Source organism: Paenibacillus sp. OV219 (assembly GCF_900110075.1).
Lineage (GTDB): Bacteria > Bacillota > Bacilli > Paenibacillales > Paenibacillaceae > Paenibacillus_Z.
Map to the genome: position 1 here is coordinate 1 of NZ_FOCJ01000008.1, position 57,671 is coordinate 57,671.

The 57,671-nt window shown below is 51.0% G+C and carries 49 protein-coding genes, 12 tRNA genes and 1 rRNA gene (1 of these 62 running past the window's edge); 52 read left to right on the top strand and 10 right to left on the bottom strand.

Annotation, left to right across the window (positions count from 1 at the left end):
* From BMY11_RS19450 to BMY11_RS19540, 19 genes are all read left to right on the top strand, one after another.
* A 23S ribosomal RNA gene (locus tag BMY11_RS19450) occupies positions 1-88 on the top strand; the annotation flags it as partial.
* Positions 89-179: 91 nt separating this feature from the next.
* A tRNA-Asn gene (locus BMY11_RS19455) sits at positions 180-255 on the top strand.
* Between the two features lie 5 nt (positions 256-260).
* Positions 261-348, top strand: a tRNA-Ser gene (locus tag BMY11_RS19460).
* Between the two features lie 19 nt (positions 349-367).
* A tRNA-Glu gene (locus BMY11_RS19465) sits at positions 368-442 on the top strand.
* 14 nt (positions 443-456) lie between these two features.
* Positions 457-532: transfer RNA gene (locus BMY11_RS19470), tRNA-Val, on the top strand.
* A 15-nt stretch (positions 533-547) separates the two neighbouring features.
* A tRNA-Met gene (locus tag BMY11_RS19475) sits at positions 548-624 on the top strand.
* Positions 625-663: 39 nt separating this feature from the next.
* A tRNA-Asp gene (locus tag BMY11_RS19480) sits at positions 664-740 on the top strand.
* Positions 741-766: 26 nt separating this feature from the next.
* Positions 767-842 (top strand) — tRNA-Thr (locus BMY11_RS19485).
* Between the two features lie 9 nt (positions 843-851).
* Positions 852-927: transfer RNA gene (locus tag BMY11_RS19490), tRNA-Lys, on the top strand.
* Between the two features lie 35 nt (positions 928-962).
* A tRNA-Leu gene (locus BMY11_RS19495) sits at positions 963-1,045 on the top strand.
* A 9-nt stretch (positions 1,046-1,054) separates the two neighbouring features.
* Positions 1,055-1,129, top strand: a tRNA-Gly gene (locus BMY11_RS19500).
* Positions 1,130-1,134: 5 nt separating this feature from the next.
* Positions 1,135-1,211, top strand: a tRNA-Arg gene (locus tag BMY11_RS19505).
* Between the two features lie 9 nt (positions 1,212-1,220).
* Positions 1,221-1,297: transfer RNA gene (locus tag BMY11_RS19510), tRNA-Pro, on the top strand.
* A 372-nt stretch (positions 1,298-1,669) separates the two neighbouring features.
* Entirely contained in the window at positions 1,670-3,352 is a 1,683-nt protein-coding gene (locus BMY11_RS19515) for an ABC transporter substrate-binding protein (protein WP_177182724.1), read from the top strand.
* A 90-nt stretch (positions 3,353-3,442) separates the two neighbouring features.
* Positions 3,443-4,324 (top strand): carbohydrate ABC transporter permease, encoded by an 882-nt coding sequence (locus BMY11_RS19520; protein ID WP_090579987.1) that lies wholly within the window; start codon positions 3,443-3,445, stop codon positions 4,322-4,324.
* A gap of 12 nt (positions 4,325-4,336) precedes the next feature.
* Positions 4,337-5,155, top strand: coding sequence for a carbohydrate ABC transporter permease (locus BMY11_RS19525; protein WP_090579990.1), 819 nt, complete (start codon positions 4,337-4,339; stop codon positions 5,153-5,155).
* A gap of 17 nt (positions 5,156-5,172) precedes the next feature.
* A complete protein-coding gene (locus BMY11_RS19530) occupies positions 5,173-7,338 on the top strand; it encodes an alpha-L-rhamnosidase C-terminal domain-containing protein (protein ID WP_090579992.1) in 2,166 nt (721 codons plus the stop codon).
* 114 nt (positions 7,339-7,452) lie between these two features.
* On the top strand, positions 7,453-8,022 hold the full coding sequence (locus tag BMY11_RS19535) for a xanthine phosphoribosyltransferase (protein ID WP_090580640.1): 570 nt from the start codon (positions 7,453-7,455) through the stop codon (positions 8,020-8,022).
* Between the two features lie 100 nt (positions 8,023-8,122).
* Positions 8,123-8,593 (top strand): SRPBCC family protein, encoded by a 471-nt coding sequence (locus BMY11_RS19540; RefSeq protein ID WP_256217654.1) that lies wholly within the window; start codon positions 8,123-8,125, stop codon positions 8,591-8,593.
* A gap of 17 nt (positions 8,594-8,610) precedes the next feature.
* Here BMY11_RS19540 and BMY11_RS19545 read toward each other — a convergent pair whose 3' ends face one another.
* The 3 genes from BMY11_RS19545 to BMY11_RS19555 are packed head-to-tail and all read right to left on the bottom strand — an operon-like array spanning position 8,611 to position 10,691.
* Entirely contained in the window at positions 8,611-9,222 is a 612-nt protein-coding gene (locus tag BMY11_RS19545; RefSeq protein WP_090579997.1) for a hypothetical protein, read from the bottom strand.
* 15 nt (positions 9,223-9,237) lie between these two features.
* The gene (locus tag BMY11_RS19550) at positions 9,238-10,026 is read right to left on the bottom strand and encodes a hypothetical protein (RefSeq protein WP_143069313.1); all 789 of its coding nucleotides are present in this window, start codon (positions 10,024-10,026) and stop codon (positions 9,238-9,240) included.
* Positions 10,027-10,073: 47 nt separating this feature from the next.
* A complete protein-coding gene (locus BMY11_RS19555) occupies positions 10,074-10,691 on the bottom strand; it encodes a GntR family transcriptional regulator (protein ID WP_090580003.1) in 618 nt (205 codons plus the stop codon).
* A gap of 80 nt (positions 10,692-10,771) precedes the next feature.
* On the opposite strand from BMY11_RS19555, the gene BMY11_RS19560 reads away from it, so the two are divergent.
* The 6 genes from BMY11_RS19560 (at position 10,772) to BMY11_RS19585 (ending at position 16,070) form a co-directional block, all read left to right on the top strand.
* Entirely contained in the window at positions 10,772-11,413 is a 642-nt protein-coding gene (locus tag BMY11_RS19560) for a GntR family transcriptional regulator (protein WP_090580006.1), read from the top strand.
* Between the two features lie 203 nt (positions 11,414-11,616).
* On the top strand, positions 11,617-12,765 hold the full coding sequence (locus BMY11_RS19565; RefSeq protein WP_090580009.1) for a mandelate racemase/muconate lactonizing enzyme family protein: 1,149 nt from the start codon (positions 11,617-11,619) through the stop codon (positions 12,763-12,765).
* Positions 12,766-12,823: 58 nt separating this feature from the next.
* Positions 12,824-13,594 (top strand): SDR family NAD(P)-dependent oxidoreductase, encoded by a 771-nt coding sequence (locus BMY11_RS19570; RefSeq protein WP_090580012.1) that lies wholly within the window; start codon positions 12,824-12,826, stop codon positions 13,592-13,594.
* A 16-nt stretch (positions 13,595-13,610) separates the two neighbouring features.
* Complete coding sequence (locus BMY11_RS19575; protein ID WP_177182725.1) at positions 13,611-14,570, top strand: SMP-30/gluconolactonase/LRE family protein; 960 nt, start codon at positions 13,611-13,613, stop codon at positions 14,568-14,570.
* The gene (locus tag BMY11_RS19580; RefSeq protein ID WP_090580018.1) at positions 14,567-15,382 is read left to right on the top strand and encodes a phytanoyl-CoA dioxygenase family protein; all 816 of its coding nucleotides are present in this window, start codon (positions 14,567-14,569) and stop codon (positions 15,380-15,382) included. The genes BMY11_RS19575 and BMY11_RS19580 overlap by 4 nt, the downstream gene beginning before the upstream one ends.
* 166 nt (positions 15,383-15,548) lie before the next feature.
* The gene (locus BMY11_RS19585; RefSeq protein ID WP_143069315.1) at positions 15,549-16,070 is read left to right on the top strand and encodes a hypothetical protein; all 522 of its coding nucleotides are present in this window, start codon (positions 15,549-15,551) and stop codon (positions 16,068-16,070) included.
* A 73-nt stretch (positions 16,071-16,143) separates the two neighbouring features.
* Here BMY11_RS19585 and BMY11_RS19590 read toward each other — a convergent pair whose 3' ends face one another.
* The gene (locus tag BMY11_RS19590) at positions 16,144-16,494 is read right to left on the bottom strand and encodes a DUF805 domain-containing protein (protein ID WP_090580025.1); all 351 of its coding nucleotides are present in this window, start codon (positions 16,492-16,494) and stop codon (positions 16,144-16,146) included.
* A 95-nt stretch (positions 16,495-16,589) separates the two neighbouring features.
* Between BMY11_RS19590 and BMY11_RS19595 the strand changes: the two genes are divergently transcribed.
* Both BMY11_RS19595 and BMY11_RS19600 read left to right on the top strand, forming a co-directional pair.
* Positions 16,590-17,132, top strand: a complete 543-nt coding sequence (locus BMY11_RS19595) for a hypothetical protein (protein ID WP_371262889.1) — start codon at positions 16,590-16,592, stop codon at positions 17,130-17,132.
* A 123-nt stretch (positions 17,133-17,255) separates the two neighbouring features.
* A complete protein-coding gene (locus BMY11_RS19600; RefSeq protein WP_090580030.1) occupies positions 17,256-17,957 on the top strand; it encodes a class I SAM-dependent methyltransferase in 702 nt (233 codons plus the stop codon).
* 43 nt (positions 17,958-18,000) lie between these two features.
* Here BMY11_RS19600 and BMY11_RS19605 read toward each other — a convergent pair whose 3' ends face one another.
* Entirely contained in the window at positions 18,001-18,840 is an 840-nt protein-coding gene (locus BMY11_RS19605; protein WP_090580033.1) for a WYL domain-containing protein, read from the bottom strand.
* Entirely contained in the window at positions 18,827-20,170 is a 1,344-nt protein-coding gene (locus BMY11_RS19610) for a helix-turn-helix transcriptional regulator (protein ID WP_090580036.1), read from the bottom strand. Before BMY11_RS19610 ends, BMY11_RS19605 begins: the two co-directional genes overlap by 14 nt.
* A 165-nt stretch (positions 20,171-20,335) precedes the next feature.
* Here BMY11_RS19610 and BMY11_RS19615 point away from each other — a divergent pair, with 165 nt between their 5' ends.
* The 4 genes from BMY11_RS19615 (at position 20,336) to BMY11_RS19630 (ending at position 26,125) form a co-directional block, all read left to right on the top strand.
* Complete coding sequence (locus tag BMY11_RS19615) at positions 20,336-21,130, top strand: nucleotidyltransferase domain-containing protein (RefSeq protein WP_090580039.1); 795 nt, start codon at positions 20,336-20,338, stop codon at positions 21,128-21,130.
* A complete protein-coding gene (locus BMY11_RS19620) occupies positions 21,131-22,357 on the top strand; it encodes an RtcB family protein (protein ID WP_090580042.1) in 1,227 nt (408 codons plus the stop codon).
* 319 nt (positions 22,358-22,676) lie between these two features.
* Positions 22,677-23,786 carry an N-acetylmuramoyl-L-alanine amidase family protein gene (locus BMY11_RS19625; RefSeq protein WP_090580045.1) on the top strand — a complete coding sequence of 370 codons (1,110 nt, stop codon included), beginning with the start codon at positions 22,677-22,679 and terminating at the stop codon, positions 23,784-23,786.
* Between the two features lie 215 nt (positions 23,787-24,001).
* On the top strand, positions 24,002-26,125 hold the full coding sequence (locus BMY11_RS19630) for an acyltransferase family protein (RefSeq protein ID WP_090580048.1): 2,124 nt from the start codon (positions 24,002-24,004) through the stop codon (positions 26,123-26,125).
* 93 nt (positions 26,126-26,218) lie between these two features.
* Here BMY11_RS19630 and BMY11_RS19635 read toward each other — a convergent pair whose 3' ends face one another.
* Positions 26,219-26,440 carry a hypothetical protein gene (locus BMY11_RS19635; protein WP_371262890.1) on the bottom strand — a complete coding sequence of 74 codons (222 nt, stop codon included), beginning with the start codon at positions 26,438-26,440 and terminating at the stop codon, positions 26,219-26,221.
* An 88-nt stretch (positions 26,441-26,528) separates the two neighbouring features.
* On the bottom strand, positions 26,529-27,785 hold the full coding sequence (locus BMY11_RS19640) for an MFS transporter (protein ID WP_090580051.1): 1,257 nt from the start codon (positions 27,783-27,785) through the stop codon (positions 26,529-26,531).
* A gap of 417 nt (positions 27,786-28,202) precedes the next feature.
* On the opposite strand from BMY11_RS19640, the gene BMY11_RS19645 reads away from it, so the two are divergent.
* The 6 genes from BMY11_RS19645 to deoC all read left to right on the top strand — a co-directional run bounded on the left by BMY11_RS19645 (position 28,203) and on the right by deoC (position 34,725).
* Complete coding sequence (locus tag BMY11_RS19645) at positions 28,203-29,324, top strand: BMP family lipoprotein (RefSeq protein WP_090580054.1); 1,122 nt, start codon at positions 28,203-28,205, stop codon at positions 29,322-29,324.
* A gap of 127 nt (positions 29,325-29,451) precedes the next feature.
* Positions 29,452-30,975: an ABC transporter ATP-binding protein gene (locus tag BMY11_RS19650; RefSeq protein ID WP_090580057.1), complete on the top strand. Its 1,524-nt coding sequence runs from the start codon at positions 29,452-29,454 to the stop codon at positions 30,973-30,975.
* Positions 30,972-32,045 carry an ABC transporter permease gene (locus BMY11_RS19655; RefSeq protein ID WP_090580060.1) on the top strand — a complete coding sequence of 358 codons (1,074 nt, stop codon included), beginning with the start codon at positions 30,972-30,974 and terminating at the stop codon, positions 32,043-32,045. The genes BMY11_RS19650 and BMY11_RS19655 overlap by 4 nt, the downstream gene beginning before the upstream one ends.
* Before the next feature lie 3 nt (positions 32,046-32,048).
* A complete protein-coding gene (locus BMY11_RS19660; RefSeq protein ID WP_090580061.1) occupies positions 32,049-33,005 on the top strand; it encodes an ABC transporter permease in 957 nt (318 codons plus the stop codon).
* Positions 33,006-33,100: 95 nt separating this feature from the next.
* A complete protein-coding gene (locus tag BMY11_RS19665; protein ID WP_090580647.1) occupies positions 33,101-34,027 on the top strand; it encodes a sugar-binding transcriptional regulator in 927 nt (308 codons plus the stop codon).
* A 14-nt stretch (positions 34,028-34,041) separates the two neighbouring features.
* Positions 34,042-34,725, top strand: coding sequence for a deoxyribose-phosphate aldolase (gene deoC, locus BMY11_RS19670; RefSeq protein ID WP_090580064.1), 684 nt, complete (start codon positions 34,042-34,044; stop codon positions 34,723-34,725).
* Positions 34,726-34,871: 146 nt separating this feature from the next.
* On the opposite strand, the gene BMY11_RS19675 is transcribed toward deoC, so the two are convergent.
* Positions 34,872-35,423, bottom strand: a complete 552-nt coding sequence (locus BMY11_RS19675) for a helix-turn-helix domain-containing protein (RefSeq protein WP_090580068.1) — start codon at positions 35,421-35,423, stop codon at positions 34,872-34,874.
* A 171-nt stretch (positions 35,424-35,594) separates the two neighbouring features.
* On the opposite strand from BMY11_RS19675, the gene BMY11_RS19680 reads away from it, so the two are divergent.
* Both BMY11_RS19680 and BMY11_RS19685 read left to right on the top strand, forming a co-directional pair.
* Positions 35,595-36,800, top strand: coding sequence for a glycine C-acetyltransferase (locus tag BMY11_RS19680; protein WP_090580071.1), 1,206 nt, complete (start codon positions 35,595-35,597; stop codon positions 36,798-36,800).
* A gap of 35 nt (positions 36,801-36,835) precedes the next feature.
* Complete coding sequence (locus BMY11_RS19685; RefSeq protein WP_090580075.1) at positions 36,836-37,810, top strand: NAD-dependent epimerase/dehydratase family protein; 975 nt, start codon at positions 36,836-36,838, stop codon at positions 37,808-37,810.
* Positions 37,811-37,899: 89 nt separating this feature from the next.
* Here BMY11_RS19685 and BMY11_RS19690 read toward each other — a convergent pair whose 3' ends face one another.
* Entirely contained in the window at positions 37,900-38,424 is a 525-nt protein-coding gene (locus tag BMY11_RS19690) for a DinB family protein (protein WP_090580078.1), read from the bottom strand.
* A 102-nt stretch (positions 38,425-38,526) separates the two neighbouring features.
* Here BMY11_RS19690 and queF point away from each other — a divergent pair, with 102 nt between their 5' ends.
* From queF to BMY11_RS19755, 13 genes are all read left to right on the top strand, one after another.
* Entirely contained in the window at positions 38,527-39,030 is a 504-nt protein-coding gene (gene queF, locus BMY11_RS19695; RefSeq protein WP_090580081.1) for a preQ(1) synthase, read from the top strand.
* A gap of 20 nt (positions 39,031-39,050) precedes the next feature.
* A complete protein-coding gene (locus BMY11_RS19700; RefSeq protein ID WP_090580084.1) occupies positions 39,051-40,253 on the top strand; it encodes an MFS transporter in 1,203 nt (400 codons plus the stop codon).
* A 205-nt stretch (positions 40,254-40,458) separates the two neighbouring features.
* Complete coding sequence (locus BMY11_RS19705) at positions 40,459-45,069, top strand: Ig-like domain-containing protein (RefSeq protein WP_090580086.1); 4,611 nt, start codon at positions 40,459-40,461, stop codon at positions 45,067-45,069.
* A gap of 85 nt (positions 45,070-45,154) precedes the next feature.
* Complete coding sequence (locus BMY11_RS19710; protein WP_090580090.1) at positions 45,155-46,555, top strand: glycosyltransferase family 2 protein; 1,401 nt, start codon at positions 45,155-45,157, stop codon at positions 46,553-46,555.
* Positions 46,556-46,661: 106 nt separating this feature from the next.
* Complete coding sequence (locus tag BMY11_RS19715) at positions 46,662-47,159, top strand: DinB family protein (protein WP_090580092.1); 498 nt, start codon at positions 46,662-46,664, stop codon at positions 47,157-47,159.
* 211 nt (positions 47,160-47,370) lie between these two features.
* Positions 47,371-48,366, top strand: coding sequence for a glycoside hydrolase family 43 protein (locus BMY11_RS19720; protein WP_090580095.1), 996 nt, complete (start codon positions 47,371-47,373; stop codon positions 48,364-48,366).
* Positions 48,367-48,703: 337 nt separating this feature from the next.
* Positions 48,704-50,437 carry a type 2 periplasmic-binding domain-containing protein gene (locus BMY11_RS19725; RefSeq protein ID WP_090580649.1) on the top strand — a complete coding sequence of 578 codons (1,734 nt, stop codon included), beginning with the start codon at positions 48,704-48,706 and terminating at the stop codon, positions 50,435-50,437.
* Between the two features lie 126 nt (positions 50,438-50,563).
* Positions 50,564-51,481 (top strand): ABC transporter permease, encoded by a 918-nt coding sequence (locus BMY11_RS19730; RefSeq protein ID WP_256217655.1) that lies wholly within the window; start codon positions 50,564-50,566, stop codon positions 51,479-51,481.
* A gap of 13 nt (positions 51,482-51,494) precedes the next feature.
* On the top strand, positions 51,495-52,391 hold the full coding sequence (locus BMY11_RS19735) for a carbohydrate ABC transporter permease (RefSeq protein ID WP_090580098.1): 897 nt from the start codon (positions 51,495-51,497) through the stop codon (positions 52,389-52,391).
* Positions 52,392-52,531: 140 nt separating this feature from the next.
* Entirely contained in the window at positions 52,532-54,109 is a 1,578-nt protein-coding gene (locus BMY11_RS19740; protein ID WP_090580101.1) for a response regulator transcription factor, read from the top strand.
* Between the two features lie 29 nt (positions 54,110-54,138).
* The gene (locus BMY11_RS19745; RefSeq protein WP_177182726.1) at positions 54,139-55,863 is read left to right on the top strand and encodes a sensor histidine kinase; all 1,725 of its coding nucleotides are present in this window, start codon (positions 54,139-54,141) and stop codon (positions 55,861-55,863) included.
* Positions 55,864-55,994: 131 nt separating this feature from the next.
* Positions 55,995-57,116 carry a family 8 glycosyl hydrolase gene (locus tag BMY11_RS19750; RefSeq protein ID WP_090580107.1) on the top strand — a complete coding sequence of 374 codons (1,122 nt, stop codon included), beginning with the start codon at positions 55,995-55,997 and terminating at the stop codon, positions 57,114-57,116.
* Between the two features lie 88 nt (positions 57,117-57,204).
* Positions 57,205-57,671, top strand: partial view of an alpha-glucuronidase family glycosyl hydrolase gene (locus BMY11_RS19755; RefSeq protein ID WP_090580109.1) — the 5' portion only. The gene runs 1,693 nt beyond the window's last position; the window shows 467 of its 2,160 coding nt (coding positions 1-467); it begins with the start codon at positions 57,205-57,207; its stop codon lies beyond the right edge, outside the window.

The following is a 57,671-nucleotide window of genomic DNA, read 5'->3' on the forward strand; positions in this document are numbered from 1 at the left end:
CTGAAAGACGATCAGGTTGATAGGTTCGAGGTGGAAGCGCGGCAACGTGTGCAGCTGACGAATACTAATCGGTCGAGGGCTTATCCTAAATAAGTTAAAACCAGCTAAAGCAAGAAACCTTCGCAAAGGTTCGTATCCAGTTTTCAGGGTGTTAAGATTTGCCCGAACATTCATGTTGTTCCCTGATAGCTCAGTTGGTAGAGCACTCGACTGTTAATCGAGTTGTCACAGGTTCGAGTCCTGTTCGGGGAGCCATTCATGGGGAAGTACCCAAGTGGCTCAAGGGGACCCTCTGCTAAGGGGTTAGACCGCGTTAGTGGTGCGAGGGTTCGAATCCCTCCTTCTCCGTTGCATAATCTTTAAGTAAGGCCCGTTGGTCAAGTGGTTAAGACACCTCCCTTTCACGGAGGTAACAGGGGTTCGAGTCCCCTACGGGTCACCATATATTATTCCCATGGAGGCTTAGCTCAGCTGGGAGAGCATCTGCCTTACAAGCAGAGGGTCGGCGGTTCGATCCCGTCAGCCTCCACCATATAAGTTTTACTGACGCGGGGTGGAGCAGCCCGGTAGCTCGTCGGGCTCATAACCCGAAGGCCGCAGGTTCAAATCCTGCCCCCGCAACCAATTTCTTATTTCGGACAAGTATTCGGAATAGGTCAACGCGGAGCCGTGGTGTAGTGGCCCAACATGCCTGCCTGTCACGCAGGAGATCGCGGGTTCGAATCCCGTCGGCTCCGCCATTCTTTAAAATCATGTAATACACCATGCCGGTGTAGCTCAGTTGGTAGAGCAACTGACTTGTAATCAGTAGGTCGTGGGTTCGACTCCTATCGCCGGCACCATTTTTACATGAGCCATTAGCTCAGTTGGTAGAGCACCTGACTTTTAATCAGGGTGTCGTAGGTTCGAGTCCTACATGGCTCACCATTTTCTAGCCAAAGAAAATGGATGCAACATAACGTGCGCGTATGGCGGAATTGGCAGACGCACCAGACTTAGGATCTGGCGGGCGACCGTGGGGGTTCAAGTCCCTCTACGCGCACCATATTTTTTTGCGGAAGTGGCTCAGCGGTAGAGCATCGCCTTGCCAAGGCGAGGGTCGCGGGTTCGATTCCCGTCTTCCGCTCCATATTTGCGCCCTTAGCTCAGCTGGATAGAGCGTTTGACTACGAATCAAAAGGCCGGGAGTTCGAATCTCTCAGGGCGCGCCATTTTCATAACGGGATGTAGCTCAGCTTGGTAGAGCACCTGGTTTGGGACCAGGGGGTCGCATGTTCAAATCGTGTCATCCCGACCATAATAAACAGACAAGCTTCTTGCCTAGCGCAAGGAGCTTTTTTTGTGCTTGTCCAAACAAATTAACTAAAACGTTTTACACGAATTTAGCTAATAGTTAGAGTGTTTTTTCGCTGTTTTTATAAGCCTTTTCATCACGAATCCAGTAGTATCAAGGGTTTGGCTTCAGAAAAACGATGCTTTGTTTTAATGTTGTTGGAATTGCCTATTCGATGGTAAGATGGCACTACAAGCTCGTTGTAAGCACTTACATTACTGTGATGACCTTTCAGGAGGCGGTGATTGCCGGCTTCGCTGTCGAGAGTAAAAACGTTTTATGTGTTTAAAAGCTTATCTTGTCCATGTCTATTCATATTTGAGGGGGACTCGTCTTATGAAAAGCAGGAAAGCTATTGCATTACTCACCTCGGTCATACTCGTTCTTACGCTTCTGGCAGCATGTTCTAACTCAGACAATAATAACAGCTCAAATTCAAAGAATGATTCTACCGAAACATCCAATGACTCCACGAAGACCAACAACTCAAATTCCTCAAACACAACTACGAATAACACGAAGTCCGATGACAACTCCTCGACTACAACAAATGCCACCGTGAAGAAAGAAGATAAGACAATCGTATTCTCCACCATTACGAATTACTACACGGCCGGCTTGCAAGTTGCTGCTGATGATTATCACAAGCTACATCCGGAAACGACGGTTAAGATTGATATCGTGACGGATAACACAACTTATCAAACTTCCTTCCAGGCGAAGATGGCTGCCGGCGGCGATGATGCACCGGATATCGTGCATGCCAACTTGCTCGGTGACAGTCCGGCGAACAACATCCAGAAGGGCTTCCTCATGAAGCTGGATGACTTCGTGAAAGAGCCGAACCCTTATAATAACGGTACATCGCTGTGGGACGGTATTAACGCAGACTACTGGCCGTACGCTTACACGGCTGACGGGAATATTTTCATGGTACCGTTCGATATCGTGGGCACAGGCTTCTTCTACAATAAAGATATTTTTGCAAAAGCAGGTATTACAGATCCACCTCTTACTTGGGAAGATCTGTTCGCTGATCTTCAGAAGCTGAAGGACGGCGGGTATATTCCAGTCTCGATGTCGCAAGCGACTGGCAGCGACTATGAGGGCTGGATGGTTGCAGCGTTCGCTGACTGGTCGGCGCGCCAATATATCCCTGATATCGTCGTTCAAACCGGTGATGCACGCAACACGCCTCAGGTTGAAGCGATTAACTCGAAAGTGAAATACGATGTGAACAATCCATTCTTCGATGTTGGTGCAATTACAGATAATGAGCGTCTGATGGCACTGTGGAAGAGCAGCAAATACGATGCACAAGGTCCAGCTGAGCAGAAGACATGGTCAACATTGAAGGAATTGTCTAAGTTCCTGCAACCAGGCTATGCAACGATGAAGGATGCTGATGCGTATCAATTGTTCATTGCCGGTAAAGCAGCAACGTACTGGAATGGAAGCTGGCAGGTCGGTCAAATTCTGAAGGATCAACAATCGCTTGGCGATAAGAAGTTCCAGTGGGGTACTTTCAAATTCCCTGACTTCAAGGACACTGATCCGAACTTCTCTGGTCATCCGCGCGGTATTCTTGTTCCAGGTCACCAAATAGCGATTACGAACAAAAAGGATGCGGAAGCTGTCGCCCGCTCGAAGGACTTCCTCCAATTCCTGTATTCGCCAGAAGAAGCACAGAAAGTATTCTCAGCTACTATCGACGCAGGGCAATTCGTGCAAGGCCCAAGCCTTGTTAAAGGGGTAACGCTCTCCGATGAAGTGAATTCGTATCTCGACGGCTTCAAGGTAGCGGGTAACATGAGCTTCGCAATCGGAACTATTACAGGAGGTAACCCAGCTGCTGAACCGAATGCAACTGCAGAGATGAAGAATCTCGAGTTGTCCTTCTACAACGATAAGATATCGCTGCAAGACTATCTGAAGAAGAGAGCGGCACTGACGAAGAAAACGAACGAGAAGTATATTAAAGACAATAAGCTTGATCTTGATCCAACAACAAATCCTTAAACGTTCAGTGCAGTGTCTTGGCGGGGTGGTGGCGCTCAGCCACCACCGTCTTGTTGATTATGGCAACTGGCCGTGGAGAGGAGAATTTAGGTGAAGAGCGCGGCGAGGTGGAAGAGATATGGCATCTCCTATTTGTTTCTTGTTCCCTCATTTGTATTTATCGCGACTTTCCTGTACTACCCGATTATACTGGCGTTCTTTCATTCCTTTACGGAGTGGAATCTTGTAAAATCAACGTGGATCGGTGTTGCCAACTTCAAGCAAATGTGGAGCGAGCCAACGTTCACCAAAGGTGTGACTAATCAGCTGATTTATACGCTGAGTGATGTCGTGAAGGCAGTCGTGTTCCCTCTGCTTGGCGCGGAGCTTATCTATTTAATCGGCGGAGCCAGGATTAAGTATTTGTTCAGGACCGGTTTTATTCTGCCCATGCTGCTGCCGGGGATTGTTACGATCCTGCTCTGGCAGAACATTTATGATCCGACCAACGGGTTGTTGAACAAGGTGCTCTCGATTGTCGGCTTCGATGCGTGGGTGAAACCGTGGCTAGGGGATGAGCATACTGCAATCTGGGCGATTGTGCTGTTCGGCCTGCCCTTCATCTCCGGTTTGCCGTTTCTGATCTTCTACGCGGCGATCGGCAATATGAACCAAGAGCAGCTGGAAGCGGCACGGATTGACGGGGCAAACCGCTGGAATGTGTTCACGCGGATGCATCTTCCTTTTCTCATACCGCAATTCAAAGTTGTCATTATCCTTACGATTATTACCAGCTTGCAGGATTTCGTGAAGATCTTAGTAATGACGGCCGGAGGTCCGGGTGTGGCGACGACCAACCCAGCGATGGTTATGTATAATGCGGCATTCGGCAGCTCGCAATATGGCTATGGCTCTGCCATTGGCGTCACGTTGTTCCTCGTTATTCTTGCACTTACGCTGTTTAATATGAAATTTCTGAAGACGGATTACTAAGGGGGCGTGCGTATGACGACGGCCACATGGCTAAAATGGACTGGCGGGACGCTGCTCACCATATTGCTCATTCTTACTTTAGTCCCGTTCATACTGTTAGTATTCTTCTCATTCAAAACCCAAATCGAGGTGCTCATCGATTTCTGGGGCATGCCGGAAAAGCTGCATTTTGAGAATTATTCTGCGGCATGGGATGTCGTTCGAAACAGCATCAGTCATTCGCTCCTCGTCTGCTTTGCAACGGTGCTTGGCGCGGGGCTACTCGGCTCATTATCCGGGTATGTGTTTGCAAGACATCAATTTCCGTTAAAAAACTTGCTCTACCTCCTGCTCATCGGTGTTATGATGATCCCGTCACTACTAACTATCGTGCCGCTCTACGCGATTATTTCCAAGATCGGCATAACAGGCTCGTATTGGGGACTTATCCTTCCATACATTTCAGGTACACAACTGCTTGGCATTCTGCTCTGTCGAACACTGTTCGAGTCGCTCCCAGAGGAGCTGTTCGAGGCGGCGCGTATGGATGGAGGAAGCGAGTTCTATCTCTATTCACGGATAGCGCTGCCGCTCTGCATTCCGATTCTTGTTACGATCGGAATCGTTACATTCCTGGCGGTATACAGTGACTATCTATGGCCGTTTATCGTCCTTGATCAAGATCATCAAACCTTCACCATGGCGGCGGTTAGCTTGAACCGTTCCGGACGGTCTGATGTTGGCTTATCCTTCGCAGGTTATATTATCGGCAGCGTACCGACGATTCTCGTCATCGTCTTCGGCATGAAGTACTATATCGAGGGCATGGTGTCCGGGGCTGTTAAATCGTAGATGAAAAGAGGAACCATATGGACACTCAGCTAGTAAAATCGGAGCTGCCGCTTTGGCTGTGGCATGAGGAGAGAGAGCATCGTCCAAGCTGCGTGCTATCCCGTAAATTTACACTTGAGCAGGATGTGAGCGGCGTATCCTTTCACGCTTCGTTCACGGGTGCGGCTCGCGTCGTACTAGATGGCGTGCTCGTTGCAGCCCTTACGGAACGGGCGGGAAATGCGGGTGAATGGCTGACGGTTTCGGCTTTTCCCGAGATGCTGCGGGCAGGCGAGCATGAGCTGATGCTTGAGATGAACTGTAGTAGCTTCATTCCACTCGCGGAAGTGAACTATTATCTATGGAACCGCCGTGTTGGGGCGATTGGTTATTTGCAGGGGGATGGCTTATGGCTGGTGACAGACGAGTCATGGCAAGCCGATGATGAGCAGGCGACGATTATTTGCAAGCTCGGCGAGGAGCCGTTCGGAGATTTGGAAAATAGTCCGGCTGCGTTCGTAGCAGGCGGTTATGGCGATATTGAAGCATACGATTTGAACAGTACGGTTGTTATAGGGGAGGAAGCTCTTCGAGCGGCCGTCGCAAGCGGCGTCGTGAGCGTAACTGGCAAGCACGGGCAAGATGGAACGCTTGTGAAGCCAGAGCAGCAGCAGCTCGAGCTGTTCTATCATCTGCGCAAGCAGAATGAATGGAAAGCGATGCGGGAGCTGCAGAGCAAGATGAATCTCAGCGGCGCCTCGTCGGTGACGATTGATCTGCAAGCGGAGCATAATTGCCGGTTCGCGGTTGTTAATAACGGAGCTGAGCGAGTGAAGCTGCTCTGGAACAGCGCGGAGTCACTGCATGAGCTCGCGCATTACGAAGGGTGTATTACAGAGTGGCTTGAGATAGAGCCGGGGCAAACGCAATATACGCTGCCGCAAGGCTGCCGATATATTCAGCTGTTCGTGCTGGGCGAGATCGGACAGCCCTTTGCACTGGAGCTGAAATTCCAATCTGTCCACGTCGCACTTCGCCAAGCGGGCACATTGACGAGCGATTCCGAGCAGCTGAATGAGATATTTGGGGTGTCTGCGCATACGAGCCGGATTTGCCATCAGATCGGGCTATGGGACGGCATTAAACGGGATCGGCTCAATTGGACGTTCGACTTCTATCTCGCGGCAAAATCATGCTATTTCCTATGGGATGATACGAAGGTCATTCAGAGAGCCGTTCGGGAGCTTGGCGTCGATACGCCGAGCGGACACTGGATGAACAGCATTTGCGAGTATACGCTCTGGTGGCTGAAGACGGTGTGTGAATATTATGTGCAGACTGGAGACAAGTCCTTCGTGCTGGAGATGAAAGAGCCGCTGCAGCGCCATATCGCATGGGTCGGTCAAAATACACAGCCCGGTGTCGGGATTCTGCCGCAGGATGGCGTCCTCGTGGAATGGGTGCCGCTTACGGATGAGGAGCGCGCGGTTGCCTTGCAGGCGATTTATGCTCTGACGCGGACGGATCTGCTGAAGCTGGCCGCTGCTCTGCCGGAACTGGAGCTTACGATCGACTGGCCGCTTCAGGCGCTTACCTCGGCGCATTACATGAAGCAGCCGTACGCACTTGCGGTCAAGGTGCTCGGTATCGCGAGCGGCTATGTTTCGGATGATGCGGCAGTGGCTTTTCTAGATAGCTATCAATTGGCTGATCCGCTCACGCCTCTATCGGCTTTCCAACTGGCGGAATGTTATTCCCGTTATGGTAGGCATGAACGTGCGTATGAGATCATTACAGCGGTATGGGGCGGTATGCTGGACAATGGCGCGACAACGTTCTGGGAATCGTACACTGTTCGCTCGGACGACAGCTCCAAGCGGGATTTTCATGATGCGCTCACGACGTATACCGCTTATGGCTCCTATCGGATGAGCTTATGCCACGCTTGGTCGAGCACGCCGGTGAAGTGGATTGGCGAGGTCGTGCTTGGCATTCAGCCGCTGTCGCCAGGCTACAGCACGGTAAGAATTGCGCCGACGCCTGTTGGTGGCATCCGTTCTTGCAGCGGTACGGTCAACACGCCACATGGCGATCTGAGTGTGAAGTGGTATTATGACGCAGATGGGGAGTTCCGTTGTGAGGTGACTGCGCCTCCGGGTATAACAGTCGAAGAGATGGCTGGAAGTGAGCAGCCTTCGGTATAACTTATTTGATGAGAGCAGCCGTTTCCGTATTTACTCGCGGAGCGGCTGTTTGTTGTGCAGCAGCACCGCACAAGAGTAGAATGGGGGAAAGAAGAGGAAGGGGCGTGGCTGCCAGTGGAGCGGCTGTTGGAGAAGATTAGACAAGAGGGTATCGTCCTTGAGGGCGGCGTTCTGAAGGTAGATACGTTCTTGAACCATCAAGTCGATGCGGGGCTGATGATGGCGATGGGACAAGCCTTTGCGGAGTTGTTCGGTGAAGCGGGCGTTACGAAGATCATGACTGTAGAGTCGTCCGGCATCGCTCCGGCTGTTATGGCGGCCTACCGGATGGGCGTACCGATGGTGTTCGCACGCAAGCGGAAGTCGCTTACGCTGCAGACGGATCTCTATACCGAGAAGGTCTACTCCTATACAAAACAGGAGGAGAGCGAGGTTACGGTGTCGAAAAAGTTTCTCGAGCAAGGTGACCGTGTGCTCATCATCGATGATTTTCTAGCGAATGGCGAAGCTGCGCTCGGGATGGCACGCATTATTGAACAAGCGGGAGCAGAGGTCGCTGGCATCGGCATCGTCATTGAAAAGTCGTTCCAGGCGGGCAGAGGGAAGCTGATTGAGCATGGTTATCGGGTGGAATCGCTGGCGCGTATTGCTTCGCTTGACGGTGGCGTGGTGACGTTTGTTTAGCGGTGGGAGATAGATTTTACTGGCGTGTGATAGATAACTTCAAGCTGCTGTGTCTATAGGGTGAAGTGTTATATAGAGCCGATATGGAGGAATGATGACGATGACAAATGAACTCGTTCGAAATGCAGTAACGGAGAGCGATAGGGAGCTTATTAACTGGCGAATCATGGACGCGCCGCGCGAAGTGGTGTTCGAGGCTTGGCGGGATCCGGAGCAGCTTGCGAGCTGGTGGGGACCAAATGGGTTCACGAATACGTTCCATACGTTTGAGTTCGAGCCAGGCGGCCAATGGGAGTTTGTCATGCACGGACCAGATGGTACGGATTACAAGAACAAGAGTGAGTTTACCTTGATTGAAGCGCCGGAGCGGGTCGTGTTTAAGCATCTGAATGGGCCGCATTTTCAAATGACGGCGATCTTCGAGGAAGTGGACGCGAACCATACGAAGCTTACGTGGCGGATGCTGTTTGATACGGCAAAAGAATTCGAGATGGTGAAGCCCTACGCAGTGGAAGGCAATGAGCAAAATTTTGACCGACTGCAGGCGCTACTGCTGAAACAGCGCGGTTAATAACAAACGTCCTCGCCTTAGTGGCTGAGGACGTTTGTTTGTTCTGGTGCGTTGCTGGCAAGCAGGGTGAGGCTTTGCGAGATATAGCGTGTTAGGAGCAGGCAGACCATATAGAATGCAAGTGTAATGACAGACAATAGGATGAATACAGCTGCGTTATCCGATGAGTCGGGTAATAACCGCCCCAATATATAATTCATGACGAAGAGCGTAATCAGCGGCGCAACCAGTTTAATGATTCGGCGTCCCTGAGTAGCAGTAATAGCTTGCTGAGCGAGCGTGTGTCCCATTTGATTAAACGTTGAGGGCAGTCCATAGAGGCTATAGATCGGAATAATCATTGCGGCAAGCGCTGCGCCGGGTGTGCGGGAATATTGGGCGAATAACTGGTTGAGGTCGCTGTGTACCTTCCATATCCAAACCAAGTAGAAGAAACAAATGATCCCATAAAGAACGGCTCTGATAATCGAAATCATGCTGAACAGGCTGTAGACGGAATCCATGTAGAAACTTTCATTGATGCCAAAAATGAGCGACCCGATTAAATCGAGTATGGCGACAGCAACTAGAATGGTGAGCATGATACGCATGACGTTAGATAGAACTTCGGATTTTAATTGTAATTTCATTTTCAAAGGATCTCCTTACTTCAAATGATGTAAGTAATCAAGGGCTTCTTCGAGCGTGGCGACAGGAACGACTTTCATTCGATTGATGTCCATGATGCTGATGATCTGCCTAGCTTCTTCCTCATTACTCAAACCTTCGTATGCCCAATTCGCTTTATCCTTCGGAACAAAGAAGATATCTACACCTGCATTCTCCGCGGTTTGCAGCTTGTCTGGTATGGCGCCGACTGAGCCGACCGTATGATCCTCTTCCAGCGTACCAGTTCCCGCGATGACATACTTTCTACCTTTCGAGAAATTGAGTTGCTGTTCCTCTTCAACGAGCCCAATGCCGAGCATCAGCCCTATCGAGTCACCGTAATAGCTTGCGGTTTCTTCCGATAAATGGGTGTATTTGTCCCCGTAGTCTTCCTCAGAGCTCGTGTCAGCGTTCTGCTCATCGGCAGAATGAATGGCATTGACGATTGTTTCATCGCGCAGCTCTTCTCCAATGTCCATATCGACTTGCAGTTCCTGCTTCGCTGAGGCGTCGGCTCGCTCGAATTTGGCGTCTGGAGTGGATTGTTCGACTGACAGGCGTTCAAACCAATTGCTCGTGACTCCTTCTTGCACGTAGCAGAAGTTGACACTCCCTTTGACACCGATATCTTGGACAGAGACGATGTCACCCGGTGCGGTAAACCGATCGTAATGCGGATAGAAAGCCAAAGACGCGATCACAGCCGGAATCAGCAGCAAAAGGCTGACAATGATGTACTCGCGGCGAATGCGTCTATTGGTAGGTGAGGTAGGTAAGTTTGTCATGATGATAGTTTACTATGATCGGTACAATCTGGGTAGATGGCTGTGATCTACTGCCACGTCAGCTTCAGCAAATGCAAATAGCGGTTAATTGCTTCGTTAACGCCTGCTGAGGTGTTCAGACTGAGCAGCAATTCCTGCATGCAACCGTGCATCTCATGCTGATAAGGCGCCATCCAACGCTTGCGGTTGTTGGACCAGAACAATCGGGAGGAGCTTCTCTCCAGCGTGCGAAGCATCTCTTCATTGTGGCTGAGCGCGATGGTGCGCGTGAGAAAGTGATATTCGAAGCGGCAGAGTGCTGTACTGTCGCCGCCTTCCAAGGAGGCGAGCTCGGCAAGCAGGTCGCCGGACAGCTTAGACAGCGCAGCCGCATCGCGCAGCTGCACGCTCGTCACCGCGAAGAGCAGCATTGCCGCGATGAGCTCCAACAGGTCGCTAACCCGCTGTGCGGAGGAATCGAGAATGAGCACGCCATGCTTTGGGACGATGCGGACGAAGCCTTCCGTCTCGAGCTGCTGAAGCGCTGCACGGATCGGCGTTCGGCTCATATCGAGCTGCTGGCTGAGCTGCACCTCGGAGGTAACGGTTCCTTTTGCCAATTGATTTGATATAATCCGTTCATAGATGGTTTGATAGGCTTGCTCGCGCAGCGATGGGCCGGGCATGGGTAAGGGAAGGCCTCCTCTAACGCTTCATCAGAAAGCAGTTAAGAGGAAGTATAGCATAGGAGAGAGGTTAGGAGCAGATGGCAAGCGTAGAGGAAGGGAAAACATTGCGCGATACCGCTTTTGACGTTATGAAGCAAAATATCATCAGCGGCGAGTGGCCAGGGGGGATGTTTCTACCCGAGAAGTATCTGAGCGAGCTGCTCGGGATGAGCAAGACGCCGATTCGTTCTGCCCTTGATCGGCTCGAAATGATGGGCCTTGTGAAGCTCTCGCCGAAGCAAGGGGTTATTGTGCAGGAGGTATCGCTGAAGAAGATTCTTGAAATCTACGAGCTGCGCTTGTCCCTTGAGACCTTCGCGGTGCGCAAGCTGACGGGGAAGATGGACGATGCTTTCTTCCGGCAGCTGGATGAGAATCTGTCGCTGCAGGCGATAGCTATTGATCGGGAAGATATAACGCGCTATGTCGAGCTCGACGGCCAATTCCATGAGATGATTGTCGCGGGGCTGGACAATGAAGAATATACCGAAGTGATGAAGCGGATTCAAGATAAATTCATGCTTGTGGTGCGTACGACATTCGTTCGAAATCCGAGCCGGCTGATGGGCAGTCTGGAGGAGCACTGGCAAATCCGTCATGCGTTGTCAGGGCAGGATGCGGAGCTGTCGCTGCGGCTTATTGAGCAGCATATCGAATATGTGAAGGTTATTATGCTGTGAGGATTGGCGAGTAAGGGAACGGGGCTGCCTGCGGCAAGATGGCGGAAGATAATGGCGAGATAACGTTAAGATAGCGGCAAGATGACGGCAAGATGACAGCGGGGAATTGCTGTGGTATTGATGTATACAAGTTAGACATCTTGTCGGTGACATTTCCACTATGCTACGTTGGTTCTACCAACACTTAGGAGGAATACTCTGCGATGAAGATTACTGATGTTCGCACTTATATTCTCGGCAACCCGTGGAAGAACTGGCTGTTCGTACAGGTTGACACGGATGAGGGCATTACTGGACTCGGCGAAGGGACGCTGAACGGCTTCGCAAAGACGGTGGAGGCGGCCATTCACGAGCTGAAGCATCTTATTATCGGACGCGATCCGTTTGATGTAGAGACAATCAGCTTGAAGCTGTTCCGCGACGTCTATTCTGACGGCGGCCAGATTCAAGGCTCCGCGCTGGCGGCAATTGAAACCGCTTGCTGGGATATTATGGGCAAAGCGACGAATCAGCCGCTCTACAAGCTGCTCGGAGGCAGCTGTCATGATAAGCTCCGCGCCTATGCCAATGGCTGGTACCGCGGACCGAATACGCCGGACAACTTCTTCGAGAAAGCGAAGATCGTCGTGGGTAAAGGCTATACCGCGCTGAAGTTCGATCCGTTCGGCGCTGCATGGCGCACGGTGACGAGGCAGGACTTCTCGGCAGCGATTGAGAATATCGCAGCGGTGCGCGAAGCGGTCGGCCCGGATGTCGATATTCTCATCGAAGGGCATAACCGCTTCAGCGTGCATACAGCATTGCAGTTCGCGGATGCCATGCTGAAATATGAGCCGACGTGGTTCGAAGCGCCGGTGCCGCCGCAGCTGACCTCGTCGATGGTGGAGGTTGCGCGTCGCAGCCCTGTGCCTGTCGCTTGCGGCGAAGACTATTACTCGCGTGAGCAGTTCGCAGAATTGCTGCGCCATGATGCGGTGCATATCATTCAGCTCGAGCCGCAGTTCCTCGGCATCTCCGCTTCGAAGCAGGTGTGCGGCATGGTCCATGCGCACAATGGCGTAACCGCGCCGCACAGCGCGCAAGGTCCAGTCTGCTCCGTCGTCTGCAGCCACTTGAACATGGCGACGCCGAACTTCTTCCTGCATGAAATCTTCGACGAGTTCAACGAGGCTTGGGAAGAGAACGTGCTGCAGCCGCCGCTCAAAGTGCAGAATGGCTTCCTCGTTCCGCCGGAAGGCCCGGGTCTTGGCGTGGAGCTGAATTTGGAGGAGCTCGATAAGCATCCGTATCAAGTAGGCAACTGGCTGCCGCTCTTCAAGCAGGGCTGGGAGAAGCGGGAGACGGTGGAATAAGCCTAAGCCGTAGACAGATTCCATTGTACAGCGAATACCGGAAGCGAGGTTGAAGCGTATGAGCAGCTGGAAAGATAAAGTTGTCATTGTCACAGGTGGAGGTAGCGGAATTGGCCGGGCGGTCTGCGAGCGATTCGCGAGGGAAGGCGCAAGCGTCATCATTGTTGATCGTGCTGCGGATAACGCGGAAGCAGCCGCAGAGGAAATTGCAGCGGCGGGCTTCCGCGCCGCTGCGGTGGAGGCGAACGTTGCCTCGGAAGGAGATGTGAAGCAGGTGGTGGCCGAGACGCTGGAGCGTTTCGGCCGCATTGATGTACTTGTCAATAATGCGGCAGTTTGCCCACAAATTCGTATAACCGAGATGAGCTTGCAGGGATGGAATGAAGTCATTACGAATAATTTAACATCGGTATTTTTATTTTGCCGCGAAGTCATTCCATCTATGGTGCAGCAGGGCGGCGGCGCGATTGTGAATGTCAGCTCCGTTCATGCTCTTGCTACGCTGGACGGCTATTCGGCCTACGCCGCATCGAAGGGCGGCATTGTTTCGCTGACGAGAGCGATTGCGCTCGACTTCGCCAAGCAGAACGTTCGGGTTAACACCGTGCTTCCTGGTGCGGTGCACACGCCGATGCTTGAGAGCAGCGTGAAGAATCTGGATACGCCGCGAGAGGAAACGATGAAGACGTGGAATGAGGCGCAGCCGATCGGACGCGTCGGGCAAGTGGAGGAAATCGCCTCTGTCATTCTTTTCGCAGCAAGTCCGGACAACTCGTTCATGACAGGCGCCTCGCTCGTTGTGGATGGTGGTCTCACAATTGATTTGTAGGAGTGTGGGGGAAACAATGGATCAGATGGTTACGCAAGCTGAGGTGCGGGACCGGGTAAGAGCGTTCGCGCAGGAAGCGGATTTGCTATTGGATGCGAAGACGATCCTCGGGGAAGGTCCTTACTGGCATGCGGAGCAGCAAAAGCTATATTACGTCGATATTGCCGGGGAAATGTTTTGTCGGTTTGACCCGATTACGATGCAGAACGAACAGTTCTTGGTGGGCAAAACAGTCGGTGCCGTCGTATGCGACGCATCCGATTCCGATGTGGTCATCGTGTCCACGCGAGACGGATTCGAGCGATATCATATGGGTACAGGCACGCTGACATTGCTCGCCGATCCGGAAGCGGACTTGCTGGGCAACCGGTTCAATGATGGCAAATGCGATTCGAAAGGCCGTTTTTTCGCTGGAACGATGCAGCATGTCGAAGCAGATGTAACCGGTTCCCTATATGTGCTGGACACAGATGGCCAGTGCCGCAAGCTGGTCGATGATGTCGGTGTATCGAATGGCATTGCCTGGAGCCTCGATGAGAAGCAGATGTATTACATTGATTCCATGAAGCAAACGGTAACTGCTTTCGACTATGATGTGGCAAACGGTACGCTGAGCAATCCGCAGATAATTATAGATTTTCATAAGGAAGACGGTTTCCCTGATGGCATGACCATCGACAGCGAAGGTATGCTTTGGATCGCACATTGGGATGGCTGGCAGGTGTCGAGATGGGATCCGCGAACAGGCACCAAGCTCGGAGCGGTCTACGTGCCTGTTGCTAAGGCAAGCTCCTGCGCCTTCGGCGGCGACGATCTGATGACGCTGTATATTACGACAGCAAGTATCGGCACCTCCCCTTCTGCGCTTGCGCTGCAGCCCCATGCAGGCGGAATATTCACCTATCATCCTTGTGTGAAGGGAACGACAACGAACCCATATCGCCGAGCTGTAAGTAAGGGGGAATCGGCGTCATGAGCAATAGCAACCCGGCAGCGTATACCGTAACCGCCGAAGAGTTGAAGCACTATAAGGAGCAAGGCTTCTTAATTGTGCATCAGTTGTACACCCCGGAAGAGTGCGATCAGATTATCGCTCGTGCCGAAGGAATGGTCGAAGGTACCGTTCCGATGTATAAGGGCAATGCGCTCTACATGGAGCCGGAAGCAGTTGAGCGCGGACTTGTATCGGATGAGGAACCAACCGTGGAATATTTGTTCAAAATCGGCCACGAGATGCATCTGTCCGACCCGGTGTTCCGTTACTTCGCCATGCATGATCGGATCGCGGATGTGCTGAACGGCATTCTCGGGCCGGATATTAAATGTATTCAGAGCATGTACATCGACAAGCCGAGAAACCTTGGCATTGGCCAGCCATACCACCAAGATTCGCATTACTTGAAGACGGTGCCGGACACGGTTATTGGTGTATGGATCGCCTGCGACGATGTCGATATCGCCAATGGCTGCTTGCATGTCATTCCGGGCAGCCAGAACTCGCAGATCTATCCGCACGACGTTCCGGTGGATATCATGCAGCGAAAGTATTTTCAAGAGGTGCATGCAGCGAGGGCGATGAGCGAAGTGCCGTGCATTTTGCCAAAAGGAAGCGCAGTCTTCTTCCCTGGTAAGCTGCTTCACCGTTCGGGCAATAACGTGACGGAGGACCGTCAGCGCCGTGCCTATGTGTTGCATTATGCAGATGCACATTCAGAGCCAGGACGTGTTCCTGCGGTGCCGAATCCGCATCTACTCGTGCGCGGACGTCAGTATCCGGGCTGTATCTAATCTGCTAGTGGGACTACTGCAAGTTTTACGGAATCTTTAGCAAGAAGGCCCCTTCAGCACCTGCAAAACTGTCAAACAATCGGGTATGATAGAAGTAGAGGCAAGCCCGCTTTTTCATTCTGAAGAGGCGATGGATTGCATCAGGCTCGTACACGAGGAGACGGTGATGATGAAACGACATGCGCTTGGCATCACGCTTACGATCTTGGGATTAACAGCATGTATCTCAACAGCTTCGGCCTACAGCAACAAGGCTTATGAGCCGATCGCCCGCACTCCGGATACGATTACGGTCTTCATCGACGGGATGAATGATCAAGGCGGTAAACTATCGCTTAAAGCCGACCAGATTGAATGGTACGAAGGGAAAGAAGCCGACGCTGCATTCGCGAAGAATGAGCCGGATTCAGGCCTGACGAGCGCGCCAGACGGCTATTACATTGTCAATGATGACAATGCGCTGAAGTCGTTAGAGGTGGATCCGCACGCTGTTGTACAGATGCAGATCTATGACCATGACAGCTTGTATAGTACGACGACCGAATGGAACAAGAGCATCCCGCTGCCGAAGCTCGAATCGCTCTTTCATGAAGCTGACGGTGGACAGGTTGACGTGAGCCAGTACCCCTACCATCTCACGCTTGCGAACGGCAAAGTCGTACAGATCGTGCAGCAATTTATTCCTTAAAACGATAACAGCGCCGAGCGCTGATAGAGGAAAGCCCTCGTCTATGAATCTCATAGATGAGGGCATTTTTTTGTTAGGCGGATTGCTTGGGGTTCTCACCGTAGCGGTTCGTACCCGGATCGCTGTCAAGGCAGGTGAAGATCAGTAGAACGATGAAGCCAACGAACGGGATAAGCCCGATGAGGACCCACCAACCGCTCTTGTCGGTATCGTGAAGCCTGCGTACGGTCACGGCTAGACTTGGCAAGAAGATAAAGAGCGAGTACAGCTTCGATAGTAGATTCGAGAGTCCAAGCAGATTCTCGAGGATGCTGAGGATGACGGAGATGATAATATTAATCAGTATGAACATCCAATATTCTTTGCGCCTTGCCCGTCCTTGAAAGCCGACATAATTCGTAATGACTTTCGTATACCATTCCATAAGTAGTATCCTCCTCTATGGCTGGCTTGCGGAAAGCGATGGAAACGGCTGGTATTCCTTATTGTATGTAGTAAACTAGTGAGTATGAAAGTCTGATGGCTAAAGGAGCTGGCTTGCCGATGTTTGATCCAACCGTATTTGACAACTTGAAAGTAGCAATTGAGAACCAGGTGTATGATCTTGATACTATCGCAGGCCAAGTGCTTGTTACGCATCGTATTGACCGGATGGAGCTGGCTGTGATGGCCCGTATCTTCGCGATCCAATTTACGCTTGTGAACGGAGCGGGCATTACCGCCGAGATTCGGCTTGAAGCCTCGCTGAAGGATATCGCGGCGGAGGTGCTGGAGCAATCGGGCGAGAAGCCTGGCTGTACGCTGCGTCTTCGTTTCTATATGCCGGTGCAGGACGCGAATGAAACTTGCAAAGCGATCGAGCAGCAGCTCGAGGCACTCTGGCAGCCGGAGCTTCCGCCGACGCAGACAGTGAGCTTCGGCTACGGCGAGCAGCCGGTCATTTATAATAACGAGATTGAGCTACACTTCAACCGGAAGATCAACGAGGATCAGATGGAGGATCTGCCGGAGCTGATCGACCATATGCTGCAGTCGCTGGAGGCGCTGGATAAGCTGGTTTAGTTGTTTAAGGTAAATATAGCTGCATACTTAAATAGGTCAAACCAATGGGATTCATAGGAATCGCGTATTTCACGAAGAGCTGTGCGCGGGTCTATGATGGAAGCAATCATTGGAGGTGGTCGTATGGAAAATCAGGCAAGTGCAAATCAGCATGTTCACAGTACATTTAATGAAACGGCAGCGGTGTATGACCAGCAGCGGCGGAAGCTTATTCCTTGCTTTGACGATTTCTACGGAGTGGCTGCATCGCTTGCGGATTCACAGCATGAAGCGCCAAAGATTCTTGATCTTGGCGCAGGAACGGGCCTGTTCGCCTCGCTGCTGGTGCAGCGGTATCCGAATGCATCGCTAACGCTCATTGATCTGGCTGACAATATGCTGGACGTAGCGCGGGCGAGATTCAGCGGTAATCCGAATGTCCAGTATGTGTGCGCGGATTACACGAACTTCGTTACTCCGGATTCATACGATATTATTATTTCGGGCTTGTCCATTCACCATCTATTGGACGCGGATAAGGTGCAGCTGTACAAGAACAGCTGGACGAATCTGCGAGAAAGCGGCGTGTTGATTAATGCGGATCAAGTGCTAGGTCACACGCCGTTCATTGATGAACGATACAAGTCGGATTGGCGAGGCAGAGTGGAAGCGAGCGGATTGAGCGGCGCTGAAATTGCCGCCGCGTACGAGCGGACGAAGCTGGATCGGATGACGGACCTTTCGTCGCAGCTTGGCTGGTTGACACAGGCCGGATTCCAGGATGTCGATTGCGTGTACAAGTATTACAATTTCGTCGTCATGTTCGGTAGGAAGATGGCGGAATAGGGAAAACAAACAAAGAGGCTTGCTGCGCAGCAAGCCTCTTTGTTTATGTCGCAAGCCCCTCCGAATCCTCTGCATCGACCGCGACCGCTTCCGCATATCGGTCTAATGCTTTCCTCGACGATTCGAGCATCCTCTTGCGTAGGTACTCGCCCTCTTTGACCCGAATCCGTCTGCCGAGAAACCGAATCTTGCTGAGCACATACTCGCTTTCGTCGCTTAGAAAGCTAAGTCGAATTGCGTAGACGCTAGCATCCTCGTCATAGTCGACGGTCTTCTCGAAGCAAGAGAACGCGTAGAGAATACGAGACAGCTCCCGATTATAGGTGGGAACCACTTCAATAACAGCCGATTCCTTACGCTTGTTCAATCGCTCGCGAATCGAGCTCAGCGCTTGCTGCACACGCTGCGGACTCATCTCAGCCTCGGCAATCGACATGATCTTATCCAGCTTCGTGCTCATGAACGCACGCTTCCTCACGTTATACCAGAGCAAATACCATTCGCGCTTCACCATCGAATATTCGAGCTTATAAGGGACGCCTGCATAGGCTTCGTATTGGCGTCCGTCTCTCAGCGAGAACGTAAGCGAGATCGCGGCTGGGCTTGTAATGAAGCGGCTTATGCTGCGCAGAAGCGGATGATAGACCTGCTTCTCGAAGCTGCGAGTTTTCTCGATAAGATGCTCCTTCACTGCAAGCGATACATCTTCGCTTAGAATGGATTGCAGCTTCTCTAGCGTCTCCGTCGCAAAAGCCGCTTCCGCCGCTGGATGCTCCAGCATCAGCTTCAGCCACGCTCGCTCATGAGAAGTAACCATGAACGTGCCGGAGTCCTCCAGGCGGGAGATGACCTGGTAGTTGAATATTTTCTCAAACGGATTCATAGTAGGACGCAATCTCCTTCCATTCCTCAATCATCTCACGTCTAAGCGTTGCGGGGGCAAGCACCTCACAGCTGGACCCGAAGCTGCGCAGCCACGGCCGGATTTCCGTCGTCCCGTTGACGATAATCTCGTAGATGAAGGAGTCTTCCTCTTCCTCTACAATTTCCCCCCACTGTCCTTGCAGCAGCACTCGCTCCTTCACGAAGTTCGGCTCGGAACCGCCTGGATGAAAGAACCGTACGCGCACAGTCACGACGCGGCCGGTGTCGATGAGCCAGCTGTGCTTGATGCGCGTCTCCAACTCGGAGCGCTTCGCCTCGAATAACTCCTCGGCAACCTGCTCGCCTTCCGCAATCTGCGTCATCCCTTCCAGCCGGTACTTCCGAATGCCATCGCGGCTGTTGTTGGCGAGCATATACCAGCGGCCATATTGGTGGTCGTAGACGACCTTAATCGGCAGCGCAGTCTCCGCTCTGCCTTCATGCTCGCGCTCGAACAAGGGGTTCGTGTTCTTGGAGGCGTAGCTCGTATCCGATTTTGGCGAAAAATAAAGAAGCGTCACTTTGCGTCGGTTCTGGATCGCCCCAAGCAGCGTAAACAGATGTGCCTCGTCCAGAATACGAGAGTAGTAGTGGTACTTGTATAGAAACGGCTCTGCGGCATCTGACATGCCGCCGCCACCGTCGTCACTGCTGCTTCGCTTATGCGCGGCGCTCTTCTTCAAATGATCGCGCAGCAGATAGCCTTGAACGGACGGTATCTGTGTATTCGCCATCACATCAACAAAGTTCAATAGATCGCGCAGCTCCTCGCCCGTCAGCTTGCGAACGAGATCGTCTTGCATCCGATAGCGGTACGGCCGCGGACCCGGCTCCCGCTTGATGACGCCGACCTCCTCCAAGTAGCGCAGGTCGGAGCGGATCGTCTTCTCGTCCGGGAATAGCGCGATATGTGCGGTATCAGGCGCATTGCAGCAGACGTCGAGCAGTTCCAGTGCCGTCTGCGGCTTCTCATCCAGTGCCGCCAGGAGCAGCGCGAGCCGGACGCTCTCCGATTCCTTGAGCGACTTGGCGCGGAACAGGAAGAGCAGCAACGGGTCAGCGGAATCATAGTAATTGAGGCGAAGCGCATCCGCAATTTCCTTGCTCTGCTCCTCGGGAAGTTGGCCCCCAGTGGAAGAAGCAATCTCCTTCAGCTTGCGAATCGTCTTGTCAAAGGTATGTACAGAGATACCTAGCCGCTTCGCGAATTGCTGCCGGTTATAGGCGCCGCTCGTTAGGACGAGCATCCGCAAGAACTGGATCTCTTTATCAAAGCTTTCTCTAGCCAAGCTGGTAACCTCCTCTGCGGTGCACGATGCTCTAATGGTAACATTTTAACAGGGGATGCTTGGAAACTGAATGGGGATTTATGGGGTCGTCATACTTTCGCCATGTTCACGAGCAGAGAAACCGGAGACAATAGGTGCAGTTGAAGAAAAGGGAGGCGGCGGCATATGACCGTATATACGCGAGAACAAATTGTAGAACAGCTAAGAGGAATTGAACGCGAGGAAAATGTCCGTATCGTCTATGCTTGTGAGTCCGGCAGCAGGGCATGGGGATTTCCGTCCAAAGACAGCGATTACGATGTGCGCTTCATCTATGTGCGACCCGCAGAGTGGTACTTATCGATATTCGACAAACGTGATGTCATCGAGCGTCCGATCAGCAGCATGCTGGACATGAGCGGCTGGGATATCGGCAAAGCGTTGCAACTATTTCGCAAATCGAACCCTCCTCTCCTCGAATGGCTGCAATCGCCGATTCCTTATTTGGAAGAAACGACGATTGCACGGCTAATTCGAGGCTTGGCAAAGCAGGCATTCTCGCCGCGATCCTGTCTCTATCATTACTTACATATGGCAAGAGGCAACTACCGCGCTTATTTGCAAGGGGATCAAGTGAGGTTGAAGAAATACTTTTACGTGCTGCGGCCGATACTGGCTTGCAGATGGATCGAGCGGGAGAACACGATGCCGCCTATGGAATTTCAGACGCTTGTAGATGAGATGCTGCCGGAGGGAAGCGAGCTAACGGACACCATTCATCAGCTGCTCGCTCGCAAAATCGCCGGTGATGAGCTGAATTACGAGCCGCGTCTTGACGTGCTGAACGAATATCTGGAGCAGGAAATAGCTTATTTCGAGACCGAGGCACAGGCAGTGAGCAGCGCGGACACGCTTGCAGAAGAGAGACTCAATCAACTATTTCGCGCCGCAATTGCGGAAGCGTGGGGAAGAGGGATATAGATGGCTTATACAACAATTGAAGGCGTCCGTGTCTGGGGAACACCTGATGAAGGAGCGGTCGCACAAGCGCTGACTTGTGCGGAAACTGGCAACGTGGTGCAGACCTTGCTCATGGCGGATCATCACAAAGGGTACAGCCAGCCCATTGGCGGCGTCGTTGTCTATGATGGACAGATTTCGCCATCCGGAGTCGGCTATGATATTGGCTGTGGGAACAAGGCGGTTCGGACGAACTTGCTGGCAAGCGAGATTAAGCCTAAGATTGCAGCGATTATGGACACGATCGCGCAGCGTATCTCATTTGGCGTCGGCCGTGTGAACGATGTGCAGGTCGATCATGAACTGTTCGATGACCCGGACTGGGCCGTGTACAAGGCGATTGGCAAGCAGGAGCATGATAAGCTCTTCTCCTTGGCGCGGACTCAGCTTGGGACCGTGGGAAGCGGGAACCATTTTGTCGATTTGTTCGAGGAGCAGGCAACGGGGCGGTTGTGGGTGGCGAATCATTTCGGCAGCCGCGGGTTCGGGCACAAGACAGCGAGCGGCTTCCTCAATCTCGCAGTCGGCAGGGAGTTTCTAGGCAGTGCGCCAGGGGAGAAAATGGACCAACCGCCTACACTGCTTGGCATTGATAGTGAGCTTGGAGACATGTACTACCGTGCCATGCGGCTCGCTGGTCGGTATGCATATGCCGGACGTGATTATGTGATGAATCAGGTGCTGTCCATTCTTGGCGCAGAGGCGGATATGGAGGTGCACAATCACCATAACTATGCGTGGAAAGAGCAGCACTTCGGTAAGGAGACGATCGTCGTCCGCAAAGGAGCGACGCCTTCAGCCCCAGGACAGCTCGGGTTTATCGGCGGCAGCATGGGCGATATTTCGGTTATTGTGCGTGGGAAAGCTACGGAGGAGAATCGCGATGCGTGCTACAGCACCGTGCACGGAGCGGGACGAGTGATGAGCCGGACGGCAGCCGCAGGCAAAATGAACTGGAAGACGCGGCGGCGAAGCGGTGGCTTAATCTCTCCGCAGCAGATGAAGCAGGCTGTAGATGAGTTCGGTGTCGTTCTTCGCGGAGCGGGTACGGACGAGAGTCCATTCGTCTACCGCAAGCTGCAGGATGTGCTGGATGCGCATCGTGAAACTATTGACGTGCTTCATGTGCTGAAGCCGTTCGGGGTATGTATGGCTGGTGCGGATGAATTTGATCCGTACAAAGATTAATAGGCTGGTTGAGTTAGGGAATAGGATATTGGACCTAGAGTGACAATGAATGAATTCATGTATTCTTATGGCTATGTGGCAAATTCGCAGGGATATATGGATAACTATGGAATATAGGAATGACCCGATAGTCGCTTGCGTAAACCCGCGTAACACGGTGTCGAATCGAGTCGACTAGGGAGATCGATATAGTGTAGGATGCGTGTATAGATGAGGCTATCCCCCGTAGGCCCTATTTTAGGAAAAAAAGAGGATGTCGCTTTCTACCAGCTGCTGATATAATGGGAATCAACCTTTTTTTTACGCGGAAGGAGATTCTATGCGCAAACTCATCAGTCTCGCTATTATTATGATTCTAGTTGTCGGTTCACTAGGCATGACAATGGCGGCAGCCACATCAAAGTTCCCTTACCAGGCTAAAGTAAACACCACAGAATTGAACGTTCGAAGCGAGCCATCACTTCAGGCATCGGTCGTCGGTCAGCTGAAATCGGGTGACGTCGTAACGGTAACGGACGAAGAAAGCGACGGCTGGGTACAGATTAAGAAAAATAAATTGACCGGCTGGGCGGCGGGCTATTTGCTCCGCAAGCTGGACAGCTCGGGACAGCCTGAGAATGCAACGGCAGCCACGTCGCCACCGACAAGCGGCACTGTAAGTACTAATTCGGGATCGACTGCGACCGTCCTGACGGAATCGCTTCGAATTCGTTCCGGCCCAGGCACGAGCTATAAAGTGGTCGGCTCACTCGCACAAGGCGAGCAGGTGACGATTAACGGCAGCCAAGGGAGTTGGCTAAAGATAAAGACAACGGCAAAGGTGAATGGCTGGGTTGCGAAGCAGTACGTTGGCAAAGGCGCACCGTTGTCGGCTCAATCATCCGGCAGAGGGCTGCGAGGCAAGCTCATCGTCGTTGACGCCGGGCATGGCGGTAATGATCCGGGCATGATCGGCACAACGCAGGATACGAAGGAGAAGACGCTCACGCTCAGCACGGCGAACTATCTGAAGCAGGAGCTCATAAGGCTAGGCGCTCGCGTCATAATGACGCGTACAACAGATGTGAAGCCGGAGCTGTCGGAGCGCGTGCGGATTAGTGAATCGGCACACGCGGATGCTTTTGTCAGCATTCATTATAATTCGTCGGTGAAGAAGTCGACCGGAACGTTGACGTTCTTCTACTCGGAGAAGAAGGATCGTCCGCTTGCGCAGGCTGTAGAAGCGGAGCTAAAGCAAGGCATTGGCCTCCGCAGCAACGGCGTGTCGTTCGGTGATCTCTACGTGCTGCGTGAGAACAACACGGTCGCTACGCTCGTGGAGCTCGGCTTCTTGTCGAATCCGAAGGATGAATCGCTCGTTCGCGGCGCTTCCTATCAGAGGAAGGCAGCTGCGGCGATTGCGAGAGGGCTTGCGGATTATTTTGGATAACTAGATTTGAGGCTGCCGGGCAATTGCCTGGTAGCCTTTTTTGTGCGAATTGGTTACATTTACTAGGGGGACGTTACTAGTTTGAAACCGAACTGTAACTGTTCTGTAACGACATAAACCAACAATCGTTTTATAATGATTCATGCAGGTTACATATTTGAGAGTTATTGAAGCAAGAGTGAGAGTTGCCCATTAACGGAAGGAGAAGGAAGCAAGTGCCAAAACCATTAGGAAACAGTGGACGCTATATGCCTGGATTGGATGGATTGCGAGCGATCGCTGTCTTTGCGGTCATCGCCTATCATCTTAACTTATCGTGGGTGCCAGGCGGACTGCTGGGCGTTGGCATGTTTTTTGTCCTTTCCGGCTATCTGATTACGGATATTCTATTAAAGCAGCATAGTAGAGGGAATAAGCTGGCACTCGGTGATTTCTGGATTCGCCGCGCTCGCAGGCTGCTGCCTGCTATGATCATTATGTTGGGGCTTGTCTCGATATGGCTGGCGACGACTGATCCGCAGCGGCTGTACACATTACGCGGAGAGATTGGTGCAGCTCTGCTCTATATGAGCAATTGGCGGCTAATCTATCATCAAGTATCGTACTTCGAGAGCTTCGGTCCGCCATCACCGCTCGGGCATTTGTGGTCGCTTGCGGTTGAAGAGCAGTTCTATCTCGTCTGGCCGATGCTGCTCGCGATACTCGTGAAGTTCGTACCGCGGCGCGGCACGCTGGCACTCGTTATCCTGGCTGGTGCGGCAGTATCGGCTCTTGCGATGGCCTATATTTATGTGCCGCAGCTCGATCCAAGCCGTGTCTACTATGGCACGGATACACGTTCTTTCGCGCTGTTGATCGGCGCAGCGCTCGCTGTGGTGTGGCCAAGCTGGAAGCTTGCGGACCTGATTGCATCGAAGCGTGCGGTGAAAGCGCTTGATACGATCGGCGTCATTGGATTCTCCGTCATAGTGGCCATGATTGCGATGGTGGGCGAGTACGATGCGTTCCTTTATCGCGGAGGCATGGTCGTCCTATCGATTGCTACGGCCGCTGTAGTTGCGGCGCTAGCGCATCCGGACAGCTGGCTTGCCCGCATCATTGGATGCAAACCGCTGCAATGGTTCGGTGCAAGGTCGTACGGCATCTATCTGTACCATTATCCAGTCATTGCGCTCTCAACTCCGGCGGCTGAGCTGGATATATTCAATCCGGTGCGCGCATTGTTGCAAATTCTCGCATCTGTAGCACTAGCGGAGCTGTCCTGGCGATTCGTAGAGGAGCCAATCCGCCACGGTGCGATTGGGAAGCTGGTGCAGCTGCTGAAGCAGTCGTCAATTGGTAGAAGATCGAGCCGTAAGTTGATGCTCGCCTCGGTCTGCTTGCTTGCTGTCGTCAGCGTATCCTGCTCGGGACAAAGAAATATTGTCATAGGAGATTCCGCCAAAAACATTGACATGGGCGTTAGAGGCGGAGGCCCAGCTCTTGCAGGGGGACAAGCTGTAGTAACAGGCGGAGGTTCTGCGGGTGGCTTAGTGCCAACCGTAACGAATCCGTCGACGGATTCGAAAGGGTCATCCGATCAGCATGATGCGAGTCAGACCGATAGTAATGGCGCGCAAGGCACTACGGATGCACCGACCGGTGAAGTGAACCCTGATGCAGATGGCGATGGCGATGTGACGGACAAGCCTACTGATGCGAGGCCTACGGATGAAGATCAGCAGAGCTCGGAGCAAGCTGCATCAGGGCAAAATCAGGACGGAGCCGGATCGGGTCAGCCTTCGAAGGATAGTGGCGGGAGTTCGACTCCACCAGGTAAGCCGCAGGAATCGGATACGCCGCCGCCGAGCAAGCCGAATACGCCAGTCGCGCCGGAAGATACGGTAACGGTCATCGGCGACTCGATAATTCTGGACGCGAAGCCCTACTTGGAGAAACTAATCAATGGGATCGTCGTGGAAGGCAAGGTTGGCCGGCAAATGTTCGAGTCAGACGAAGTAGTGGAAGAACTGAAGCGGAACAAGCAGCTCGGCCATACGGTCGTAATCGAGCTCGGCACGAACGGATCGTTCACAACGAAGCAGCTCGATTCGCTGCTTGAAGCAATCGGTGATGATCGGCGAGTCGTGCTCGTGAACACACGCGTGCCGCGCAAGTGGCAGGACGTCGTGAACGACTTGCTCAGTGAAACGATCAAGAATACGCCTAGCTTAACGCTTATCGACTGGTATTCCGCAAGCAAAGGGCGTGAAGACTTCTTCGGCAAGGACGGTGTCCACCTGAAGAAGCACGGCGCTGAATTTTTCGCGAATTTGCTCGTTCAAGGCATTGGACATTGACACGCAGTAACAAGAAGTCCCCGCTCTCGCGCATCGAAAGGATGCGTAAGGGCGGGGACTTCTTCTGTTATGCGGCAATCGGTTGCGCTCGCTTCAACAAGCCGGATAAGCCAAAATATCATTAATCTGGTTCAGTGGATAATGGAAGGTGGCAAATTGGGACGCATACATGTACTGCATGACGTACACTTCGCCGCCTTCAACGCGGCATAGAATGCCGGAGACACCGGTGCCGTTTCTGAGCGAGATGCCGACGGGCCTGCCCATCATATAAAGCGCCTTCTGCTGCAGCGGCATTTGGCTTGGCATAAACATGGGACCTCTTCCTCCTTCATGGATAAGAGCCTGGTGCTGTGCTGCAATTAGTGTATGTTCATGCAGGAACTATGCCATCCGCAGCTGCCTATGCGTCGAGAACACTTGCGCTCTTCTTCACATCGGAAGGCCGGACATTCATATAGAGGAAGCCAGAGGCGATCAGGACGCCGCCCGCAATGTACCAAGTGATGGAGATCGACGCGTTCTGTGCGATATAGCCATGTACGACGGAGCCGATCAGTCCGCCGAGCTGCAAGAACAAGGAGGACATGGACTGCATCGTGGAGCGGTTGCTTTCATCGAGCTGTTCATTGAACAAGGTTGCATCCGGCGCGCTTACCATGCCATTGGTCATAAATAGGACAAAGTAGAAGACCGTAAAACCAAGTGCACCGCTCTGTGCGGCCAGGACGAGAAAGAGGATGCCGAGCAGTACGCGGGCGATGAGCAGCAATGTGCGGAACGGAACGTTCAGCCAGCGTGCCACGGGCGAGGTGGATAGGCCGCCGATGGAGGCGGAGATGAAATAACCGGCGGTGAGCAGGCCGAACTGCCATGTTGCTGAACCCGCGCCAAGGATGCCCTTCACCTGCGGCTGCCAGTAGGTTTCGAGACCTGAGAAGGCGAAGCCCCATGCAAAAGTAGCGAGAAGCAGCATGAAGACAGCCGTTTGTTTGATACCGTAGCGTACAGAATCCGATACGAGCTGCGGGAGCTGGCGGAAGCCGTCCGTCATTCGCGCAGAGCGGGAGGTATGGACCTTCTCGACAACGAGTCTAGCAGTGAGTACATATTGCAGCATAATCATAAGTGCCATTGCGATGAAGTTAATCGAATAAATGCCTGCCCCGAAGTGCGTCGTGTAGCTTCCGAGCCAATCCGGCAATACACCGCCTGCTAGCGCGCTTATTCCCATCGCTAGTGGAATATAGATGTTCGCTTTGGCAAGCTTGCTGTTCAAATCACCGCCAGGCTCAAGCCGGTTGAACTCATCGACGAACCAGGCGTCGATCGAGCCGGAGGAAAGTGCTCTCGCCGCGCCGAACAGCACATAGCCGAGTAAGAGCGATATAAGATTCCACGAAAGCATGACGAGCACCACTGCGCCGAGCAGGAACAGCAGCGAGAGCTGGTAGACACGTTTGCGGCCAAGCACATCCGACAAGCCGCCGGTAGGCAGCTCAAGCAGTAGCACGGCGCCAGAGGATACGGCAAAGACGAGGCCGATCTCTTGTAGATTGAGCCCTTTTTCAAGCATGAACAGACTGGATACAGGCAGAATGAGCCCGATGATGAACCAATGGAGCGACTGATGATGATGTACACGAGCAGTAATTTCGATACGGACTTCATTCGTGTTAGTAACCTCGCATTTGTAGGAAGATAGGTTAAGTCTACATTCCTATATCCAATCGGGCAAGGTTAAGAAATGGCATAGACAAGCAGGATTAATCACATTAAAATTAAATAGGTATCATTTACCAGTGCGTGTCGAGAATTGCTGTCCTTTCGCAAAAAATGATGGAAGAAATGATTCATTTTGGGAATACTAACCGTGTATAAATTGAATGTGAATGAAACGTTAGATAAGTTGACACAAAAAGGCAGGAATACGTCATTAGGCGGAGAAATCTTATTTACAAATGCCTAAATTACCCGTATATTTGATACTGGACAAACAAATGCTAAATTTGGTTTTTTACAAATGTTCAAAACAGGGGTTAGAAGGGAACAAAATATGGAAATGAGGAGTGGGATCATGAAAAGAACATTAACGACAATCGCAATGTGTTTGCTCGCGGTTACACTGGTCGTTGGTTGTGGCAGCAAAAACAACAACGAAGGTAACAATGCAGGTACAAACGCAGGCACAAATGAACCAGCAAAAGCATCCTTCAAAGCAGGTATGGTTACAGACTCCGGTACGATCGACGACAAGTCCTTTAACCAAGGCACTTGGGAAGGTCTAGAGCAAGCAACGAAGGATCTTGGCGTAGAGAGCAAGTATTTGAAACCAGCCGGTACAACGGAAGCCGACTACCTGAAAGAAATCGGCAACCTGTACGATGCAGGCTACAAAATGATCGTCGTTCCAGGCTTCAAATTCGAGACAGCGATCTATGCTGCACAAGATAAATACAAAGACGCTAAATTCGTTCTGATCGACGGTACGCCGCACACTGCAGACGATACAACGCCTAAAGTTGGCACGAACACTGTATCGATCTTCTTCGCAGAGCACCAATCCGGCTTCATCGCTGGTGTAGCAACTGCGCTTCAATTGAAAGAAGGCGAAGCAGGTTTCATCGGCGGTATGGAAATTCCACCGGTTCAGAAGTACAACTGGGGCTTCCAACAAGGCGTGAAATACGCAAACGACAACCTCGGCACGAAAGTCACAATCAAGCCTGAGAATGTTGTATACCAAGGCAGCTTCGATAACGTAGCAGCAGGCGGCCAGCTGGCAGCAGCAATGTACGACCGCGGCGTTAAAGTTATCTTCGCAGCAGCAGGCGGCGTTGGCGTAGGTGCGATCAACGAAGCAAAAACTCGCGCAGGCCAAGGTAAAGAAGTATGGATCGTTGGCGTAGATGGCGACCAATTCAAAGACGGTGTATACAAAGATGACAAGTCGATCATCCTTACATCCGCAATGAAGAAAGTAAATGCTGCTTCTTACGACATGGTGAAAGCGGAGCAAGATGGTAGCTTCCCAGGCGGCCAAACATTGACATTCGATATTAAGAATGACGGCGTAGGCATCCCTGCAACGAACCCTAATCTTGGCGACGATGTTACAACGAAAGTTACAGAAATCGTAGGCAAGCTAAAAAGCGGCGAAATCGATGTGAAAGCTGAGAAGGGCGACCTGATCAAGTAATTATTTTCGAATACGCTTAGCTAGCAGCTTTTATAAATCCAAGAAGAGACGGGACGCTCCGTCTCTTTTTGGTTAATCACTGATGAATATATCCTTACGATCATTTTGGTAAAGGAGCCGCAGGCGTATGGAATTCGTAGTAGAGATGTTGAACATTCGCAAGGAGTTTCCGGGGGTCGTCGCCAATGACGACATTACGCTTCAGCTGCGTAAGGGCGAAATCCATGCGTTGCTTGGGGAGAACGGCGCCGGTAAATCGACGCTGATGAGCATTTTGTTCGGCATGTATCAGCCAGACCGCGGCACGATTAATGTGCGTGGCGAGCAGGTGAAGATTGCAAACCCGAACGTTGCGAATAAGCTTGGCATCGGCATGGTCCATCAACATTTTAAACTGGTCAGCAATTTTACCGTTACCGAAAATATTATTCTTGGTAATGAGCCCAAACGAGGACTCGTCCTGAACATTAAAGGAGCAGCTCGCAAGATTGAAGCGCTCTCCAAGCGTTATGGCCTTAACGTAGATCCTCATGCGAAGATTGAGGATATTTCTGTTGGCATGCAGCAGCGTGTCGAGATTCTGAAGATGCTATACCGTGATGCGGAAGTGCTTATTCTAGATGAGCCTTCAGCTGTTCTAACCCCGCAGGAGATCGACGAGTTGATCAAGATCATGAAGAGTCTCGTCGCCGAGGGCAAATCGGTCATTGTTATCACCCACAAGCTGAAGGAAATTAAAGCAGCTGCAAACCGCTGCACCGTTATCCGCCGTGGTAAAACGATCGGTACGGTTGACGTGGCAACAACGAGTGAGCTGCAAATGGCCGAGATGATGGTGGGCCGCAGCGTTAATTTTAAAGTCGAGAAGAAACCGAGCCAGCCAGGTGATGTCATTCTGCAGCTGGATGGGCTTACGGTTAACAATAATAAGAACGTGCCTGGCCTCAAGGACTTCAATCTGGAAGTCCGCGCTGGAGAAATTGTCGGTATTGCCGGTGTTGAAGGCAACGGGCAATCCGAGCTAGTGGAAGCGATTACAGGTCTTCGCAAAAGTGAGAAGGGCCGGATTATTCTGAACGGTCACGAAATTACGAAGGAATCCATTCGCCAGCGGATTAACAAAGGGGTCGCGCATATTCCGGAAGATCGGCAGAAGCGCGGGCTCGTCCTTGATTACACGCTGGAAGAGAATATGATCCTGCAGGTGTATCAACGCGAACCGTTCTCGAAGCGCGGTATTCTCAATAAAGGGGCCATCCGCAAATATGCGAGCGGCATTCTGGAGAGCTTCGACGTGCGCTCCGGGCGCGGTCCGCTCTCGGTATCGCGTTCCTTATCCGGCGGTAACCAGCAGAAGGCGATCATCGGCCGAGAGATTGAGCTTGATCCGAGTTTGCTGATTGCGGTTCAGCCGACGCGAGGACTTGATGTCGGTTCGATTGAGTACATACATAAACGGCTCATCGGCCATCGCGACCGTGGTAAAGCGGTACTGCTCATCTCGCTTGAGCTGGATGAGGTGCTTAACGTATCGGATCGTATTGCCGTGGTCAATAACGGCGAGCTAATCGGCGTCGTGGAAGCGGCGGCAACGAATGAGAACGAGATCGGCCTCATGATGGCCGGAGTTAGAGAAGGGGGAGACCAATGAGAAACCTCATTATTTCCCTGAGTGCAGTGTTGTTCGGTCTTATCGGGGGCGCCATTCTGATGGCGGCAACAGGGCATTCGCCACTGGAGGGGTATCGCTACCTGTTCCAGGGCGGGCTTAAGAACGTGAGTCGATTCGGCGACACGCTTGCAACAGGAACACCGCTTATCTTCACAGGGCTCTCGGTGGCATTCGCCTTCCGAACGGGACTGTTCAATATCGGCGCAGCAGGGCAAATGCTGTTCGGCGGCTTCTGCGCTTCGATCATCGGCCTTAAGATCGATGCATCCGGTGCTGTGCTCATACCGCTCATGATCATCGCAGCTATTCTTGGCGGTGCAGTATGGGCGTTCATTCCGGGGTTGCTCAAGGCAAGATTCAATGTCCATGAGGTCGTATCGACCATCATGATGAACTGGATTGCCTATTGGACGATCTACTATGCAGTTCCTGCTTACCTGAAGGCGGAATCCGTTGAGACGGAATCTCGCGCGCTTCCGGATAAAGCAACGTTGAAGGCGGCATGGCTCTCGGACATGTTCGGCGGTTCCTATGTGAACCTCGGCTTGTTCCTCGCGGTCATCGTCGTCATTATCATCGCGTTTATCATCAATAAAACAACGCTTGGTTATGAGCTCAAAGCGGTTGGTTTTAACCGTCACTCTGCGGAATATGCCGGTATCGGCGTTAACCGCAGCATCATTCTGTCGATGCTCATCTCTGGCGCCCTTGCCGGTCTTGCCGGCTTGGCGCAATATGCAGGTAACGGCAACAATATTCAAATCGGCGTGCTGCCTACGCAAGGCTATGATGGCATCGCGGTTGCGCTGCTCGGAGCCAATTCGCCGGTTGGCGTACTTGCCTCTGCACTGTTCTTCGGCCTCCTGTACTCCGGCCGGGGCTTCATGAACGCGATGACAGATATTCCGCCGGAAATTGCGGATTCCATCATTGCGATCATCATCTATTTCGCGGCAACAAGCGTACTGATGAACCGCGTCATTACTTGGTTTATCGGTCGTCGCCGATCGAATGAGAGCCGTGCTGTAAGCGGAAAGGGGAAGGTATAGCGTATGTGGACGACGATTCAACAAATTTTCCCGTATGCGATCATGTTCACCATTCCTTTGCTGATTACCGCGCTTGGCGGGTTGTTCAGCGAGCGAAGCGGTGTTGTTAATATCGGTTTGGAAGGGCTAATGGTCATTGGCTCGTTCGCATCTGCGTTTACGATTAGCAAGCTGGAAACGAATTGGCCGGGTCATACAGTGACATCGATCTGGATCGGGATTCTCGTTGCGGCAGCTGCAGGGCTCGTATTTTCTCTGCTGCACGCCTTTGCCAGCATCCATCTCAATGCAAACCAGGTTATTAGCGGTACGGCGATTAACATGATTGCAGGTGCGCTTACTGTATTCATGTCCCGCAACATTACAGGTAGCGGTAATATCCGACTGACGAACGGCTTCCCGCCGTTTGATGTATGGGGACTATCCCATATTCCTGTCATCGGTCCGCTAATCTTCACGAAAACCTACTGGACGACGTGGCTCATTCTTCTTGTCGTGCTCCTTAGCTCGTTTGTGCTTCGGAAGACGGCGTTCGGTCTACGCCTTCGCTCTTGTGGTGAATATCCGCAGGCGGCAGAGGCGGCAGGGGTTAATGTTCGCAAAATGCGCTATATCGGCGTGCTCATATCCGGCGCTTTCGCTGGACTTGGCGGCGCCATTCATCTCGTTACGATTGCCGGAGAATTCAACGGTACGGTATCGGGTCTTGGCTTCTTGGCACTCGCAGCGCTCATCTTCGGACAATGGCGTCCACTCGGCATTCTTGCCGCGACGCTGTTCTTCGGATTTGCCAGCACGGTTGCCAACGTCTCGCAGGTTATTCCGCAGCTTGCTGATTTTCCGCCGATCTTGCTTAAGGTATTCCCTTATGCCATCACGCTCATAGCGCTCGTCATCTTCTCGAAGTCGTCGCAAGCGCCGAAGGCAGCAGGAGAGGTATTCGACTCCGGCAAGCGATAGCAGATTGGCAGGATGTCTAAAGCGTCTGCGGCTTAACGATCACAGGGGAGGGAGAGCCAGTGCACGAAGAGCGTTCAGAGGATAAACGGGGAAAAATGCTTGATGCGGTTCGGATGTACTATCAGCTGGATTACAGTCAGCAGGAAATTGCCAAGAAGCTGGGCGTATCCCGCCCGACCGTAAGCCGTTTCATTCAACAAGCCAAAGAAGAAGGCTATGTCATCATTAGCATTGTTGACCCGCTGGAGAACAACGATCTTCTTGCCGGGCAGATCGAACGTAAATTCGGCCTGAAGAAAGTTGTCATCGTCAACGTGCCGCATTATGAGGATACGGTCGTGAAGAAGTATCTCGGCGTTGCAGGTGCTAAATATATTGATAGTATCGTCAAGGACGGCGATATCATCGCAGCGACGTGGGGAACGACGCTGTACGAGGTGGCGCTGGGTCTATCGGATAAGCATGTCCGCGACGTCAAGGTTGTGCAGCTGAACGGCGGCGTCAGCCATTCGGAGACGAATACGTACGCGAGCGAGATCATTACGCTGTTCGGCAAAGCGTTCCATACGACACCGTACTTCATCCCGCTGCCCGCGATATTTGATCATGCCGTCGTGAAAGAGACGATTGAAACCGACCGGCATATCAACAATATTTTGGAGCTGGGTAAGAAGGCGAATATTGCGATTGTGACCGTTGGAACACCGACGGAAGATTCCGTGCTGATTAAGGCGAATTACTTTAACGAAGAAGAGCTGAAGATGATCTTCGAGAAGGGGGCGGGCGATATTTGCTCGCGCTACTTCAATATCCATGGCGTCATCGTCTCGCAGGAGCTGGATCAGCGCACAATCGGCATTTCGCTGAACGATCTGAAGCAGAAGGAGCAGTCCATTCTGATCGCAGGTGGCATCCGCAAGGTGGACGGTATCTATGGCGCGCTTCGCGGGAAATATACGAATGTGCTTATAACCGACCAGTTTACGGCAAAATATTTACTGGAGCGCAATTTAAACAGATAGAGAGAGGTTACAGGATGGGACAACAATTAGAGGGCGCAGCTTTAGCTGCCTATTTTGACCATACGTTATTGAAGCCGGAAGCATCCTTGGAGCAGATCGTGAAGCTCTGCAAGGAAGCGAGGGACAACAAATTTGCAACCGTATGCGTGAATCCGTATTGGGTATCTGAGGCGGCTTCTCAGTTGGCAGGCTCAGGAGTTGGCATTACGACGGTTGTCGGCTTCCCGCTTGGCGCGTCCACTTCGCAGGTTAAAGTGGCGGAGACGAAGGATGCGATCGATAACGGCGCGACAGAGATTGATATGGTGCTTAACGTTGGCGCGTTGAAATCCGGACGTCTAGATGAAGTAGAGAAGGATGTTCGTGGCGTAGCGGAAGCTTGCAAGGGCCGCGCTGTGATGAAGGTCATCCTCGAGGTTGGTCTGCTGACGGATGAAGAGAAAGTAACGGCTAGCGAAATTTGCAAGCGTGCAGGCGCTGACTTCGTGAAGACTTCGACAGGCTTCGGCCCAGGCGGTGCTACAGTGAAGGACATCGCGCTTATGCGCCAGACGGTTGGACCGGAGATGGGCGTTAAAGCGTCCGGCGGCGTTCGCGATCTGGAGACGGTTCGCAGCTTGATCGAAGCAGGCGCTACGCGCATCGGCGCAAGCGCAAGCGTGACGATTGTTGGCGGCGGCAAGGGCGAAGGATACTAATAGACAGGAAAGCGGCGGAGCTGATGCTCCGCCGCTTTTTTTCGACCGCGATGCTATTAATTCATAGGATCGATTTGTATGAATTTCTATCATGCCCCGCGAAACGTAAGCTTTGCCATGAGGATGCGTCAGCCGTTTACGCTCGGTTATGGATAATAAATAATGACGTCGTAACGAACAACGTCATCACCTGTGTTGCGATACATGTGCGGCAGATCTGCTACATAGCGGACCGCATTGCCTGCATCGACTGTATAGGACGTGCTTTGGATTTCGACAATAAGACTACCGGATGAGACGAGAATGTACTCTTCCACGCCTGTACTATGCGCTTCGGACTCGTAGACGCAGCCGGCATCCATTTCGACGGAATAGACCTCGAATTTCTTCGACGGATCGAACGGGAACATCGGATAGACGCGATAATGTCCGTCACACTCGAGCATCGGCTCCATTTCGCCCTTCACAATGACGGCAACCTCAGACGGAGGCTCTTCAATGAGCGTCGTGAAGGAAAGGCGCAGTCCGTTTGCGATTTTCCATATAATCGAGATCGTCGGGCTCGTCTCGCCTCGTTCAATCTGGCCGAGCATGGCTTTGCTGACGCCAGTCAACTCTGCCACTTTATCAAGGCTTAATCCTCTCGTTTGACGAATCGCCTTCAAATTTCGCCCCAGCTTAATGTGAATCTGTTCCATACTCTTCCTCCATCAGCGCACTTCTATTTCACTTATTGTAGCCGAAACGGGCAAGGATGTCGAAAAATAAATGTGCGTTATAGCATACAAATATGTTGTGCGTCATAACATACGTATGTATAATATAAAATAATTAAACTAAGGCAACATACAGAAACGGGGAATGCATGCATGTCCAGTCCATCATTGCTTACTTATTTGATCAACAACCTGGAAGAGCTGAAACAGAAAGGCTTGTACAATGAAATTCAAGTTCTTCAAGGCGGCAACGGGCCGACCATTCGCATTCAAGACCGAGAGCTGATTAACCTCTCTTCTAATAACTATTTAGGCCTTGCTGGCGATGAGCGTCTTATCCGTGCGGCTGAGCTGGCGCTTCGCAAATACGGCGTAGGTGCAGGCGCGGTTCGTACGATCAACGGTACGATGGATCTGCATGAAGAGCTTGAGACGAAGCTTGCGAAGTTCAAGCAGACCGAGGCCGCTATCGCGTACCAGTCCGGCTTCAACTGCAATATGGCTGCTATCTCGGCCGTTATGGAAGCTGGGGATGCGATTCTGTCCGACGAGCTGAACCATGCGTCGATTATCGATGGCTGCCGTCTGACGAAGGCGAAGGTCATTCGTTACAAGCATTCGGATATGGTGGACTTGGAGCTGCAAGCGAAGACGGCGCGTGAGTCCGGCCAGTATAACAAAATCATGGTCATTACGGACGGCGTATTCTCGATGGACGGGGACATTGCGAAGCTTCCTGAGATTGTTGCAATTGCAGAGCATTACGACTTGATTACGTATGTCGACGATGCACACGGCTCTGGCGTTCTTGGCAAAGGGGCAGGTACGGTCAAACATTTCGGCTTGTCGGATAAGATTGATTTTCAGATCGGCACTTTGTCCAAGGCAATCGGTGTTGTTGGTGGATATGTAGCCGGTCGCCGCGAGCTGATTGACTGGCTGAAGGTGAGAAGCCGTCCGTTCCTATTCTCGACTGCAACACCTCCGGCGATTGTAGCAGCTTGTATCGAAGCGCTCGATATTCTGTCGAATAGCGCGGAGCTGCAGGAGAAGCTGTGGAGCAACGCAGCCTATTTCCGAAACGGCCTTACACAGCTTGGGTTCCATACAGGGCATACGGAAACGCCGATTATCCCGTGTATCATCGGTGACGAAGTGCTGACACAACGGTTCAGCAGAGAGCTGTTTGAGGCTGGCGTATATGCTAAGGCGATTGTGTTTCCGACTGTTCCGAAAGGCGCAGGCCGCATCCGTAACATGCCGACAGCCGCGCATACGACGGAGATGCTTGATCAAGCTTTGGCGATCTATGAGAGCGTGAAGAAGCAGATCGGTGTAGCTGCAAACGTAGGCGTATAAGAAAGAATGCTCGATTAATCGGAGGCGATGCGGATATGAACACCATCTTAGTTACAGGCTCCTCGGGCCAAATCGGCAGTGAACTGGTCGCTGCACTTCGCGCACGCTTCGGGGCGCACAACGTCATTGCGACAGATATCAAGCCGAGCGCTTCGATCACTTTCGACGGTCCGTTCGAAAGTCTTGATGTAAATGACTTGCAATCGTTCTACGCGATTGCTCGCAAATATAAAGTCGATACGATCATTCATCTGGCGGCGCTGCTGTCCGCAACGGCTGAAGCTAACCCGCTGTTCGCATGGAACCTGAACATGGGCGGGTTGTTGAATGCGCTTGAGGTGGCGAAGGAGCTGAACTGCCAGTTCTTCACGCCAAGCTCGATCGGCGTATTCGGCCCGGATTCGCCGAAGGATCTGACGCCGCAGGTGACGGTACAGCGGCCTGTCACGATGTACGGCATTAATAAAGTAGCCGGCGAGCTGCTGTGCGACTACTACTATCGGAAGTATGGCGTCGATACGCGCGGCCTAAGGTTTCCGGGCTTGATCTCGTATTTGACCCCGCCTGGCGGCGGTACGACGGACTATGCAGTATCTATGTTCTTCGAGGCGGTTCGCTGCGGTGAGTACCGCTCCTACATTAACAAAGGCACGTACATGGACATGATGTACATGCCGGATGCAATTGATTCGATCATTCAGCTGATGGAGGCTGACCCGGCGAAGCTCATTAACCGCAATGCCTACAATGTGTCGGCCATGAGCTTTGATCCGGAGATGCTCGCCGCTGAAATTCGCAAGCTGCTGCCTGCTTTCGAGCTGACGTACGATATCGATCCCGTGCGAGAGGCGATCGCGCAGAGCTGGCCGAACTCGCTGGACATCTCGGCTGCTCAGCAGGAATGGGGCTTCAAGCCACGTTACTCGCTCGAGCAAATGGCGTATGACATGCTAATCCAGATCGCATCGCGGACGATCGAGAGCAGCAGAGAGATCATGAAGGTTTCATAGCTTGATTGTTCCGTGTAATAAAGAAAGGTTCCTCTGCCTGAAGAACTATACAGTTCTAGGGCAAGGGAACCTTTTTCACTGCGAGTGCGTTATTCGGACTTCTGCAAGTAACGTTCGCGCACAACGTTGATGTGATGCATTTCATGGCCTGTAATGACATGCGCCAGCGCGCGTGCGGATATTTCTGTGTTGCTTGCAATTCCTCTGCGCAAGTACGCTTCTGGAGTTAAGCTACGAAGCAGCACAATGGTAGCGGTGCGGACCGCGTCGTAATGCTCGAGCAGCTCGCTGATGGAGTTGTCGTCGAACGATGCGTTTGCGATAAAATCACTCTCTTCAAACCCAGGCAGCGGCGTCCGGTCAGCGCGGGCAGCGCGCAGCAGGCGGTAACTCATAATGCGCTCTGTGTCGATCAGATGACCGAGCACTTCCTTCAAGCTCCATTTGCCCGGCGCATAACGATGTAGTGCTTGCTCCTCCGTAAGTGCTGAGAAGAGCGCGCTCGTCGTCATGCGATTCTCGGCTAGTATATCCAGCAAATTTCCATCTTGTACAAGCTTGATGTAGGTGCCAAAGTGGCCTCCATACTCGTCTGCAGAAGGTCTGGTGATCAAGGGCTCCATCTCCTTAGGTTGAATTTACACCGCCTTAAGGTGTAAGCTACTAGAACAAGAGTAACCCCTAAAGCAATGTAATGACAAGGAGTGTTGTACAGAATGTCAGGAAGATCGAAAGAGGAATTGCAAGAAGGCGGCATCAGTCATTTGGGCAATCAAGGAACGCAGTATTTGTTCAACTATAGCCCAGAAGTGCTGGAGTCGTTTGATAACAAACATGTTGGCCGTGATTATTTTGTCAAATTCAACTGTCCGGAGTTTACGAGCCTATGCCCGATTACAGGCCAGCCGGATTTTGCGACCATCTATATCTCTTACATCCCTGATGTCAAGATGGTTGAGAGCAAGTCGCTCAAGCTGTACTTGTTCAGCTTCCGTAATCATGGCGACTTCCACGAGGACTGCATGAACATCATTATGAATGACCTTATCGCTCTTATGAACCCGCGCTACATTGAAGTGTGGGGTAAATTCACGCCTCGCGGCGGCATCTCGATTGATCCTTACACGAACTGGGGCCGACCAGACACCAAGTTTGAGGAAATGGCAAATTACCGTCTGATGAATCACGATCTCTATCCCGAAAAAGTAGACAATAGGTAAAAGTCAGGACGTGGCTGCATATGAAATTTTCATGGGAACGGAACTTGGTTGTATTGTGGACCGGGGTTTTCTTCTGCAGCATGGCGTACTCGATCTCGATCCCTTTCCTGCCGATCTTCCTAAATACGGAGCTCGGCGTAGAGCATCACCTTGAGGCTTGGTCCGGAATTGCCTTTGGTATTACCTTCTTGGCGAGCGCGCTAATCTCCCCTTATTGGGGGTCGCTCGCGGACAAATACGGACGCAAGCCGATGCTTATCAGATCCGGCTTTAGCCTTGCCGTGCTGTATTTGCTCAATTACTTCGTGCAGGACCCGTACTGGTTTCTCATCATTCGTATTTTTCAAGGTTTGCTCGCGGGCTTCGTGCCTGCATCCATTGCACTTGTAGCTACGAATACGCCGGAAGAGAAGACTGGTTATGCGCTGGGCATTATGTCAACCGCAGGTGCGACAGGCAGCATTCTCGGCCCGCTTGTTGGTGGCGTGGTCAGCCATTATTTCAGCAACCGCGAAGCATTTCTCTTCTCCAGCTTCATCGTACTGATCGCTGCGCTTACTGCCACGTTCTTCGCGAAAGAGAAGAACTTTAACAGGCAGGCGGTTCGTTCGCATGTAATGGATGATCTGCGTCATGCTCTATCGAATCGCGCGTTCTCGGTTATGCTGCTCATGGCTGGAGTCAGCACATTCTCTGTTATGATTCTCGAGCCGCTTATTACGGTCTATGTACTGAAGATGGGCGTGCCTAAGGATACAGCTTCGCTCAGCTCCGGTATTGTCTTCTCAGCTGTCGGCATCGCGACGGTCATCATGGCGCCGCGCTGGGGCAAATGGGGTCGAAGAATAGGCTATGAGAAGGTGCTTATGATCGGTCTGCTCGGCAGCGGGGTCGGCAATATGCTGCAGGTGTTCGTGCCGAATTATATCGGCTTCGGCATTCTGCGCTTCGGTTACGGACTCTTCTACGCGGCGGTCAATCCATCTATCAATGCGATGATTGTGAGGACGACGGAGCCCGAGTTCAGAGGGCGGGCATTCAGCCTGAACCAGTCCGCTTCGCAGCTTGCGACGATGGCTGGTCCAATCATTGGCGGCTTGCTCGGAGGCATGATGCCGATCCGGTATATCTTCATCATTAATGGCGGTATGCTGCTCTTTGCGGCATGGATGTTTCGATTCAAAATCCAGCCTAGAAGTGCAGCAGTATCTCGTCATAGCTGATGGGCTGCTAACATAGAAGATAAGGAACCACCTCTCATTGACGAGAGGTGGTTTTTTTCGTCATGATTTGACATTTTTTTAGCGTATTCTCATTCTCTATCGAATCTCGTCGTGGTATATTAGCAATAGTAGAATTGGTATCTAATACCTATTGTTTAATAGGCAGTTTATGACATAGAGCATAAGAAATAGGGAGGTATCGATAATGTCGAAAAGACAGAGGAAGCAGCTGCATAAGAATCGGTCGATGAAGAAGATTGCCCGTATGATTGGCGCGGTAGCAGCAACGATTCCGCTGGCGTTAGCAATTCCAGTGATGGCAAGTGCGGAATCACCGGGGACAATGACCAATCCAGGGGCACAGACAGGGGCATCGACGATTAGCTCGCTGATGTTGACGGTGTATGCGAATGAATTGGTGGCAGGCAATAGTTTCTCGGTGGATTTGAGCCTACTCTATCCGGACGTTACAGATATGGATTTCCACGCTGTGGTACAAAACAAACCGGTAGCTGATGCGACGGTTGACTGGGTATCGGAGAAACCTTATCTGCGTCTCTCCCTCAAGAAGACGGGAACAACCAGCATTGATCTAGAAGTGACTCCAAAAGGAAGCGCTACGTTCCATGAGAAATTTCAGATCACAGTAGCGTCTAACTCACTTCTGGATCCGAACAATAACGGTATCGATCTCGGAGAATTGGTGAAATACATCAAGAGCAACGGACTTGACAGCGAAAGATTCAAGTCGACAAGCGAATTCCGCAATCTGCTAAAGTCAGCAGTGTCGAGTACGGTCACGGAGCCGAATCATGCGCCGCAGTCGAGCGAGGGGCTGTATTCGAAAGATGTAGCGGACACGGCCATCATCGACTTAAACGATCTCTTTAGTGATGAGGACGGCGACAGCTTAACTTATCAGCTGGGCAGCTTGCCAAGTGGACTTCCGTTCTCGGCAATTGTCACAGGAAGCGATTTGCTGCTGGCAGCGACAGGTGTGGACGATAATGCTTATGAGTTTGACGTGACAGCGACAGATAGTCATGATGGAACGGCGACGAAGCACTTCAGCATTACATCGACAATGACGCCGACTGTACCGGAAAATCATGCGCCAACTGGAGTAAACGCGACGATCAGCTTCGCTGAGGATTCGTCCTCCGAAGGCCAGCTTGATGGCAGCGATATTGATTTGAACACGTTGACATACATGAAAATTAAAGGGTCCGATCATGGCGCGTTTGAGCTGAGCCCATCGGGATATTACACGTATACCCCGTATGCAAATTACAACGGCACAGATACGATTACTTATATGCTGAGTGATGGTATTACGGAGTCAGGTCCTTATACAGTAACCTTTAATATTGGAAGTGTGAACGACTCGCCAACGGTAAACAATTCGTCACCGGAAGCTGTCGAACTCAGTGTAAGCAGTCTAGGTCCATTGTCGACAGTACTCGATCTGGATGATTACTTCAGCGACGTGGATGACGACTCGCTTACTTATACGGTCATGAATCCACCAGGCAGCGGTGTCTTCTTCTCAGCTACTGCGTCTGGCACGGAGCTTACTCTTAAAGGAAAAGCTGCAACTGCGGCGGCTTATACGCTGGAAGTGCAGGCAAGTGACGGTAGTCTGAATGCGACGAAATATTTTAGCGTGACGGCAATAGACATTGATCCACCTAATGATGCTCCTGTGGCAATGCCCGCCTATTTTGAAACGAATGAGGACACCACGTACTCCAGAGTATCCGGCATATTAGTAGGCGTAGATACGGATAATGACTATTTAACCTATCAGAAGGAATCTGATCCCGCACATGGACAGCTCGAAATATCCGTAACGGGTGGGGTTACCTATACGCCAAATGCGAATTATTACGGCATGGATTCTTTCACTTATACCGTAAGTGATGGCCGGGGCGGCGTTTCTGCGCCAGTCACAGTGAATATCAATGTCATATCTGTTAATGATGATTTCGTATTGCAGCCTATCGGCAATGCGAATAATGAGATTCACTTGAAGAAGGAGCAAGTCGCAACAATCGATCTGTCTAAGCTCTTCACTGACGTGGAAGGCGATGCAGCGTACGAGGTTACCTCTACTGGCGCTTTCCTCGGACAAACGAAGTATGATCAATACCTGAACATCACGGCAAGTACGAAACCTGGCGACTGGAGATCCTTTACGATAACGGCAAATGATGGTGAACACACGGCTACGGATACGATCAAGATTATTGTTGATGACGCTGTGGGCAGTCAGGATAAATTCACAACGAATGCGAAAGCAACCCTTGGCGATACGATGGATTTAAGCGCCTATTTTGCGGATGACTACACGATTTTCATGGCAAAAGTCATTAACGGTGTGGCTTCTCAGTCTGTGACAGACAGCACACTAACACTTACATCTGCGCAGAACAGTGTATCGACGATTAAGGCTAGCGCCTCTGACGGTAATAGCTTGACGATATCCGATACGTTCGACGTGTACTTCGGCAGTGTTATAAATGATATTGGAACGCAGTATTTAACGAAATATGGCAACGTGAGCTCGGCCAGCATTCCGCTTTATTATATATTCCCAAATGCGACATCGTTCCAAGTAACCGATTATAACGATGCAGTACTTAACAGTTTGGGCAGTTTCTCGCTTCATGAGTGGAATGGCTATCCGCTCCTAGACGTAAGCTCGTTTGCACCATTATCCTCGCCGACGACGATAACGATTGAAGGCAAGACGACGGCAGGCGATATAGCAAGCTATACGCTCACTTTGGATCAAACGCCTGTCGTGAATCAGCTGCCAGTTGCAGAGAACGCGACGATCCCAGTCAATAAGAATGATTCTACCGGAGGCCGTTTAGGCGGGTTTGATCCAGATGGTAACACGATTACCTACAATAAAGAAAAAAATGCAGAGCATGGCACATTTGATCTAGATGCGATAACGGGATTCTTCTCCTATAGGCCAGATCCGGACTTTATTGGTACGGATACGATTACGTATACGCTGAATGATGGAACAGCGGATTCTGCGCTTATTACAATAACCTTCGATGTTCAAGAAGTGGTAGTTCCACCTGTTAATCAGCCGCCATTTGCTGAAGATGCGACGATTCCCGTTAGCGAGGATACGCCTATCTCTGGCAATTTAAGCGGGGAAGATCCAGAGATGGCTGCTTTGACCTTCAATTTGGTAGATGATGCGGTCCATGGAGATTTCCATCTAAATGCTGACGGGTCCTATACATATGCTCCTGATCTGGACTTTTTCGGTACAGATACGATTACGTATACACTGAATGATGGGGCAGCGGATTCTGCAATAATTACAGTAACCTTCGATGTTACCAACACGGATGACGAAATAAGGTTGAACTCGATTTTCGACGAAGCTACAAACGAATCGGGAATTAGCTTGCATCCAGGTGTAACAGCAATAATCGACTTAACCAAGTTATTTACAAGCGTTGACGGAGACCCTGTGGAGTATCAGTTCGATGGTCAGCCAAATGGTGAGTTTGAATGGGTTGGAAATCAATTATATATTTACGGCTCATCGTCAGGCTTGGAGGAGTTTACAGTTAAAGCAACTGATGATGTTGGTGACGAATCTGTAGAAAAATATTGGGCTTATGCAACCATAAAAGTGAATGGAACTTACAATTCAAGTTTGTCGGATGTATATTTTACGAACAGTGATGCTGAGTCTCAAAATATCGACTTGGATGCGTATTTCGGTGGGGCGTATACCTATACGGTTGAAAGACCAAGTGGTAATGCTCATGCGGAGCTATCTGGTACGCACCTTTTACTTGATTTCGAACCAAACGATAATTCGACGATTGTTGTTACTGCATCGAATGGTACAGGTTTATCGATTCATAGGACATTCCACACTTATATTGGTATGGCTGTGGAGGATATCGGCGTTCAAACCTGGCAAAATATCGATGGCATACGATATGCTCAGATTGATTTGCAAAGTATATTCCCAAATGCAGATCAGTTCGATGTTGAATCCTATGATGATGAACTGTATTCGATTGGCGGCAGCTTTGATTTTGTGGAATGGTCCGATGAGCAGCAGCTGGAAATTTACAATTCGTCTTCGGTATCTGCTGATGAGACCGATTCCGATCAATGGATTGTTGTTACAGGCCGAAACAGCAGCGATGAAACTAATGTTGCAATGTATATCATTAAGTTAAAAGACAACAAGCCAACCATCCTTTATGACGAAGAAGGAACGCCGATTAATTATGAGAACAACACGCCACTGTATATCCAGAATGGCGGGTCGAAGACCTTAACGATACGTGATGATGATGGCATTTATGATTTAGAAGTAGATGAGGAAGGGGAAGGCAATCTCGATCTATTAAACGGGACGCATGTCAATGAAGACGGAAATACCGGAACGATAACGCTTGGTGGTAGTGTATCCGGTTATACGTCAATCTACATTCGTGGTCATGATAACGTTGGTGATGAAATCTGGTTTTCTCAAGATGTTGTCGTCTATGACGCAGAAGTTGACTTTAATGAACAGCTCGAAGCAACGATCGATCTGGCGCCGTATGTCAGTGCTTTGGGCTTGGACCCTGAACAGTTTTACGTCTATAGCGTCAATTCCGAGCTGTTAGAATCGGAGCCGGAGCTTGACGGTACGATTTTATCTTTAAAAGCATTGCCAACAGCTGCGGGCGATTATATTCTTAATATTCCAGTTTCCGAATATGCGGAATCAGGAGAGCCAAGCTACATTGTTCTTTATGTTCACATTCCACAAACATCTGTCTAGTACAAGCAACACAAGAAGAAGGCCAACTGCTCGCGTGGGGAGTTGGCCTCTTCTTGTCTTCACACCATGAGGGGAGCGGTCACGAATGAATGAAGCGGTTCGCCTTGCGATGCAGGGAGGCCAATACGCGCAGGCGGAGAAACTGCTCACCGAGCAGCTCGCTGTAAATCCGCTGAGCGCACAGAGCTGGGTGCTGCTTGGCGAAGCGCTGCTGCATCAGGGCTGCGGTGACGCGGCGCAGCTCGCCTTTGATCGAGGCTGGCTGCTCGACCCGATGGCACAGTGGGTGCCATCGGTGCAGCAGATGCTAGCGAAGACGCCTGCCGGCCCGGCGCGGCCGGAGATCAAGCGACTGCTAGCGCCTAAACGCAACGTTACCGTGGCTGCAGCGATTATGACGCGTAACGAAGCACGCTGTATCGAACGCTGCGTGCTCAGCTTGCAGCATGCAGTTGATGAAATTCTCATTATTGATTCGAGCTCCACGGACGGTACGGTTCAGCTCGTCGCGAATCTCCCTAAAGTGAAGGTGATTACGAGCGCCGCGCAAAATGATGATTTTGCAGCTAAGCGAAATCAGGCGCTGCCGTATCTGAACAGTGATTGGGTGCTGTGGGTAGACGCCGATGAATGGCTGTTTGAAGAAGATGTCCAGGCGGTCCGGCAGGTAGCAGAGCTGTTCGATAGTCGAGGACAGGTTGTATTGAACATCTGCCAAGTGAACTATGTCCAAGGGAAGGTGAAGCCTGACTTCGGCATTCCGCGCATGTTCCCGCTGGGTAGAGGACTCCATTATTATGGCCGAGTACATGAGCAAGTCGTTCCTGAGGATGGAGAGATGTACGAGACGAGTGTACTGAGGCGGCCTGTCCGAATTAGGCTGCACCATGATGGCTACGAGCCGAGCATCGTACAATCGCGAAGCAAGATTAATCGTAATCTTCGCTTGCTGGAGATGATGGTCGAGGAGGATCCAAGCAATCCGGGCTGGCTCATGTATTACGGCCGGGAAACATTAGCGGCAGGAGATCGCGAGAAGGCGAAGATGCTCCTACTCGAAGCGGAGCGCCGGGTGTCCGACAAGCCGAACTTCGGCCGGCATGCCGATATTCTGATGCTGCTCGGTAAAATCTACATGAGCGAGAGCAATTACGAGGATGCGATTGGGGTATGCAGCCATGCGCTGAAGCTGCAGCCGAACTATCCGGATGCGAGCTACCATCTCGCGCGGGCGCAGATGAAGCAGGCCGCAGAGCTCCTGCAGAAGGCGGAGCGCAATCTCGTCGGAGCGAAGCAGAGCTTCCAATCGTACCGGGGCATCGTTGCGGTAGACGAATCGATCAAGGAGTGGCGGGCGGATTTAGCGCTGGCCGACTTAACCGCGATCTCGGGCAAGCAAGCAGCAGCCAAAGCGAAGTATGAATCACTGCTGGCTCGTTACCCCGAGCTTACATCAGTGAGAGAGCGGCTTGCTCGGATGGAGTAGTTTTATTTTGCATAAAATCTAATGTTTACTGACATGCTGTTGTCAGCAGACCTTCTGTATAGTGAACTTATGAAAGTTAGCGATAGAAGTAATGGAGGCGAACAGCATGTTTACAAGAGTGCAAGACTTTATTAATGACTATAGCAGAGAGTCCCAAGGGACACAGAGGCTGCTTGATACCCTGACAGATGAATCATTAAACGGGCAGATTGTAACGGGCTTCCGCACACTCGGCCGCCTGGCTTGGCACTTAATTCACGATGACAAAGGCATGCTGCAGCAGATCGGCATTAAGTTTAAAGCGCCGGCCGCGCATTCGGAGCCGCCGCAATCGGCGGCAGCCATCGCGCAAACATATCGGGAGACGGCAGACGCGATTCTTGAAGCCGCTTCACAGTGGTCGGATGACAAGCTGCAAGAGAGCCACACATTGTTCGGCCAAACATGGAAGAACGGGTTTACACTCATCCAATTCCTGAAGCATGAGGTTCACCACCGCGGCCAGCTGACCATCCTTATGCGCCAAGCAGGTTTGCCGATTGCAGGTGTGTACGGTCCTTCCAAGGAAGAGTGGGAACGTATGGGCATGACTGCGCCATTGTAATCTATCGTTCAATGAAGAAGCTGCGATTGCTCCGCACAGGTGGGGCGCTCGCGGCTTTTTTGTTATTCACGCTTTCGATCCGCTCATCGCCAACATCTTTAATTTTCGAAGAAAGAGCCATACTTTCTTTAATGTGCCTTGCCGCAATCCTTTCTATAATATAATGAAAGCGATTTCTAGAATCCACGTAACAAGAAGGAGCGCTAAACTTATGGATACGAACACAAGCAAGAAAGCACAGCAGAACGAACCCATTGTTACGCATATCTATACCGCCGACCCTTCTGCACATGTATTTGAAGGGAAGCTCTACATTTATCCTTCCCATGACATCGACCATGATGGTCCTACGAATGATAACGGAGACCAATATGCGATGGAAGATTACCATGTTCTGTCGATGGAAAGTGCGGATGCGCCAGTCGTCGATCATGGCGAAGCGCTTCATATTAAAGATGTGCCATGGGCATCCCAGCAGATGTGGGCGCCGGATGCGGCCTTCAAGAACGATACGTACTACTTGTATTTCCCGGCTAGAGACAAGGACGGTGTCTTCCGGATCGGCGTAGCGACAAGCGCATCGCCAATCGGACCGTTCAAGGCTGAGGAGAACTACATGGAGGGCAGCTTCAGCATTGATCCTGCCGTATACGTCGATGAGGACGGCCAATCTTATATGTACTTCGGCGGACTATGGGGCGGCCAATTGGAGAAGTGGCAGACAGGCGCTTACAAGCCGGAGGCAGAAGGACCTGCTGTGAATGAGCCGGCGCTTGGACCGCAAGTTGCGCAGCTGAGCGATGATATGCTCTCATTCCAGACAGCGCCAATGGAAATCCTGATTGTAGATGAGAACGGGGCACCGATTCCTGCAGGTGATGAAGAGCGCCGCTATTTCGAAGGTCCATGGATGCATAAGTACGAATGCAAATATTACCTCTCGTATTCAACGGGCACAACACATAAACTGGTCTATGCAGTAGGCGATCATCCAGAAGGGCCGTTCGTGTTCAAAGGCACGTTCCTAACGCCGGTGCTCGGCTGGACGACACACCATTCCATCGTCGAGTATCAGGATAAGTGGTACTTGTTCTACCATGATGCGTCGCTTTCCGGCGGCGTTGACCATAAACGAAGCGTCAAATTTACGGAGCTACATTACAACGAGGATGGCACGATCCAATTGATTGAGCCTTATAAGGAGTAAGCAGAAGAAAGCGGCCTACGGGCTGCTTTTTTTTATCTTCATTATAGATTTATAAGTTTCAAGTGTACAAATTTCTATAATGTCTCCGCGAAACGTAAGCTTTTCCACAAGGATGGCAATAGCCGGTTACACTTTTTATATGCGTTTTTTGGGGATGCTATAGATGAGATGTTCCACGAAGTTATCCCAAGTCTATACTGAATTTGCTTCCTGATAACGAGGAACGTATATGCTTTTTAAAGCTTTAGCTATAGTTTATTAGGTCAACAAAGTCCATAGAAATTATATAATGAAAGTGCTTACAAAACATACAGCGATTGAAAGGGGTTTGAAAGCATTGGCTAAAAAACTAATGGTTGCTTCTATGGCGATTGCAGTGGCTTTGACTGCATCTGCATGTGGAAATAGCAACAACGGCGGAGATGAAGCATCGAAGAACAACAATTCTTCGAATACTACAAACAATACTGCTGCTTCCACCGATAATACCTCGGCAACAAATGAAAGCGCTTCGGCGGCACAAGAAAAAGTGACCTTCAGTTTATTTAACGGAGTAGCTAATGCGCCGGATGGCAACACGAACGAGACGACAATTGGTAAGTCGCTTGAGGATCAAACCGGTGTCAACTTCAAAATCGAACATTTGGTAGGCGACCTGAAAACTAAAATCGGTACGATGATCGCATCCAACAAATATCCGGATGTTATCGACCCGGACGCAGGCATTGACCAATTGCTCGATGCTGGCGCTTTTATCGACCTTTCTCCTTACATCGACAAATATCCTAACATCAAGAAAGTTTACGGACCGTACTTGAACCGCATGAAAGCGAAGGATGGTAAGATCTACTACTTGCCGTTCTCCACGCAAGTTGGCGCATACACGCCAGACCCTAACATCAACCAAGGTGCATTCTGGGTTCAACGCCGCGTACTGAAGGAAGCGGGCTATCCGAAGCTCAAAACAATGGACGAGTACTTCAAGCTGGTTGAAGACTTTGTCAATAAGCATAAAGACGAGAACCTGATTGGCTACGCATCGCTGACGAATGACTGGAGATTCTTTGCAACTTCCAACCAGTCGATGCACTTGGCAGGCTATCCGAATGACGGAAACGTCGAGATCGACATGACGACACACGAAGCGAAGACATACTACACGAACGATGATACGAAACGCTGGCTGCAAGCATTGAACACGCTGAATGCAAAAGGTCTGTTCGATAAAGCGTCGTTTGTTGACAACTATGACCAGTACATCGCGAAGCTCAGCTCCAAGAAAGTCGTCGGCTTCTTCGATTACGGCTGGCAAATCGCGAATGCGAACAACGTATTGAAGGACGCTGCTAAGAAAGATCCGGCTCAAGATGATTACGTATACCAACCAATGCCGATCACTTTCGACGGTCAACCGGACCAATTGCTTGACCCGCCAGGATTCGTTAACAACCGCGGTATCGGTATCACTGTGAGCGCGAAGGAACCTGAGCGCATTATGCAATACTGGGATACGCTGCTCTCTGAAGACAACCAAATTCTTAGAAGCTGGGGCATCAAAGGCGAGACGTATGAAGTGGACGACAAAGGCCGTTTCTACCGTACGCCAGAAGAGATTGCTAAGATCGACGAGCCGTTTAAGCTGAAATTCGGTCTCACGTACTACGCATGGGATTGGCCGCAATACGGCACAAACTCGACGCTGTCTAACGGCAATGCACTTGCACCAGGCCTGCAGCCGGAAGTGTTCCAACTGAGCTTGACGGACAAAGATAAAGAAATTCTTGGCAAGCATGGCGTTAAAACGTATGCAGATCAATTCGCAACTCCGCAAGACCGTCCTTGGTACCCAGCATGGGGTATTCCAAAAGAGCAAGGCTCGCCACAGCAAATTTGGGAAACCAAGAAGGACGAAGTGACGAAGAAGTACTATCCGAAGATCGTTCTAGCGAAGCCAGCTGACTTTGATAAAGTATGGCAAGAATATCTCGGCGCATTCGGCAAGCTGGATACAGCAGGCTATGAGAAATGGTACACCGAGCAAATTAAAGCCATTCTTGATGCAAGCAAGTAAGCAAGAAAGAAAGTAATCGATTAGAAGGCTAAGCGAAGGGCCGACATAAGCGTGCAGCTAATAGCGCAGACGTCTGGCCCTTCGTTTATTTCTACCATGGTCGAAATGGAAGGGGAACTATTACGTATGGAAAAGAGTTTTCTTAAAAAACTCATACAGCAACGGATGCTCGTCCTGATGTCCGTTCCATTCGTCATTTGGTTGTTTATTTTCAAATATTTGCCGCTTTGGGGATGGACGATTGCGTTTCAGAAGTATAAGCCGGCTTTAAGCTTCTCCCAGCAGAAATGGGTTGGCTTTGAGCATTTCAAATTTCTGTTTCAGGACGAAAGGTTCCTGCGTGTATTGCGTAATACGCTCGCGATGAGCGGCATTAATCTCGTGCTTGGCTTCGTAACTGCAATTACGTTTGCGCTGCTGCTGAACGAGGTCCGCATAATGGCTTTCAAGAAGTTCGTGCAAACAATCAGCTATTTGCCACACTTTATTTCATGGGTTGTTGCGGCAGGGATTATTCAGACGACGCTTGCTCCTGATGGCATTATTAACGATATTTTGGTCGGAACAGGTATTATTCATAAAGGCAGCGAGATTCTATTCCTTGGCATCCCGCATTATTTCTGGGGTATTTTCGGGGCAAGCTCCGTGTGGAAAGAGGTCGGCTGGAATACAATCGTATATTTGGCCGCAATGACAGCAATTGATCCTTCTCAATATGAAGCGGCTGATATGGATGGCGCTGGTCGTTTCAGGAAGATGTGGAACGTGACTTTGCCGGGTATTCGGCCGGTTATCGTCGTTCTGCTCATTATGAATATCGGTAATTTGATGGAATCGGGATTCGAGCCGCAATACCTTCTCGGCAACGGGATGAACGTCGACTTCTCCGAGAACATTGACATATTCGTACTCAAGTATGGTATTGAACAAAGCAACTACTCGTTATCAATCGCAGCGGGTATGTTTAAAACCGTCGTCAGTCTTATTCTTTTGACTACGGCGAATACAATCGCCAAGAAAACAGGAGAAGCTAGACTGTTCTAGGGAGGGTAGCCAGATGATCAAAAACGCATCTTTGGGAGATAAAATATTCGTAATTTGCAACTACACTTTTTTGGCCTTACTTATGGTCATCACCTTATATCCATTCTTGAATACGCTCGCTTACTCGCTTAATGCCGGACTTGACTCACTTAAAGGCGACATTTATCTATGGCCAAGACTGTTCTCGATCGAGAATTACAAGTTTGTATTCAAGGAAGCGACGATTCTCCACGCTACACTTATTTCGGTCCTTCGTACGATAATCGGTACGGTCATTACGGTGTTCTGTTCGGCGATGGTGGCTTACACGTTAAGCCGTCAGGACTATGTACTGCGTAAGTTCATTACAATCGCATTTATTCTTACGATGTATTTTTACGGCGGTTTAATTCCAGTGTTCCTATTGATGCGCGATTTGCACTTGGTTGGAAGCTTCTGGGTTTATATCTTCCCAGGCGTAATCGGCGTATTCAACCTGATTGTCATCCGTTCCTTTATCGAGGGGCTTCCCGAGAGCATCATGGAATCCGGACGAATTGATGGCGCCGGCGATTTCCGCACGTTCTTCAACATCGTGCTGCCGCTCTGTCTTCCAGTTCTCGCAACGGTGGCGTTGTTCACGGCGGTGTACCAGTGGAACTCTTGGTTCGATGTTTTCTTGTACAACTCGTCTGACATCAATCTGAGCACGCTGCAATACGAATTGATGAAAATTTTGCAGAATTCCAACGTTTCCTCGGCAACGATGGAGAGCGGATTCGCGAATTCGGGCGGGACAACTTCGATGGTCACGCCGCTCTCGATTCGAGCGACGATGACGATTGTGGCATCGGTACCGATGATTATCATTTATCCGTTCCTTCAGAGGTATTTCGTGAAGGGTATGACGGTTGGCGGAGTAAAAGGTTAATAATACGAATGAGGCGCATGCTGCTATTGGCATGTGCCTGCGTTGTTTCTCGGCAAGTGAATAAATCAGGTAGAACGTGCTATACTTTTCAAAAGTGCTGCCACATCTTGAAAGCGATTGCAACGTAAGGAGGCGTGCTGATGCGTAGAGCTATTCTGGTTGACGATGAAGTATTTGCCCGCAAAGGGCTTGTTGGACTTATTCCTTGGGAACAATATGGCTTCGAGATTATCGCTGAAGCTGAGGACGGGGAAGAAGCTCTTGCGCTTATCGAACAACATAAGCCTGACCTTGTTATTACAGATATTCGAATGCCCGTACTCGATGGGCTTGAATTAATCCAGACCGTTCAAGAGCGTCTTGGCAAAGCCGTCAAGTTCATTATTATAAGTGGGTACGGCGATTTCAAATATGCACAGCAGGCTGTTCGTTTCGGCGTCCATGATTACTTGCTGAAGCCGATTGACGAGGATGAGCTGATGGAGACGCTGCAGCGCATAGCGGCGATGCTCGATAGTACGCCAAGCTGGACGCAGGAAGGCAATCCGATGCTGCAAGCTTCGTTATTTGAACAGCTCATATCCGGCAAGGCCGACGACAAGACGCTGTCCGAAGCGGCCCAATATCTCGCATTGCAAGGCGATAAGCCGCTGCGCTATATCGCGCTTGAGCTGAATGATATTGCTGCGGATTCAACGGATGAGCAAAGAAACAGCCAGATTGAGATGGTGAGAGAAACAATTGTCGAGCTCTTGAAGCGCAGGCTTGAAATCACGCCGGTTGTCTACGTGCGGAGTCAGTCGGAGCTTGGCATTATTTTACGCCCTGATGTTAATCCCGCTTGGACGGTGCGACTTGGGGAAGAATTAGTCCGTGCTGCGAAGGGCCAGATCATGGAAGGCACGGTGCCTCTTGTCTATGTTGGAGCGACAGCAGAAAGCTTACGCGAGGTCAAACAATCGTACCAGAGCGCGATGGAGCTCATGCGGCTCAAGTATGCTTTTGCAAACCAAAGCGTGATTGTATTTGACGACTTAGGGGGGATGAAGCTGCAGTTCAAGGAGCTGGAGCCATCGTTCTATTCCGAGCTGATGGAGCGGCTTGAGGAGCATGACAACGGGGGTGTGAACCTACTTGCCGATGCGATGTTCCGCGCGTTTCAGGAGCAGCGGTTTGCCTTGGAGTCGATGACCTCATCGCTTGCAAGATGCGTGCACGAAGCGACCCGGATCATCCAAACCATGCAAGGCGACGAGAGCAAGCTTACTAATTTGCAGCCTATTCTGCAGTGGCATAACGAACCGCGTACGCTGCAAGGCGTAAAGCAGCTGCTGACCCAGTTTCTGTCCGAGTGCATGACTTCGATTGCATCGCTGCGCAGTACGACGATGAGAGGCGATATCGGCAAAATTCGAAGCTATATCGAGACGAACTATACGAGTAATATTAGCTTGAAGAGCATTGCGAAGCTCTTCTACATGAATCCGGTCTATCTCGGCCAACTGTTCAAGAAAACCTACGGTGTCTACTTTAACGATTTCCTGCTGCAAATCCGTATTCAGGAAGCGAAGCGCCAGCTGCGCCAAACCGATAAGAAGATCTATGAGATTGCAGCTAGTGTCGGCTTCGGCAACCCGGATTATTTTGTCAGCCAGTTCGAGAAGGTTGAAGGGAAGACGCCGACCGAATATAAGAACGCCATGATTGCCAAGAAGTGAGCAGAATGTTATCCGGGGGATCCACCTTTATGAAGTTAAGCGCATTCCACAATATTAGGCTTCGCAGCAAAATGCTGATGATCTATTTCTTGTCCGTGTTTATCCCGGTCATTCTGACGAACGTGATCTTCTATAACATTACGACGAACAACGTCAAAAATCAGAAAATGCGAGATTTGTCGCTGGCGATGGAGCAGATGCGCAACGAGCTGATGTACCAGGCAGATGCAGTCATCGGGATCGCTACGGTGCTGTACACCGATTCGATTCTGAATGATTACCTCGATACAAGGTACGTCAATGATTCGGATTACGTCTACAACTATCACTCCTACATTACGGACATGCTGGAGAAATATACGCCTGTGTATAGAGCCATTCAGCGAATTACCTTGTATACGAATAACGATACGATCATCTATGGCGGCTATGTTTACCCGATCTCCGGAATTAACAAGCAAGCAAGCTGGTATAAGCAGCTAATGTCGTCCGGAACGTCCAATCCGATAATTGTGGAGGATTCGGAGTCTGTCTCTAAGCCTGCGCTCAGTGTAGTCGTCAGAATGAGCAATACGACCGGACTGAACGTCTTTGACAAAATCATTAAGATTGATTTGCATCCCGAGCTCGTTAAACAGATCCTCAGCAATGTTACGCTGGAGGGCAATGTGTATTTGATGGAGGGCGACAATGTCCATTATAAGCTCTACTCCGGCGATAACGGCATGAGCGAAGAGTCAGAGGACGGTGCCATTGTCATTGAAGAAGACTTGTCGAATAAGTCCTACTTCAGCAATTGGCGAATCGTCGGCAAATTCCAGGAACGACAAGTGCTTGAAGAGGTACGCAAGTCAAAGGAATTCGTTCTTTATATGGCGCTGCCGAACATTCTGATCCCGTCATTGATCATCATCTGGTTCACTCGATCGCTTAACCAGCGGTTATTCCGCATCTTGAAACAGATGAAACGGGTTAAGAATCATAGCTTCGAGCTGATTGAGAACGAAGAGACGAATGACGAGATCGGCCAGCTGACTTCGGAATTCAACCATATGACGATGCAGCTTAGAAGCCTTATTCATGACGTGTATATGGCGGATATTCAGAAGAAGGAGCTTGAGCTTGGGCGCAAGCAATCCCAGCTTCATGCGCTGCAAAGCCAGATCAATCCGCATTTTCTGTTCAACTCGCTGGAGACGATTCGGATGCGCAGCTTGATGAAATCGGAAGAAGAAACGGCGAAGATCATCCATCATCTGGCGAAAATTTTCCGTAAGTCGTTGTCCTGGGGACGAGATCTGGTTAGCGTCAGAGATGAGCTTGATCTGGTAGATAGCTTTCTAAAAATCCAGAAATACCGGTTTGGCGACAAGCTGGACTACCTCATTGAGGTGGATGATGATTGTGTTTCGAGGCTCATTCCAAAAATGACGCTGCAGCCACTTGTGGAGAATTCCAGCATTCACGGCATTGAGCCAATGAAGCTGCCTGGTTTCATCCGCGTTAGCGTGCAAAAGTCGAGCAGCGGCGATGGTATTGTCTGCACGATTGCCGATAACGGTGTCGGCATGTCTTCGGAGAAGCTGAGCCAGCTTCAGTACGATATGAATCATTCGGAGGAGCTCGGCGAGAGCATCGGAATGCGCAACGTCTTCTTGCGGCTGAAGCTGTTCTACGGAGATGAGGCGAAGTTCTCGATAGACAGCGTGAAAGATCAAGGGACGACCATACGTATCGAGATTCATTCTCTATAGTTCAGGCTCTATAGATCAGTCTCTATAGTTTCCTAAGTGCGAAGTATAGTTTAGTGGGTAAATAAACTTTTGCCCGCTTTGTATACTTGATAGGTCTATTAAAAGCGCTTACAAGGAGGCGATAAGGGCGAATGAACGCGAACTATCGCAATCTTCTGCTCGACTACGGCTATGAAGAGTCCGCAATCGACCGCAAGGTCGAAGAGACGTGGGAGCTGCTGTTCGGGGAGCATGAGGCGACACGCATCTATTACCCGGCTGGAGACGATATGGGCTATATGCTGGACACGGGCAACCTCGATGTTCGTACAGAGGGCATGTCCTACGGCATGATGATGGCGGTGCAGCTCGGTAAGAAGGATGTATTCGACCGGCTGTGGCGCTGGAGCTATCAGTATATGTATATGACGACAGGCCCGAATAAAGGGTATTTCGCTTGGTCCTGCAACACGGATGGGATGAAGCGTTCGAATGGTCCTGCGCCGGATGGCGAGGAATATTACGCACTTGCGCTGCTGTTCGCGTCGCACCGATGGGGCGACGGGGAAGCGCCGCTTGATTACAGTGTAAAGGCGCGCCAGCTGCTGCATGACTGTATCCATAATGGCGAAGATGGCGTAGGGTATCCGATGTGGAACCCGGACAATAAACTAATCAAGTTTGTACCCAATTGCGAATACAGCGATCCTTCGTATCATTTGCCGCATTTCTATGAGCTGTTCGCTCTCTGGGCGAATGTTGCGGATCGTCCATTCTGGCGGGAAGCGGCGATTGCTAGCCGCAGCTATCTGAAGATCGCATGCCATCCTACGACGGGGCTATCCCCGGAGTATGCGCATTATGACGGCACGCCGAATGATGAACGCGGCTACGGGCATTTCTTCAGCGATTCGTACCGGGTAGCCGCCAACATTGGACTTGAGGCATCCTGGTTCGGCGCGACCGAGTGGATTCGCCAGGAAGCGGATCTGATTCAAGCCTTCTTCTCGGATAAGAACCCCGAGGATTACCGGCGGTATACAATCGCGGGTGAGCCTTTCGAGGAGAAATCGCTACATCCAGTCGGTCTTATCGCGACGAATGCGACAGCATCGCTGGCTTCGCCGGAGGGTCCGCACGCACGCTCCTCCGTGGCGTTGTTCTGGCGTACACCAGTACGTGACGGTGAGCGCAGGTACTATGACAATTGTCTTTATTTATTCGCATTATTGGCTCTGAGCGGGCGCTATCGGATTTGGCATCCGGTGCAATAAGCGCTTAAGTGTTTGTGGCGAGGGTCTCCTATTAGCGGAGGCTCTTTTCATTTCGGCATGATAGGTAGAGATAGAATGGGAGTGGTGGATGATGAATCGGACGACTTTGATAGATAGTGGCTATGATTGCTGGTTAGGCTATAAGCGGATCGCGGATGACTCGGTGCGTGAGAGCTACTTGGAGCGCTGCTCGCGGTATGTGGTGATCGGTGGAGAAGGGCAAGGCGAAGGGGAAGGCAAAGGCGAAGGCGAAACCGGAGGAGAAACCAGAGGCGGAGGTAGAGGTGAAATATCGGTGCTGCGCACCGCGAGCAAGGAGCTGTGTCTTGCGCTTACTTCGCTGCTTGGCAGCGATGTGCGCGAGAGCGCGGTCGAGAGTGGGAGTTTGGGAGGAACGATTGTTGCAGGCGTGTATGGCAGTTCCCCGGTGTTTGAGCAGTTGGCGCATACTTATGATTTTGCTGAGCTAGGCGATGAAGGCTACATCATTCATGCTTCGGAAGAGGACGGGGACGGGAGTATCTATTTGACGGCGTCGTCGGATAAAGGCGTACT

Bases quoted from the DNA above. Each gene is read 5' to 3' on its own strand.
- BMY11_RS19555 (WP_090580003.1), bottom strand. From the start codon at position 10,691: ATGCCCGGCCCATCGCTGCGCGAGCAAGCCTATCAAACCATCTATGAA.
- BMY11_RS19565 (WP_090580009.1), top strand. From the start codon at position 11,617: ATGAAGATTACTGATGTTCGCACTTATATTCTCGGCAACCCGTGGAAG.
- BMY11_RS19650 (WP_090580057.1), top strand. From the start codon at position 29,452: ATGGAATTCGTAGTAGAGATGTTGAACATTCGCAAGGAGTTTCCGGGG.
- BMY11_RS19740 (WP_090580101.1), top strand. From the start codon at position 52,532: ATGCGTAGAGCTATTCTGGTTGACGATGAAGTATTTGCCCGCAAAGGG.
- BMY11_RS19625 (WP_090580045.1), top strand. From the start codon at position 22,677: ATGCGCAAACTCATCAGTCTCGCTATTATTATGATTCTAGTTGTCGGT.
- BMY11_RS19590 (WP_090580025.1), bottom strand. From the start codon at position 16,494: ATGGAATGGTATACGAAAGTCATTACGAATTATGTCGGCTTTCAAGGA.
- BMY11_RS19595 (WP_371262889.1), top strand. From the start codon at position 16,590: ATGGCTAAAGGAGCTGGCTTGCCGATGTTTGATCCAACCGTATTTGAC.
- BMY11_RS19580 (WP_090580018.1), top strand. From the start codon at position 14,567: ATGAGCAATAGCAACCCGGCAGCGTATACCGTAACCGCCGAAGAGTTG.
- BMY11_RS19515 (WP_177182724.1), top strand. From the start codon at position 1,670: ATGAAAAGCAGGAAAGCTATTGCATTACTCACCTCGGTCATACTCGTT.
- BMY11_RS19585 (WP_143069315.1), top strand. From the start codon at position 15,549: ATGATGAAACGACATGCGCTTGGCATCACGCTTACGATCTTGGGATTA.
- BMY11_RS19685 (WP_090580075.1), top strand. From the start codon at position 36,836: ATGAACACCATCTTAGTTACAGGCTCCTCGGGCCAAATCGGCAGTGAA.
- queF (WP_090580081.1), top strand. From the start codon at position 38,527: ATGTCAGGAAGATCGAAAGAGGAATTGCAAGAAGGCGGCATCAGTCAT.
- BMY11_RS19735 (WP_090580098.1), top strand. From the start codon at position 51,495: ATGATCAAAAACGCATCTTTGGGAGATAAAATATTCGTAATTTGCAAC.
- BMY11_RS19540 (WP_256217654.1), top strand. From the start codon at position 8,123: ATGACAAATGAACTCGTTCGAAATGCAGTAACGGAGAGCGATAGGGAG.
- BMY11_RS19745 (WP_177182726.1), top strand. From the start codon at position 54,139: ATGAAGTTAAGCGCATTCCACAATATTAGGCTTCGCAGCAAAATGCTG.
- BMY11_RS19720 (WP_090580095.1), top strand. From the start codon at position 47,371: ATGGATACGAACACAAGCAAGAAAGCACAGCAGAACGAACCCATTGTT.
- BMY11_RS19620 (WP_090580042.1), top strand. From the start codon at position 21,131: ATGGCTTATACAACAATTGAAGGCGTCCGTGTCTGGGGAACACCTGAT.
- BMY11_RS19605 (WP_090580033.1), bottom strand. From the start codon at position 18,840: ATGAATCCGTTTGAGAAAATATTCAACTACCAGGTCATCTCCCGCCTG.
- BMY11_RS19530 (WP_090579992.1), top strand. From the start codon at position 5,173: ATGGACACTCAGCTAGTAAAATCGGAGCTGCCGCTTTGGCTGTGGCAT.
- BMY11_RS19570 (WP_090580012.1), top strand. From the start codon at position 12,824: ATGAGCAGCTGGAAAGATAAAGTTGTCATTGTCACAGGTGGAGGTAGC.
- BMY11_RS19660 (WP_090580061.1), top strand. From the start codon at position 32,049: ATGTGGACGACGATTCAACAAATTTTCCCGTATGCGATCATGTTCACC.
- BMY11_RS19560 (WP_090580006.1), top strand. From the start codon at position 10,772: ATGGCAAGCGTAGAGGAAGGGAAAACATTGCGCGATACCGCTTTTGAC.
- BMY11_RS19665 (WP_090580647.1), top strand. From the start codon at position 33,101: ATGCTTGATGCGGTTCGGATGTACTATCAGCTGGATTACAGTCAGCAG.
- BMY11_RS19675 (WP_090580068.1), bottom strand. From the start codon at position 35,423: ATGGAACAGATTCACATTAAGCTGGGGCGAAATTTGAAGGCGATTCGT.
- BMY11_RS19700 (WP_090580084.1), top strand. From the start codon at position 39,051: ATGAAATTTTCATGGGAACGGAACTTGGTTGTATTGTGGACCGGGGTT.
- deoC (WP_090580064.1), top strand. From the start codon at position 34,042: ATGGGACAACAATTAGAGGGCGCAGCTTTAGCTGCCTATTTTGACCAT.
- BMY11_RS19655 (WP_090580060.1), top strand. From the start codon at position 30,972: ATGAGAAACCTCATTATTTCCCTGAGTGCAGTGTTGTTCGGTCTTATC.
- BMY11_RS19750 (WP_090580107.1), top strand. From the start codon at position 55,995: ATGAACGCGAACTATCGCAATCTTCTGCTCGACTACGGCTATGAAGAG.
- BMY11_RS19575 (WP_177182725.1), top strand. From the start codon at position 13,611: ATGGATCAGATGGTTACGCAAGCTGAGGTGCGGGACCGGGTAAGAGCG.
- BMY11_RS19645 (WP_090580054.1), top strand. From the start codon at position 28,203: ATGAAAAGAACATTAACGACAATCGCAATGTGTTTGCTCGCGGTTACA.
- BMY11_RS19680 (WP_090580071.1), top strand. From the start codon at position 35,595: ATGTCCAGTCCATCATTGCTTACTTATTTGATCAACAACCTGGAAGAG.
- BMY11_RS19615 (WP_090580039.1), top strand. From the start codon at position 20,336: ATGACCGTATATACGCGAGAACAAATTGTAGAACAGCTAAGAGGAATT.
- BMY11_RS19730 (WP_256217655.1), top strand. From the start codon at position 50,564: ATGGAAAAGAGTTTTCTTAAAAAACTCATACAGCAACGGATGCTCGTC.
- BMY11_RS19600 (WP_090580030.1), top strand. From the start codon at position 17,256: ATGGAAAATCAGGCAAGTGCAAATCAGCATGTTCACAGTACATTTAAT.
- BMY11_RS19705 (WP_090580086.1), top strand. From the start codon at position 40,459: ATGTCGAAAAGACAGAGGAAGCAGCTGCATAAGAATCGGTCGATGAAG.
- BMY11_RS19545 (WP_090579997.1), bottom strand. From the start codon at position 9,222: ATGAAATTACAATTAAAATCCGAAGTTCTATCTAACGTCATGCGTATC.
- BMY11_RS19525 (WP_090579990.1), top strand. From the start codon at position 4,337: ATGACGACGGCCACATGGCTAAAATGGACTGGCGGGACGCTGCTCACC.
- BMY11_RS19715 (WP_090580092.1), top strand. From the start codon at position 46,662: ATGTTTACAAGAGTGCAAGACTTTATTAATGACTATAGCAGAGAGTCC.
- BMY11_RS19710 (WP_090580090.1), top strand. From the start codon at position 45,155: ATGAATGAAGCGGTTCGCCTTGCGATGCAGGGAGGCCAATACGCGCAG.
- BMY11_RS19635 (WP_371262890.1), bottom strand. From the start codon at position 26,440: ATGTTTATGCCAAGCCAAATGCCGCTGCAGCAGAAGGCGCTTTATATG.
- BMY11_RS19550 (WP_143069313.1), bottom strand. From the start codon at position 10,026: ATGACAAACTTACCTACCTCACCTACCAATAGACGCATTCGCCGCGAG.